Source organism: Actinomyces dentalis DSM 19115, assembly GCF_000429225.1.
In the GTDB taxonomy this organism is placed as follows: Bacteria; Actinomycetota; Actinomycetes; order Actinomycetales; family Actinomycetaceae; genus Actinomyces; species Actinomyces dentalis.
Genome location: NZ_KE386864.1, coordinates 36,409 through 94,079, shown reverse-complemented (window position 1 = coordinate 94,079; position 57,671 = coordinate 36,409). Strand labels below are relative to the sequence as shown.

Annotated in this window: 40 protein-coding genes and 1 tRNA gene (1 of these 41 running past the window's edge); 31 read left to right on the top strand and 10 right to left on the bottom strand. The window is 74.3% G+C overall.

Going from position 1 to position 57,671, the window contains the following annotated elements:
• From G446_RS0113760 to G446_RS0113705, 12 genes are all read left to right on the top strand, one after another.
• Window positions 1-478, top strand: the final stretch of a protein-coding gene (locus G446_RS0113760) for a thiamine ABC transporter substrate-binding protein (protein WP_026410555.1). Its footprint begins 596 nt before the window's first position; only the last 478 of its 1,074 coding nucleotides appear in the window; its start codon lies off the left edge, out of view; it ends in the stop codon at window positions 476-478.
• On the top strand, window positions 475-2,178 hold the full coding sequence (locus G446_RS18185; protein WP_051286031.1) for an ABC transporter permease: 1,704 nt from the start codon (window positions 475-477) through the stop codon (window positions 2,176-2,178). Before G446_RS0113760 ends, G446_RS18185 begins: the two co-directional genes overlap by 4 nt.
• Entirely contained in the window at window positions 2,171-2,995 is an 825-nt protein-coding gene (locus G446_RS18180) for an ABC transporter ATP-binding protein (RefSeq protein ID WP_084779262.1), read from the top strand. The genes G446_RS18185 and G446_RS18180 overlap by 8 nt, the downstream gene beginning before the upstream one ends.
• 205 nt (window positions 2,996-3,200) lie before the next feature.
• The gene (locus tag G446_RS18175; protein ID WP_051286030.1) at window positions 3,201-4,421 is read left to right on the top strand and encodes a tetratricopeptide repeat protein; all 1,221 of its coding nucleotides are present in this window, start codon (window positions 3,201-3,203) and stop codon (window positions 4,419-4,421) included.
• A 768-nt stretch (window positions 4,422-5,189) separates the two neighbouring features.
• A complete protein-coding gene (locus G446_RS18170; protein WP_034470835.1) occupies window positions 5,190-5,624 on the top strand; it encodes a type III secretion system chaperone family protein in 435 nt (144 codons plus the stop codon).
• Between the two features lies 1 nt (window position 5,625).
• A complete protein-coding gene (locus G446_RS18165; protein ID WP_084779261.1) occupies window positions 5,626-6,135 on the top strand; it encodes a type III secretion system chaperone family protein in 510 nt (169 codons plus the stop codon).
• A 65-nt stretch (window positions 6,136-6,200) separates the two neighbouring features.
• Window positions 6,201-9,221: a hypothetical protein gene (locus G446_RS0113730; protein ID WP_026410554.1), complete on the top strand. Its 3,021-nt coding sequence runs from the start codon at window positions 6,201-6,203 to the stop codon at window positions 9,219-9,221.
• A gap of 408 nt (window positions 9,222-9,629) precedes the next feature.
• Window positions 9,630-10,502 carry an ABC transporter permease gene (locus G446_RS0113725; protein WP_245574724.1) on the top strand — a complete coding sequence of 291 codons (873 nt, stop codon included), beginning with the start codon at window positions 9,630-9,632 and terminating at the stop codon, window positions 10,500-10,502.
• Window positions 10,499-11,485 carry an ABC transporter permease gene (locus G446_RS0113720; RefSeq protein ID WP_026410552.1) on the top strand — a complete coding sequence of 329 codons (987 nt, stop codon included), beginning with the start codon at window positions 10,499-10,501 and terminating at the stop codon, window positions 11,483-11,485. Before G446_RS0113725 ends, G446_RS0113720 begins: the two co-directional genes overlap by 4 nt.
• 117 nt (window positions 11,486-11,602) lie before the next feature.
• Window positions 11,603-13,279: an ABC transporter substrate-binding protein gene (locus tag G446_RS0113715; protein ID WP_026410551.1), complete on the top strand. Its 1,677-nt coding sequence runs from the start codon at window positions 11,603-11,605 to the stop codon at window positions 13,277-13,279.
• On the top strand, window positions 13,276-15,165 hold the full coding sequence (locus G446_RS18160) for an ATP-binding cassette domain-containing protein (protein ID WP_084779260.1): 1,890 nt from the start codon (window positions 13,276-13,278) through the stop codon (window positions 15,163-15,165). Before G446_RS0113715 ends, G446_RS18160 begins: the two co-directional genes overlap by 4 nt.
• 157 nt (window positions 15,166-15,322) lie before the next feature.
• Window positions 15,323-16,186 (top strand): glutathione S-transferase family protein, encoded by an 864-nt coding sequence (locus G446_RS0113705; protein ID WP_026410550.1) that lies wholly within the window; start codon window positions 15,323-15,325, stop codon window positions 16,184-16,186.
• 104 nt (window positions 16,187-16,290) lie between these two features.
• On the opposite strand, the gene G446_RS0113700 is transcribed toward G446_RS0113705, so the two are convergent.
• The 5 genes from G446_RS0113700 to G446_RS0113670 form a co-directional block, all read right to left on the bottom strand.
• Window positions 16,291-17,637 carry a DUF4921 family protein gene (locus G446_RS0113700; RefSeq protein ID WP_026410549.1) on the bottom strand — a complete coding sequence of 449 codons (1,347 nt, stop codon included), beginning with the start codon at window positions 17,635-17,637 and terminating at the stop codon, window positions 16,291-16,293.
• 52 nt (window positions 17,638-17,689) lie between these two features.
• On the bottom strand, window positions 17,690-18,352 hold the full coding sequence (locus G446_RS0113695) for a GOLPH3/VPS74 family protein (RefSeq protein ID WP_026410548.1): 663 nt from the start codon (window positions 18,350-18,352) through the stop codon (window positions 17,690-17,692).
• A gap of 894 nt (window positions 18,353-19,246) precedes the next feature.
• Entirely contained in the window at window positions 19,247-19,843 is a 597-nt protein-coding gene (locus G446_RS20705) for a DUF2335 domain-containing protein (protein WP_211228315.1), read from the bottom strand.
• Window positions 19,844-20,039: 196 nt separating this feature from the next.
• Window positions 20,040-20,113, bottom strand: a tRNA-Lys gene (locus G446_RS0113675).
• Between the two features lie 208 nt (window positions 20,114-20,321).
• Complete coding sequence (locus G446_RS0113670) at window positions 20,322-21,194, bottom strand: CAP domain-containing protein (protein ID WP_026410547.1); 873 nt, start codon at window positions 21,192-21,194, stop codon at window positions 20,322-20,324.
• Between the two features lie 306 nt (window positions 21,195-21,500).
• Between G446_RS0113670 and G446_RS0113665 the strand changes: the two genes are divergently transcribed.
• The 3 genes from G446_RS0113665 to G446_RS0113655 all read left to right on the top strand — a co-directional run bounded on the left by G446_RS0113665 (window position 21,501) and on the right by G446_RS0113655 (window position 26,175).
• Complete coding sequence (locus G446_RS0113665) at window positions 21,501-22,169, top strand: hypothetical protein (RefSeq protein WP_026410546.1); 669 nt, start codon at window positions 21,501-21,503, stop codon at window positions 22,167-22,169.
• An 84-nt stretch (window positions 22,170-22,253) separates the two neighbouring features.
• Window positions 22,254-25,064 carry an RNA degradosome polyphosphate kinase gene (locus G446_RS18150; RefSeq protein ID WP_051286026.1) on the top strand — a complete coding sequence of 937 codons (2,811 nt, stop codon included), beginning with the start codon at window positions 22,254-22,256 and terminating at the stop codon, window positions 25,062-25,064.
• Between the two features lie 97 nt (window positions 25,065-25,161).
• Complete coding sequence (locus tag G446_RS0113655) at window positions 25,162-26,175, top strand: NUDIX hydrolase (protein WP_026410545.1); 1,014 nt, start codon at window positions 25,162-25,164, stop codon at window positions 26,173-26,175.
• Between the two features lie 143 nt (window positions 26,176-26,318).
• Here G446_RS0113655 and G446_RS0113650 read toward each other — a convergent pair whose 3' ends face one another.
• Window positions 26,319-26,990, bottom strand: coding sequence for a response regulator transcription factor (locus G446_RS0113650; protein ID WP_026410544.1), 672 nt, complete (start codon window positions 26,988-26,990; stop codon window positions 26,319-26,321).
• A gap of 85 nt (window positions 26,991-27,075) precedes the next feature.
• Between G446_RS0113650 and G446_RS0113645 the strand changes: the two genes are divergently transcribed.
• Entirely contained in the window at window positions 27,076-28,002 is a 927-nt protein-coding gene (locus G446_RS0113645) for a tellurium resistance protein TerC (RefSeq protein ID WP_245574723.1), read from the top strand.
• 32 nt (window positions 28,003-28,034) lie between these two features.
• Here the strand turns inward: G446_RS0113645 and G446_RS0113640 are convergent, their stop codons facing one another.
• The gene (locus tag G446_RS0113640; RefSeq protein WP_156916699.1) at window positions 28,035-28,391 is read right to left on the bottom strand and encodes a hypothetical protein; all 357 of its coding nucleotides are present in this window, start codon (window positions 28,389-28,391) and stop codon (window positions 28,035-28,037) included.
• Window positions 28,392-28,866: 475 nt separating this feature from the next.
• On the opposite strand from G446_RS0113640, the gene G446_RS18145 reads away from it, so the two are divergent.
• The 4 genes from G446_RS18145 to dtd are packed head-to-tail and all read left to right on the top strand — an operon-like array spanning window position 28,867 to window position 32,179.
• Complete coding sequence (locus G446_RS18145; protein ID WP_051286025.1) at window positions 28,867-29,802, top strand: heme-binding beta-barrel domain-containing protein; 936 nt, start codon at window positions 28,867-28,869, stop codon at window positions 29,800-29,802.
• On the top strand, window positions 29,802-31,283 hold the full coding sequence (gene ygfZ / locus G446_RS0113630) for a CAF17-like 4Fe-4S cluster assembly/insertion protein YgfZ (RefSeq protein ID WP_026410541.1): 1,482 nt from the start codon (window positions 29,802-29,804) through the stop codon (window positions 31,281-31,283). Before G446_RS18145 ends, ygfZ begins: the two co-directional genes overlap by 1 nt.
• Window positions 31,284-31,292: 9 nt before the next feature.
• Complete coding sequence (locus G446_RS0113625) at window positions 31,293-31,724, top strand: DUF2516 family protein (protein ID WP_026410540.1); 432 nt, start codon at window positions 31,293-31,295, stop codon at window positions 31,722-31,724.
• A complete protein-coding gene (gene dtd, locus G446_RS0113620) occupies window positions 31,724-32,179 on the top strand; it encodes a D-aminoacyl-tRNA deacylase (RefSeq protein ID WP_026410539.1) in 456 nt (151 codons plus the stop codon). The genes G446_RS0113625 and dtd overlap by 1 nt, the downstream gene beginning before the upstream one ends.
• Window positions 32,180-32,730: 551 nt before the next feature.
• On the opposite strand, the gene G446_RS0113610 is transcribed toward dtd, so the two are convergent.
• Both G446_RS0113610 and G446_RS18135 read right to left on the bottom strand, forming a co-directional pair.
• The gene (locus G446_RS0113610; RefSeq protein WP_026410538.1) at window positions 32,731-33,474 is read right to left on the bottom strand and encodes an Imm8 family immunity protein; all 744 of its coding nucleotides are present in this window, start codon (window positions 33,472-33,474) and stop codon (window positions 32,731-32,733) included.
• A 73-nt stretch (window positions 33,475-33,547) separates the two neighbouring features.
• Entirely contained in the window at window positions 33,548-33,859 is a 312-nt protein-coding gene (locus G446_RS18135; protein ID WP_034470826.1) for a hypothetical protein, read from the bottom strand.
• A 230-nt stretch (window positions 33,860-34,089) separates the two neighbouring features.
• Here G446_RS18135 and G446_RS0113600 point away from each other — a divergent pair, with 230 nt between their 5' ends.
• Window positions 34,090-34,380, top strand: a complete 291-nt coding sequence (locus tag G446_RS0113600) for a DUF6881 domain-containing protein (RefSeq protein ID WP_026410537.1) — start codon at window positions 34,090-34,092, stop codon at window positions 34,378-34,380.
• A gap of 183 nt (window positions 34,381-34,563) precedes the next feature.
• Here the strand turns inward: G446_RS0113600 and G446_RS20225 are convergent, their stop codons facing one another.
• Window positions 34,564-34,749, bottom strand: a complete 186-nt coding sequence (locus tag G446_RS20225) for a hypothetical protein (RefSeq protein WP_156916698.1) — start codon at window positions 34,747-34,749, stop codon at window positions 34,564-34,566.
• On the opposite strand from G446_RS20225, the gene G446_RS0113595 reads away from it, so the two are divergent.
• From G446_RS0113595 to G446_RS18120, 10 genes are all read left to right on the top strand, one after another.
• A complete protein-coding gene (locus G446_RS0113595) occupies window positions 34,718-40,615 on the top strand; it encodes a DUF6531 domain-containing protein (RefSeq protein ID WP_026410536.1) in 5,898 nt (1,965 codons plus the stop codon). The two genes, G446_RS20225 and G446_RS0113595, sit on opposite strands and share 32 nt — an antisense overlap.
• Window positions 40,612-40,977, top strand: a complete 366-nt coding sequence (locus G446_RS20220; RefSeq protein ID WP_156916697.1) for a DUF7668 domain-containing protein — start codon at window positions 40,612-40,614, stop codon at window positions 40,975-40,977. The genes G446_RS0113595 and G446_RS20220 overlap by 4 nt, the downstream gene beginning before the upstream one ends.
• Before the next feature lie 259 nt (window positions 40,978-41,236).
• Window positions 41,237-41,998 carry a hypothetical protein gene (locus tag G446_RS0113590; RefSeq protein ID WP_026410535.1) on the top strand — a complete coding sequence of 254 codons (762 nt, stop codon included), beginning with the start codon at window positions 41,237-41,239 and terminating at the stop codon, window positions 41,996-41,998.
• Between the two features lie 17 nt (window positions 41,999-42,015).
• Entirely contained in the window at window positions 42,016-42,369 is a 354-nt protein-coding gene (locus tag G446_RS20215; protein ID WP_156916696.1) for a hypothetical protein, read from the top strand.
• 497 nt (window positions 42,370-42,866) lie between these two features.
• Window positions 42,867-48,674 (top strand): Ig-like domain-containing protein, encoded by a 5,808-nt coding sequence (locus tag G446_RS18130; RefSeq protein ID WP_051286024.1) that lies wholly within the window; start codon window positions 42,867-42,869, stop codon window positions 48,672-48,674.
• Window positions 48,675-48,733: 59 nt separating this feature from the next.
• Window positions 48,734-49,699, top strand: coding sequence for an AAA family ATPase (locus G446_RS0113580; protein WP_026410534.1), 966 nt, complete (start codon window positions 48,734-48,736; stop codon window positions 49,697-49,699).
• A complete protein-coding gene (locus G446_RS0113575) occupies window positions 49,696-50,988 on the top strand; it encodes a DUF58 domain-containing protein (RefSeq protein ID WP_051286023.1) in 1,293 nt (430 codons plus the stop codon). Before G446_RS0113580 ends, G446_RS0113575 begins: the two co-directional genes overlap by 4 nt.
• Window positions 50,985-54,362: a transglutaminase TgpA family protein gene (locus G446_RS21390; protein ID WP_051286022.1), complete on the top strand. Its 3,378-nt coding sequence runs from the start codon at window positions 50,985-50,987 to the stop codon at window positions 54,360-54,362. The genes G446_RS0113575 and G446_RS21390 overlap by 4 nt, the downstream gene beginning before the upstream one ends.
• A complete protein-coding gene (locus tag G446_RS0113565; RefSeq protein WP_034470822.1) occupies window positions 54,362-56,035 on the top strand; it encodes a serine/threonine-protein kinase in 1,674 nt (557 codons plus the stop codon). Before G446_RS21390 ends, G446_RS0113565 begins: the two co-directional genes overlap by 1 nt.
• Window positions 56,036-56,180: 145 nt before the next feature.
• Window positions 56,181-57,428, top strand: coding sequence for a Fic family protein (locus tag G446_RS18120; RefSeq protein ID WP_169721299.1), 1,248 nt, complete (start codon window positions 56,181-56,183; stop codon window positions 57,426-57,428).
• Window positions 57,429-57,671 lie beyond the last annotated feature (243 nt).

Below are 57,671 nucleotides of genomic sequence, written 5' to 3'. Positions count from 1 at the left end.
CGCCGACGGCTTCGTCCAGTACTGGAAGGACCTGGCGGCCAACGGCGCCAAGATCGACGCGGGCTGGTCCGACGCCTACCAGACCGACTTCTCCGGCGGCGGCGAGGGCGGCGCCTACCCGATCGTCGTGTCCTACGCCTCCTCCCCGGCCGCCACTCTCACCGCGGACGGCTCCGCCTCCACCACCGCCGCCCTCCTGACGACCTCCACGCGCCAGGTCGAGTACGCCGGGGTGCTGGCCGGCGCCGCCAACCCCGAGGGCGCCAGGGCCTTCATCACCTGGATGCTCTCGGCGGCGGTGCAGACCTCCATCCCGGAGAACATGTACATGTACCCCGTCAACCCCGAGGCGACCCTGAGCGAGACCATGCGGAAGTTCGGCGCGGTGAGCGACAAGCCGATCGTCGTGCCGGCCGACCAGATCGCCGCCAACCGCGAGGCCTGGCTGGCGGTCTGGTCCGAGGCCGTCGGCGCGTGAGGCGCAACGGGCGCGGGCCGCGCGCGGGCCGGGCCGAGCGGCTGGGCTGGGCCCTGGCCGTCGCGGCGCCCCTCGTCTTCCTCGGGCTCTTCTTCGCCTGGCCGGTGGCCACCCTCATCGGCCGGGGCCTGGCGCCCGACGGCGCCCTGGACCCGAGCGGCTTCGCCGAGATCCTCGCCCGCCCGCGCACCTGGCGGATCATCCGCGCCACCCTCGTCCAGGCCGGGCTCGCCACGGCGATCTGCGTGGCGGCGGGCGTGCCCGGGGCGCACGTGCTCTACCGGCGCCGCTTCCCCGGGCGCGACCTGCTGCGCGGCCTCGTGCTGGTGCCCTTCGTCCTGCCCAGCGTCGTCGTCGGCGTCGCCTTCCACGCCCTGGTCACCACCGGCGGCCCGCTGGGCGGCGGAGTGCTGGGCCGCAGCCTGGACGGGACGACGGCGATCGTGGTGGCGGCCCTCGTCTTCTTCAACTACGGGCTCGTGGTGCGCACGGTGGGGACCATGTGGTCGCGGCTCGACCCGCGCGCCGTCGAGGCGGCCCGCGCGCTGGGGGCGGGCCCGTGGCGGGCCTGGCGCACCGTCACCCTGCCCAGCCTGGCCCCGGCGATCGCCTCGGCGGCCTCGCTGACCTTCCTGTTCTGCGCCACCGCCTACGGGGTGGTCCTGGTCCTGGGCGGGCCGGGCATCGGCACCATCGAGACCGAGATCTACGTCCTGACCGCCCAGTACCTGGACCTGCGGGCCGCCGCCGTCCTGTCCGTCCTCCAGCTGGCGGTCATCGCCGCGGCCCTGTGGGTGAGCGAACGGGCGCGGGCCGCCTCGCAGGCGGCGCTGCGCCTGCGCCTGGACGTGCCGGCCCCCCGCCTGCGCGCGGGCGATCTGCCCGCGCTGGCCCTCACCCTCGCGGTCGCCCTGGGGCTGCTCGTGGGGCCCGTCGCGGTCCTCGTGGCGCGCTCGCTGCGCCGGGCGGGCCGGTGGACGCTGGCCAACTACGCGGACCTGGGCACCACCGGCGGGCGCAACGCCCTGCTGGTCACCGTGTGGGAGGCGGCCGGCAACTCGCTGCGGGTGGCCGTGGTGGCGGCGGGCCTGGCCCTGGTGATCGGGACCGCGGTCTCCCTCGTGGTCTCGCGGCGCCCCCGCTCGCGCCGCCTGCGCTGGGGCGTGGCGGCCCTCGATTCGGCCTTCATGCTGCCGCTGGGGGTGAGTGCGGTGACGGTCGGCTTCGGCTTCCTCATCACCCTCGCCCGACCGCCCCTGGCCCTGACCCGCAGCTGGTGGATCCTGCCCCTGGCCCAGGCGGTGGTGGCGGTGCCGCTGGTGGTGCGCACGCTCCTGCCGGCGCTGCGGGCCATCGACCCGCGCCAGCGGGAGGCGGCCGCGGCGCTCGGAGCCGGTCCGGGGCGCGTCCTGGCCACGGTGGACGGCCCGCACCTGCTGCGCGCGGGCGGCCTGGCGGCGGGGTTCGCCCTGGCCACGAGCCTGGGGGAGTTCGGGGCGACCTCCTTCCTGGCCCGACCCCGCACCCCCACGCTGCCGGTGGTCCTCTACCGGCTCATCGGCTCCCCCGGGGCCCAGAACCAGGGGATGGGCCTGGCCGCCGGCGTCGTCCTGGCGGCGGGGACGGCCGCCCTCATGCTGGTGTGCGAATGGGCCCAGACCGCCCGCCTGCGCCGTCGGAGAAAGGACTCCCATGCCTGAACCCGTCGTGGACGATCCCGGTCCCGGGCCCGCCACCCCGACCGACGCCGCCCCCGAGCCCGACGCCGCCGGATCGGGCGGGCTGCGGGTGGAGGGCCTGAGCGTCGTCTACCCCGCCGGGCGCGGCTCGGACCCGGTCAGGGCCGTCGACGACGTCGACCTGACGCTGCCGCGCGGACGGATCCTGGCGCTGCTGGGGCCCTCCGGCTGCGGCAAGTCCTCCCTCCTGCGGGCGGTGGCCGGACTGGAGGAGATCGCCGCCGGAACCATCGCCTGGGACGGGGCCGACGTCGTGGGCGTGCCCGTCCACAAGCGCGGCTTCGGCCTCATGTTCCAGGACGGCCAGCTCTTCCCCTTCCGCGATGTCGCCGGCAATGTCGCCTACGGGCTGGTCCGCCTGCCGCGGGCGCGGCGGCGCGAGCGGGTCGCCGAGATGCTCGAGCTGGTCGGCCTGCCCGGCTACGGGGGGCGGGACGTGACGACCCTGTCCGGGGGGCAGGCGCAGCGGGTCGCCCTGGCCCGCTCGCTCGCGCCGCGCCCGCGCCTGCTGCTGCTCGACGAGCCGCTGTCCGCCCTGGACCGCGCCATGCGCGAGCAGCTGGCGGTGGATCTGCGGCGGATCCTGGTGGAGCAGGGCACGACGGCGCTCTACGTCACCCACGACCACGAGGAGGCGGGGACCGTCGCCGATCGCATCGGCGTCATGGACGCCGGGCGTCTGCTGCGCGTGGACACGCCGGAGGGGCTGCGCTCGACTCCGGGCAGTGAGGCGGTGGCGCGCTTCCTCGGCCTGGAGACCGGGGGCCGGGGGCGGTAGGCCCCGGGCCGTGGCTCCCCCGCCCCCGCGCCGCCCCTTCGCCGAGACCGGTCGGGGCGGACCGGCGGGGGCGAGTGTGTGAGATTGTCCGCGGACTTCGCACCGTGGGGCGGATTGGTTCGGAGGCGACGTTCTGAGGTATGGTGATGGGGCCTTGAACTCTTCAGGGCGTTCATTCTTCCTCACCTCACGATGGGATGAATATATGGGGATCATTGGCATGCCGGGCTCGACCGGCTCGAACTCGCGCGACGGCTCTCCTGCGGATCCGGTCGGTGACCTCGATCGGGCGGAGGAGAAGTACCGCCGGGCCATCGAGGCCGACCCCGACGATGCCGATGCCCTCGGCGACTACGCCAATTTCCTCGCGGATTACCGGGGCGACTACGATCGGGCGGAGGAGATGTACCGCCGGGCCATCGAGGCCGACCCTGACGATTCCGGCGGCCTCGGTGACTACGCCAATTTCCTCGCGGACGACCGGGGCGATCTCGATCGGGCCGAGGAGGTGTACCGCCGGGCCATGGAGGCCGACCCCGGCAATAGCGTCAATCTTGGTAACTACGCCAGTTTCCTCGCGGACGACCGGGGCGATCTCGATCGGGCCGAGGAGATGTTCGAGCGCGCCATCGCCGTCGATCCGGACGACGCCGCCAATCTGACCTCTTACGCTACTCTCCTGAATGATCGCGGTGACTTCGATCGGGCGGAGGAGATGTACCGCCGGGCCGTCGACGCCGACCCCGGCAACGCTATTGTTCTCGGCAACTACGCCGTGTTCCTCATGACCATCCGGGGTGCTCGCAGTCGGATCAAGAAGTTGTTCGACCGCGCCATTGCGGCCGATCCCGACAGCGCCGCTATTCTCAGTGGTTACGCCAATTTCCTCGCGAACATCTGCCATGATCATGATGAGGCGGAGGAGATGTACCGCCGGGCCGTCGCGGCCGATCCCGACGATGGCGACGTTCTCAGCGACTACGCCGATTTCCTCACGGATACTCGGAAAGATCACGTTCGGGCCGAGGAGATGCACCGCCGAGCCGTCGACGCCGATCCCGACAACACCACTATCCTTGGCGGCTACGCCAACTTCCTCACCAATGTCCTGGGCGATTACGATCGGGCGGAGGAGATGTATCAGCGGGCTGTCGAGGCCGATCCCGATGACGCCGTTGTTCTCAGTAACTACGCCGATTTCCTCGCGGATGCCCGGGAAGATTTCGATCGGGCCGAGGAGATGCACAGCCGGGCCGTCGAGGCCGATCCCGACGATGACTACGTCCTCGGTAACTACGCCGACTTCCTCGTGAGCGCTCGAGGAGATCGCAGTCGGGCCAAGGAGGTCCGCCGCCGGGCCAAGGAGGCCCGCCGTCGGGATAAGGAGGCCCGCCGTCAGGCCAAGGCGGCTCTCAAACGACGCTGACGGTTTCGGAGCGGCGCCCTCGTCCTGACCCTTCCTTCTGCGTCTGACGCTTTTCTCTCTGGAACCAGTCAGGAGGGGCTCGCGCCTGTTCCGAATGCTCCGACGGCGGTCCTGTCCGGCGTCCGACGGACCGGTCCAGTGTCCTGGGCCGACGTCCCCGGCGCGGCCCGTGCGGTTCAGGTCGGGCGCACCCTGCACCGTCAACAGGCGCGGCGACCCAGAGGTTGGAATGGGTGCGGCGGGGCGATCTTCTGCGAGGTTCGGGCGGGCGGGGTCTTACGACCTACATCGTTTCGCGCCGGCCCGGCTTGCGGATCCGCCGTCGCCCGCCTTGTTGCCGGATCCGCCCGCCCAACCCGGATCCCGCTGGTCGCCCGGCCTTCGGGAATGCCGCTCGGTCCGCGAGCACGTCACTCGACCCGCGAGCACGTACCTCTGGCAGACGTTCTCGCGGGTCGAGTGACGTGCTCGCGGGTTACCCGACGATCTCGCTGACCCGGTCCGACCGGGTCAGGGCTGATCGGGGGATCGGATCCGGGTTCGCAACGACCCCGACCCCGGTGCGGGCCGGGGCCGGTTGTCCGAGTCTTGTCTCCCGGACGCGATTGCCCCCGACCCCGGCCCGGGCGCCCGCCGGCGCACCCGCCCGCCCGGGCACTGCTCCCCGCGCCGGGGGCGGCGTCGGGCTGGACGGCGCCCCGGACCGCCTGGCAGTCTCACTTCGAGACCGGCAGGCGGGGCATCCCGGCCCGACGCGAAGGAGACTCGATGAGTGCACAACCCAAGGTGACGATCCCCCGGGTGGAGTCATGGCTGACGAGCAACGAGTTGGAGTACGAGCTCGACTCCGACAGCTCCATCCTCACCGGCTTCGGGAACTGCTCGATCAACATCGTCGACCTCGACCACGACCTGCTCGTCGTCTTCAGCACCTGGCGCGGCGAGTTCGCCGCCGGGACCGAGACCGCCCTGGCGGACTACATCAACGAGCACAACAGCTCCACCTACGCCCCGCACGCCGCCTTCTTCACCTCCGACGGCGTCGCCCGGCTCCGGGGCGATATGATCGCCTTCACCACGGAGGGCATGAGCGACGCCCAGCTCGACGGGTTCCTGGACTCCGCCTTCACCACAATCCTGAGTTTCTACGACGCGGTCGAGAAGGACTTCCCGGACCTCGTCACCTGGTCGGAGGAGGACTGACATGGCCTGGTGGAACAACCCTGCGGGCGGTCGGACGCCCGAGGTCTCGCTCGAGCGCGTCGCCGCCTGGTTCGACGCCAACGGCTTCGCCTACGAGCTGACGGAGGACAACCCCGGCATCGCGGCCGGCTTCGGCCGCTACGGCTACGTCATCGAGGTCCTCGACGACATTATGGCGGTCCACGCCCGCTTCTGGACGGACCTGCCGGACGACGAGGCCACGACCGCCGGCGTGCGCAGCCTGCTCAGCCAGTTCAACCGGTCGCGGGTGGTGCCGACCCTGGCCTCCTTCGTCAACGACGACGGCCACCAGATGGCCGCCCAGATCCCCGTGTTCATCGCGCAGGGCCTCAACGACGACCAGCTCGACGACGCCCTGGGCACCTGCCTCGAAGTCATCGAGGACTGCTTCGACGATCTCGCCGAGGCGCTGGGCATTGATGACGCCGACGGTGCCGACGGCGGCGACGACGGCACCCACGACGAGGATGACGACGACGGCGATGAGTGAGAGTCCCGGCTCCACGTCGCGCCCACCGCGCGCCGGGACGCCCGCAATCCGGAAGGATATGCATCGTGACCACTCGTGACGACATCCTTGAACGCCTCGCCCTGATCTCCTCCTACCCGTGGGGGCCGATCCGCTCCTCGCTGACGGCCGAGGCCGTCGCCTGGGCGGACGCCCTGGGGGACGAGGGGCTGGCGATCGACACGCGCCTGGCGTTGTCCGAGGCCTACCGCAGGGGGAACGAGGAGTGGAGGGCCCTGGCTCCCTTCGCCTGGGTGCTGACGCGCCACGAGACCCGCCCCGACCTGTTCGACGCGGACCGCCTGGGGGCCACGGACCTGACATGCACGCGGGTCGTGCCGGTGGCCGCCGATGATCCGGGCACGCCCGCCGCCCGGCTGCGCGAACTCGTCTCCGGCATGGAGGAGCTCCACCGCGCCCGGGGCGGCTCCATGCGCGCCGTTCACGCCGTCCGCCACCACGTGGCCCGCATGCTGGGCCGGGAGGAGGAGGCGCGGGCCGAGCTGGCCGCCTGGCGCGACGCCCCCCGCGACTCCGCCTCCGAGTGCGAGGACTGCGAGTCGATGCCTCTGGCGGTCTGGGCGAGCCTGCACGAGGACTGGTCGACGGCGGTCGCCGCCGCGGTGCCGGCTCTTCGGGGCGATATCGACGACGCCGCCCGGCCCCACCGGCTGTGCGGCGCCGTGCTCGTCGCGCTGCTCGCCTCCGGCCGTCCGCGCGCCGCCTGGCGGGCCCACGTGAGCTCCTGCCGGAGCCTGCGCACCGACGCCCGGGCCCTGGACTGCCTGCCCGACCACCTGGAGTACCTGGCCCTGTCCGGGCGGGCGGGCCGCGGACTGAGGATCCTGCGCGAGTTCGGCCATCGCATCGGCGGGGCCGGGTCCGCCCGCACCCTCATGGGCCTCCTCCTGGGCACGGCCCTGGTCCTGCGCGAGGCCGTGCGCGCCGGGCGGGGGGAGGAGCCCCTGGGCTTCGCCGTGCCCGCCGACTCCGTGTGGTGCCCGGGCCCCGGCATCCCCGCCTCCACGCCCCTGCGCGAGGCCCGGGATCTGGCGGCGCGCTGGGCGCGCGCCGTCGCCGCCCGCTACGACCGGCGCAACGGCAACGCGATCATCTCCGACCGCCTGGAGCGGCGCCTGAACCGCGAGCCGCTCACCGGCGACGAGGATGTCGCCGCCCGCGGCGCCCTCGCCGCCGCCGGCGTCGAGCTCATGGAGCCCGGCGAGGAACTGCCCGAGGCCCTGAGCGCCGCCGCCCCCGGGCCCCCCGGGCTCGACGGCGCCGCCGGTCCCGATGCCGCCGCCGGCCCCGCCGCTGCCGGCGCCCCCGGCTCCGTCGCCGCCGGGCCCGGCCGGACCGGGACGAGCCTGGACGACGAGCCCTGCCCCGCCGTCGACCTGCGCGCCGACCCCGCCCCCGCCGGCGTCCGCGAGCTCCTGGTCCGCTTCGACGCCGACCTGCGCCGCCCCGGGCAGAGCCTGGAGCACGGCCTGCTCGTCGCCCGGGCCGTGCGCCTGGGCTATGAGCCCGACCCGCTGAGCGTCGACCCGGCGCTGGCGGAGGCGGCCCGCGTCCTGCGCTTCGTCCAGGCCGATCTCGGCTGGGACCACGAGCGCGCCGCCGAGGAGGCGGCCGACATCCGCGCCCACATCGATGCCGGGACCCGGCCCCTGGACGCCATCAGGGCGGACCTGGCCGTCATCCGGGTGCGGCGCCGGCTCGGCGAGCGCGGCGGCCCGGCGTCCCCCGGGGACGCGGACGGGGACTCGCTGCCGGGGCGCGCCCGCGAGCTGGCCCGGCGCCTGACCGGGCTCGTCGAGCCGCTCCTGGCCGCGCCGGAGGGGCCGCAGGGGCGGGAGCGGGACGAGGCCGCCCTGGTGTCCGCCTACGAGGCCGCCACGGCCCTGGTGCGCATCCTGCCCGAGCTGCGCGAGCACGACGGCGCCGACGAGGCCCTGGAACTGGCCCGCCGGATCGCGCCCCGCATTGGGCACCTGGTCGATGCGCGCAACGGCGCCCTGTCCGACCAGCTCGACGCCGCCCGGGCCTTCATGCTCCTGGAGCGCGGGGACCTGTACGGGGCCTGCACGCAGGCCGAGAAGATCCTGCGCTGGCACGACCCCTGCCCCTTCGTCCTGGCCGACGACGCCCGCACCGTGCTCGCCCGGGCCTCCACGCGGGTCGGCGAGGTCGAGGAGGCGGTGGTCCAGACCCGCCAGATGCTCGATGCCCTCCTGGCGGCCGGCATGGACTCCCTGGCCGGCCCGCTCCTGGGCTCCCTGGCGGCCGCGCTCGGCTCCCTGGGGCGCGACGTGGAGGCCGCCGAGGTCCTGGAGGCGGCGCTCGACCTCCCGGTGCCCGCCACGATCGCCGAGGAGCTGCGCGGCACCCTCATCGCCGTCCTCGACCGGCTCGGCGAGGAGTCGGCGGTGCGCGACGCCTGTCTGGAGCTGGCCGAGGCCCGCCTGGAGCGCGGGCGGACCGAGTCGGGCCTGGAGAGCCTCGTGCGCGGCGCCGAGGCCTGCCAGGAGCTGGGCGAGAACTCGCGGGCCGCCCAGCTCTTCGAACGGGCGGCCCGGCTCGTCGACGACGCCGGCCGGGCGGGCCGCGTGCGCCGCTCCAGGCTCCTGCGCCGTTCGGCGCGCGCCGTCGTCGACGCGCGGGACGCCCGGCTGGCCCGCACGCGGCTGGACGAGGCCCGCGCCCTCATGGCCCGCGCCCGCGAGCTCATCGAGACGGTGCCCGACTCGCGCCAGTACTCGGCGGCCTTCGAGATGGGCGATTGGCACAACGACATGGCCTGGGTCCTGTGGCGCGCCGGCGAGTGCGCCCAGGCCCTGGAGCACTGCGAGCGGGCCTATGAGGGCTGCATGTCCGCGCGGGACCGGTCCGCCGCCGCTCGGCCCCTGGTCCTGGCGGTCGTGGTGCACATGGAGCTGGGGGACGCGCAGGCGGCGCGCGCCGCCATCGCCCGCGCGCGCCGGCTGCTGGGCCACCGGCGCCGGGCGGGCCACCCGATGCTGGCCAGGCTCGACCAGCTGGAGGCCGTGCTCGACGCGGCGCGGTGAAACGGGCGCGGTGAGGCCGGCGCGGGTGCGCGGGCGAGCGGACGCTCCGGATGGGTCGGCTCCGCGCCCGTCTCGCATCCCGGATGAGCCCGGGCGCCTCCGCGGGGCGGCTGCTACTGTCCGTTATTGACGCCCTTGGAGGCGTTCCAGTCCACGGAGAGGTTCGGGTCCCGATGACCAAGCGAATGCGCTGCCGCTGCTGTCGTTGACGACGGCCCCGCAGACCCATTCGCCCGAGCGCCGTGCGCTCACCCGACTCCGTGAGGTGCCCTCGTGCCCCTGTCCTTTCGCAGTACCCGCAGCACATCGCCAATTCCCGCGCCCCGGGCCGCCGCTGGCCGGGCCGATGCCGGCCCGACCGCCGAGGGGGACCGGGCCCCCGGCCGCCCGACCGGATGGCGCAGCGTCGTGCGCCGCCTGTCCGCCGACCGCGGCGCCGTGGTCGGGGCCGTCGTCGTCGTGCTCACCGCCGTCGTCGCCCTCGCCGCCCCGCTCATCACGCGGACCCTGGGCGTGGACCCCTACACCTACCACCTCCAGGCCCTGGACCCTAGCGGCCTGCCCCGGGGCGGCTTCGGCGGGATCGGCGCCGACCACCCCTTCGGCGTCGAGCCGCAGACGGGGCGCGACCTGCTGGCCATCGTCGTGGAGGGGACGCGCACCTCCTTCTCCATAGGCGTGGGGGCCGCCGCGCTGTCCATGGTCATCGCCATCGCCCTGGGGCTGAGCGCCGGCTACCTCGGCGGCTGGTGGGACGCCGTCGTCTCGCGCCTGACCGACGTCGCCCTCGGCTTCCCCCACCTGGTGTTCATGATCGCCGTCTCCGCCATCGTCCCCGCCACCGCCCCGCGAGCGGCCGTCATGATCCTCATCATCGGGGCCCTCGGCTGGCCCTCGACGGCCCGCGTGCTGCGCAGCCGCACCCTGGCGCTGCGCGGGCGGGCCTTCGTGGGGGCCTCGCGCGCCATGGGGGCCGGCGGCCTCCACGTCCTGGTCACCCAGATCCTGCCCAATCTCGCGGCCACCATCATCGTCTTCACCACCATCTCCATCCCCGGCAGGATCACCGCCGAGGCGGCCCTGTCCTTCCTGGGGGTGGGCGTGCCCCCGCCGACGCCGTCGTGGGGACGGTCCATCGGCTCGGCCATCACCTGGGTCTCCACCGACCCCTGGTACCTGCTCTTCCCCGGCGCCGCCCTGTTCCTGGTCACCCTGGCCTTCAACCTCTTCGGCGACGGCCTGCGCGACGCCCTCGACCCCAGGACCGGTGAGAGGCGATGAACCGCCTGCGCTTCCTGAGTCTGAGGCTGGCCCGCACCCTGGCGACCCTGGTCGTCATCGCCTTCATCACCTTCGCCGTGTTCTCCCTGTGGCCCGCCGACCCGGCCGCCATGGCCTGCGGCAAGCCCTGCACCCCGGAGAGCCTCGAGCGCGCCCGCGCCTTCATGGGCTACGACCTGCCCTGGTACACCCAGTTCTGGCACTACCTGCGGGGCGTCGCGCTCGGGCGCGTCTTCGGCCAGGGCCCCGGCGCCATCGTCTGCGCGGCCCCCTGCCTGGGCTACTCCTTCCGCCTGTCGACGCCGGTGACCGAGCTCATCGCCACCCGGCTGCCGGTGACCGCCTCGCTCGCCGTGGGCGCCGCCGTCCTGTGGCTGGCCATCGGCGTGGGCGCCGGCGTCGTCTCCGCCCTCAGGCGCGGCTCGCGCCTGGACCGGGTCATTATGACCGGCACGGTCCTGGGGGTCTCCGCCCCCGCCTACCTGGTGGGGCTGCTGGGGATCCTCCTGTTCGGCTTCACCCTCGACATGGTGCCGGTGTCCGGCTACGTCCCCTTCGCCGACAGCCCCCTGGACTGGGCCTGGCACCTCGTCCTGCCCTGGTGCGCGCTGGCCCTCATCTCCGCCGCCGTCTACGCCCGCATGGTGCGCGGGGAGATGCTGGAGAACCTCGGCGAGGACTACGTGCGCACCGCCCGCGCCGTCGGCCTGCCCGAGCGCCGGGTCATCGGCCGCCACGTCATGCGCAACATCTGCCTGCCGGTGGTCACCTACTTCGCCCTGGACCTGGGCGGGCTGCTGGGCGGGGCGGTCATCACCGAGCGCGTCTTCTCCATGCAGGGGCTGGGCGCCCTGCTCATGGACGCCGTCGGCACCTCCGACGTCCCCGTCGTCATGGGGGTGACCCTCGTGGCCGCCGCCTTCGTCATCGTCGCGAACCTCGCGGCGGACGCCCTGGCCGCCGTCATCGACCCCCGCATCTAGGCGGGCCGGGCGGCCGGTACACCGCCGCCCCACTTCGTCCGGCGCCGCCGGCGCAGGACCCGGACCCGGCGGCCCGCCCCGGGCCCGCCATCACAGGAAGCACAGGAAGGACGCCCCATGTCCGACACCCACCGCACGCCCGCCGCCTCGCGCCGCGCATTCCTCGCAGGCACCGGCATGGCCGCCCTGAGCGCACTGACCCTGGCCGCCTGCGGCGCCAACTCCCGCTCGTCGTCGGGCTCCTCCGCGAGCGCCGTCGCCGGGGGCACCCTGACGATCCTGACCTCGGCCTCGGACGTCAACTGGGATCCCGCCAAGAGCCAGTCGATGCCCATGACCTCCCTCGGCCTGGTCCACCGGCGCCTGACCACCTGGAGGCTCGCCCAGGGCGAGCCCGTCGAGCTGGTCCCCGACCTGGCCACGGACACCGGCACCGTGTCCGGCGACGGCCTGAGCTGGACCTTCACCCTCAAGGGCGGACTGACCCTCTCCGACGGGACCCCCATCACCTCGGACCACGTCAGGCACGGCGTCGAGCGCTCCTTCGACCCGTCCCTGTCCGGCGGCCTGACCTACCACAAGACCCTCCTGGCCGGCGCCGCGGACTACCGGGGCCCCTACTCCGGCGCCCGCCTCGACTCCATCGAGACGCCCGACGAGTCCACCATCGTCTTCCACCTCGCCCGCCCCTTCGGCGACTGGCCGTGGATCGTCGCCCAGTCGGCCTTCTCCCCGGTTCCCCAGGGCGACGACCCCTCCACCTACGCCCACGCCCCCGTGGCCTCCGGCCCGTACCTGGTCGGCGACTACAAGCAGGGCTCCTCGGTGACCCTGGAGCGCAACCCGCACTGGTCCAAGGACACCGACGACGTGCGCCTGGCCCTGCCCGACGCCGTCGTCTTCTCACTGGGCCAGGACGAGTCCACCTCCGCCCAGCGGCTCATCGCCGACGCCGGCGCGGACCGCAACTCCTTCGGCGCGGACCGCGTCTCGGCCGCCCAGCTCGCCCAGGTGACGGCCAACGCCGACGCCGGGCAGCGCCTGGCCACCACCCCCGAGGGCGGTCCGCTCGTCTTCCTGGCCATCAACACCGAGCGCGTGAGCGATCCCGATGTGCGCAGGGCCATTGCGCGGGCGGTGGACAAGGACGCCGTCGTGGCGGCCCTGGGCGGGGAGCTGGGGGCGCAGGCCGCCACCACCTACATCACCCCGGGCGTGCCCGGCCGCCAGGAGTACGACCTCTACCCCCGCGATATCGCCGGGGCCGAGGCGCTGCTGGCCGGCAAGAGCGTGCCGGGACTCGTGCTGCTCACCGACAACGGCGCCGCCCACAGGGCGGTCGCAGAGGCGGTGGGCCAGTCCCTCAAGGAGGCGGGCCTTCAGATCACCATCGACCCGGTTGAGGAGGACGCCTTCACCCAGCGCGCCACCCAGGGCGACGGCTCCACCTACGACCTGGCCATCGGCTCGTGGAACCCGGACTACCCCTCGGCCAACGCCAATATCCAGCCCCTGTTCGCCTCCTCGGAGATCGGGGGCGGCGGCGTCAACTTCGCCCGCTACTCCAACGCGGAGGTGGACGCCGCCATCGACCGGGCGCAGGCGGACCTGGATGCGGAGTCGGCCCGGGCCCAGTGGGCGGCCCTGGACCGCCGGATCGCCGAGGACGCGCCCGCGGTGCCGCTGGCCTACCGGCGCAACTCCTTCCTGCGCGGATCGGGCGTGGCCGGGTTCTTCGTCGAGTCCTACCCCGCCTACCCCAGCTACCAGGTGGTCGGGGTGAGCGCCTCATGAGCCGGCCCGTTCGGGGCGCGGATGGGCAGGATCCCGCGGCACCGGGCGCCGGAGCCGGTGAGGCGGCCGAGGCCGGAGCCGGAGCCGCCGCCGGCACCGGGGCTCCCGGCGCCGGCACCACCGACACCGGAGCCGCCGGCGCCGCCGGGGCGGCGCTGAGCCTGCGCGGCTTCGGGGTGTCCTTCGCGGGCGGCTCCGGTCCCGCCAGCGCCGACGTCGACCTCGACCTGGTGCCGGGCCGCGTCCTGGCGCTGGTGGGCGAGTCCGGCTCGGGAAAGTCCGTCACCGCGCTCGGCGCCCTGGGCCTGCTCCCCGACACCGCCGTCGTCACCGGTTCGGTCCGGGTGCTCGCCCCCGGGCCGGACGGCCGGGGATCCTCGGGCGACGGAGCCGGGCCGGACGGGATCGAGCTCGTGGGCGCCGCCCGGGCAGTCCTGGACGATGCGCGCGGGCGGCTGGTGGGCACCGTCTTCCAGGAGCCGACGACGGCCCTGGACCCGCTGGAGACCATCGCCTCCCAGATCGGCGAGGCCGTGTGCGCCCACGCCCCGCGCCGCCCTGCGCGCCCCGCCCTGCGCGCCCGCGTGCGCGAGCTGCTGGCCCGCGCGGGCCTGGGGGAGGGCGACGGGCTCGAGCGCATCGCCCGCTCCCACCCCCACCAGCTCTCCGGCGGTCAGCTCCAGCGCGTCTGCATCGCCCTGGCCATGGCCTGCGACCCGCCCGTCCTCATCGCCGACGAGCCCACCACCGCCCTGGACGTCACCGTCCAGGCCGGAATCCTCGACCTGCTGCGGTCCTTGACGGACACGGGCGTGGCCGTCCTGCTCATCACCCATGACATGGGGGTGGTCGCGGACGTGGCCGACGACGTCGCCGTCATGCGCGCCGGACGCATCGTCGAGCGCGGCGGGGTCCGCGAGATCTTCGCCCGCCCCGCCCACCCCTGCACCCGCGAGCTGCTGGCCGCCGTGCCGCGCCTGGACCCCCTGCGCCAGGAGGACCCCTTCGCCGCGGTCGTGCGCGAGTCCGAGGCGCCGGGCGGCGCGGCCGGCGAGCCCGTCGTCGAGGTCCGGGACCTGAACGTCGTCTACCGCAGCGGGCGCCGCACGGTCCACGCCGTGCGCGACGCCTCCCTGAGAATCGCCCCGGGCGAGGTCCTGGGGCTGGTGGGGGAGTCCGGCTCGGGCAAGTCCACGATCGCCGGGACGCTCACGGGCCTGGTGCCCGTCGCCTCGGGCAGCGTGCGCGTGTGCGGGGTGGAGGTCGCGCGGGCCCGACGACGCGCGCTGCTGCCGGCCCGGCGGGCCACCGGCGTCGTCCACCAGAACCCGGCCTCCTCCCTCAACCCGCGGCGCACCGCGGGGGCCTCGATCGCCGAGCCCATGGTCGTCCACGGCGGCTTCAGCCCCACCCGGCGCCGGGCGCGGGTGGCCGAGCTGCTGGAGGCGGTGCGCCTGCCGACCGTCATGGCCGACCGCTACCCCCACGAGATGAGCGGCGGGCAGCGCCAGCGCGTGGCCATCGCCCGCGCCCTCGCGCTGGACCCGCGCCTGATCATCGCCGATGAGCCCACCAGCGCCCTGGACGTGTCCGTGCAGGCGGTGGTCCTGGACCTGCTGCGCTCCCTCCAGGCCGAACTGGGCTTCGCCTGCCTGTTCGTCTCCCACGACCTGGCGGTGGTCGACGCCGTCGCCGCGCGCACGGCGGTGCTCCACCGGGGGCGGGTCGTGGAGTCCGGGCCCACCGAGCAGGTGCTCGCCCGCCCGCGCGAGGACTACACCCGGCGCCTGGTCGCGGCCGTGCCCGTGCCCGACCCGGCCGTGCAGGCGGCCCGGCGGCGACGGCGCCGGGCCCTCGGGGCCGTCGCCGCGGGGACCGCCGTCTGACCCCCGGCGGGATGCGGGCGGCGCCCGCCCGGGGCGCCCGCTCGGCCCGGACCGGGCCCGGTTCGCCTCGGGTGAAGGGCCTGACGGTGGCTGCGCCGAGGGGCCACTATGGGTGCCACGCCCCGCGTCCGATCTCGACCCCGCCGGGAGGCCCCTCATGTCCATCCCCGTCTCGCACCGCTTCACCGACGACGATCTGCCCGTCGAGGCCGGCCGCTACCGGCTCATCGCCTCGGGATCGTGCCCATGGTGCCGCCGCGTCCTCATCGCCCGGCGCCTGCTCGGGCTGACCGAGGCGATCCCCGTGTCCTGGAGCTACGGGCGCGGCGCCGACGGCTTCTGGGAGCTGACCGACGGCGGCGGCGAGCCCGGCGTGGACCCCGCCCTCGGGGTCGGCTCCCTGGCCGAGGTCTACGAGCGGACCCCCGGCTACGAGCCGCCGCCGACGGTGCCGGCCCTCGTGGACATGACGAGCGGGCAGGTCGTCTCCGACGACTCCGGCGGCATGCTCTTCGACCTGGCCACCGCCTGGCGGCCGCTGCACCGCGAGGGCGCCCCCGACCTCTACCCGCTCAACCGGCGCAACTCCACCGACGCCTGGGACGCCTGGCTGACGGCGCACGTCAACGGCCCCCACGGGACCGCCACCCACACCAAGAACGAGGACAGGGCCTCCGAGGCCGCCAACACGGTCCTGATCGCCTTCGACGTCATCGACACCCTGCTGGCGCGCGCCACCCGCATGGAGGCCTCGCGCGAGGCGGCCCTCACGGTGCAGGCCGTCCCGCCGCTGTCCGCCGTCGTCTCCGTGGAGCAGTTCCTGTGCGGGGCCGCGCCCACCGGCAGCGACATCCGGCTGTTCACCACCGTCCAGGCCTACGAGTACGGCGGACGCAGCTACTATCCGGGCGGGGAGGCGCCGTCGATCGCCTTCTGGCCGGCGCTGGCCCGGTGGTTCCGGGCGCTGGAGGCCCGCAGCGGCTGGGTCGGCCCCGAGGAGCGCAGCGCCCTGGGGCTGTAGGGCCGGGGACCGCGGGGCCGGGCGCCCGGCTCACCGGGCCCGACGGCGGAGCCGGCCGCCCCGGGCGCGGGCCCAGCGCCCCCGGCCGGCCCCGGGCGCGGGCCTCACCGCCACAGCACGGGGTTGTACATGAGCCGGTTCGGCGTCGTCGGGCACTCCTCGCCCACGGACATCGGCGCGATGAGGCGATCGGCCCGCAGGTCCTCCAGGCGCCCGACCACCCGGTCGTGCAGGGTCCACGGGTCGATGGTGTTGAGGTAGATCTTCGTGCCGCCCTCGAAACCCGCCAGGGTGGAGACCCGCCACTTGAGGGTGATGTGCCACGGCATCGGCTGGTCGACGTCGATCGGCTTGTGGTGCCACTCCTCGTTGCTGGGCACGTCCGCGCCCGTGGCCGCGTGCAGCGCGTGCACGACGTCGGACACGGCGTCGACCTCCTCGCGGCTCATGAGCCACGGCTCGCAGACGGCCGACGTCGAGTACACCTCCAGCGTCGGGTAGCGGTGGCCGAACCCGGCGAAGGCCACCGCGTGCTCGTTGGAGGCCACCAGCAGGCCGTTGTAGGCGGCGTAGTCCACGCCCATCTCGTTGTACAGGTTCGGGTTGGCCCGCACCCGCTGGAGCTCCAGCTCGGAGGTCACCCCCCGCTCGTCGATGCCCACCAGCTGCTTGTGCAGGTGGTCGAAGGAGGCGCCCGCCGGCCGCAGCCAGTTCTGGAAGACGGCCACGTAGCGCACCCACCGGTTCGCCTCGTACAGGGACTGGGCCGACTCGACCGCCAGGCGCATGTAGGCCCGGTGCTCGGCCGGCGTCAGCGTGCCCGCCCCGGCCAGGGACGAGGAGTCCGTGGCGTCGTCGGTGAAGTGGCGGCGCCCCACGATGACGTCGTGCCCGCTGGCGAAGAAGGCCGCCAGGTAGCGCCGGTGCGCCTGGGGATCCATCGACTCCCAGGAGTTGGGGTCCTGCCCGGAGGCGCGCAGCTTGCTCCGGGCCACGCGGGCGACGTGGGCGGCGCCGGCCGGGTCGGCCAGGTAGGCCTCCATGCGCTCGCGGGCGGCGTCGGGGATCTCGTAGCCGTGGTTGGCGTGCCAGTAGTCGAAGGAGAGGATCTCGAAGAGGTTGGGGATGCGGCGGAACTCGGCGACGGTGTCGAACAGCTCGGAGGCGGACACGGCGTCGATCCTCTCGAAGCCGCCCGACTCCGTGGCCACCACCCGGCTCTTCTCCGGCGGCGTCTCGGTGTAGTGGGCCGGGCAGAAGGCGCAGGCGCGGGTGCGCTCGGCGTCGGTGAGCGGGTGGACCTCGGCCACCGGGTGGGAGATGGGGCGGTTGCCGCGACCGGGCACCGTCCACACCTCGGTGCCGGTGAAGGGGTTGATCTGCTTGACGGTGCCATCGGTCAGACGGGTCAGGGGCGCGGGGCTCGGTGAGTAGGGCAGAAGTGTCGGCATGGGTCCATTGTGGCGCGTCCGGCGGCGCCGCGCTCGGCCGCCGGGTCGCCGGTTACTGCGCGGCGACGGCGGTGATGGTCGCCAGCACCACCGCGTCGATGCCGGCGATGATGCTCCGGACGGTGCCGGCGACGGCGTCCTCGGGGCCGCCGGCCGCGCGCAGTCCCTTGATGGCGCGCTTGAGCTCCCCGCGCCCCAGGCCCGTCTGGGCCGGGGTGAGGACCTTGGCGGCCAGCCCCATGCCCTGGAGGATGCCCAGCAGGGCGATATCGGCGTGGGTCGCGGGGCGCTCGCCGTGCAGGACGGCGTACAGGCGCTCCCGGGTGGCGCGCTCGGGGCCGGCGTCCCGGGTCGGGAACCGGGTGGCCAGGCCGAACAGGCCCCCGCCGGTGCGCTCGATGACGCCGGCGCCCTGGAGCTGGGCGGCGACGGCGTCACGGGGCTTGAGCCCGCCCCAGTTGATGAGCGAGGAGAGCTTCTTGCCGTTCTTGGCGGGCAGGACGGCGAGGGCCTCGTCGAGGGCGGCGTGGCCGGTGGGGGAGGTGTCGAGGACGGTCAGGCGCGGGTGCTTGTCGGGGCTCAGGGAGAGCCTGCCGGCCAGGACCAGGTCGAGCAGGACGGCCCCGCGCAGCCCGAGCTGGTCGTTTCCGCCATAGGATTCGAAGGCGCCGGAGTCCTTGGTCAGCAGCAGGAACAGTTCTTCGCAGATCAGCATGACTTCAGGGTAGGGCGGGGGCCCGCCGCGGGCTTCCTGCGCGGGGATGAGACGGCCTCCGCCCCGCCCCGTCCGCCAGACCGAGGTCCCGGGTCCCTCCGGCGGAGCGCCGGGCGGCGCCCCGCCGCGGAGTCGCCGGCCGCTTGGGCGGGTCGGTGCGGGAGTGGCATAATGAAGGGGAGTCGAGCGACTGTCATCGCCCGACTCCCCGGAGACATCCGGGAATGTTGATCTCAGCGCCCCAACAGGACGCTGAGCAGAGCCGCAAGGGCCCAGATCATCGGCGGAACGGTTCGGATCGCGGTCCGCCAGATCTGGGCCCTCTGCTCGCTCGTCATCCCCTTCGGCCCGCTCGCCCTGCGGCGTCGGCGCTTCCGGTTCTTCGACATGCCCAGAGGCCACCTCCTCTCGGTGCGCTCCCCGGCAGGCCAGTACTGTGTTGATCCGGGGGTGCGCCGTGGAGGCGGGATCATCATGACACGGCCGGTGATGTCCCGAGGCTCGTTGAGGCCGGGGATCCGCGGGTTCGGGCTCCAGCGGTGGGTTCGACCTCCACTGGTTCAGCCCCGACCGCCGCCTCCCCGCTGGCCCCGCCCTGTTTCGGCGGGGCGGCGCTTCGCCGTCGAGGATCCGGGCGCGTGGGATCCGGTCGTGCTCGATGAGGTGCGGGACGTGGGCGTCGTGCTGCCCTACGAGGATCAGGACGCCTTCGACGCCAGGTTCGCCGAGATCGTCAGGCGCCTGCCCGTGCCCGCTCCCGCGTGACGACCCGCGACCGGGAGCGCGGGCGGGTCGCGATGGAGCTGCGCCCCCGGGCGCCGCCGACGCGGGTCCTTCGACGGGGTCTTCGGCGATTCCTTCCTCTCATGCTTCTCGTGCGCACGAGATGCGCGCCTACTTGCGCTCTTTCGATCCGCCTGATCGGGCTGCGACGATGATCTGCGGGCCTGCCGTGAGCGCCGTCGCGATGCCCATCGTCGACGCGGCCACGGGCCGACCTGCGATCAGGAGCCCCACCGTCAGCACTCCGAGTATCCACGGGAAGAACGCCACCGCCCAGGCGGCAGCCACGAACGCTCTCGCCTCGGCGCGCGTGGCTGTATGCCTGTCCTCTACGTCCGCTGCTCTGGCCGCGATCAAGGAGTCCTGGTCCTTCTCCGCCATTCGCAAGATACGGTCAGCAGCTCCAGGGAGCACCGCCTCGTACCCCTTGAACTCGTGCGGCGCGGGCAGCGGCGCGGAGCGGATCATCGCAGCGGTCTGCATGACGGCCGTCATCTCCTGCGACGGTTCTCCTGATCCATCGCCCTGCGGATCGACCTGCCGGTCTCCTCCCACGCCTTCCCAACCGTGTTGTCGCGCGTGCTCGGCCGCGTCCTCAGTCGTCTGTAATTCCCGGCTGTCGGGTTCAGCGCCAGTAGCGCTCCCCTGGCGGCCGCCGACAGGATCGCCTCCATGGTCGTCATGGTCCGCCTCCCCGTGCCTGCTCATGGGAGCATCATTGTATGTGTTGGGATGCCGCGGGGGTGAATTCTCCATGAGACTCACATATCAGTGACATGAGTCACCATTAATGTCATCCGATGGCTCTCATGACGGCGCCGAGGGCCGGGTCCGGGTGGTCGGGGCGCGATGGGTCTTGGCGGCCGTCGTCGCGGCGCCCTGCGGGATCACGGCTTTTCACCAGTACCCCCTGTGGGGCTCGAACCCACGACCTTCGGATTAAAAGTCCGCAGCTCTGACCTACTGAGCTAAGGGGGCCTGCCACCGGTGCGGGTCTCGCTTGCCGACGGCGCGAACCAGCATAGTCGCGAACCGCGGCTCCCCGCGCTCCCGCGTTCGCGCGCCGCGGCCCGATCGGGCCCGGGCGCCCGGCCCGCCATCGCGATCTGCTCCTCGTGCGCCGTCGCCCGCCGCGCGATCGGGTTCGGGACTCGATCGCGCGGCGGGCGACGGCGCGCCCGGGGCCTCAGCGCCAGAAGGACCGGATGATCTGCTGGAAGCCGCTCGAGGATCCGGATCCGGACGAGGCCGGCCGGTCGGTCTGCACGGAGGCGGCGGGGGCCTCGTCGGTGCCGCCGGCCAGGGTGATGTCGTAGGTCCCCGACCAGCCCGTCGAGTCGGCCGAGCCGCCCCGCGACCACAGGCCCTGGCCCACCGAGTAGCCGGAGGAGGCCGCGAAGCCGTAGTGGGTGACGGACGGGTTGAGCAGCGTGTGCAGGTGCCCGGTCGCGTGGGACCAGGCGCCGCCCTCGGCCACGAGCTGGTCGTACTCGCCCGCCCACATGTCGATGCCGGTGGTGATGCCGGCGCTCGTGTCCGAGGTCATCGCCAGGATCTCGTAGGTGCCGGTGGTGATGTCACCTATCGTCGCGGTGCTCGAGGCCTCGCCGTTGGGGCGGCTGTGCTGGATCTTGCCCATGTCGATGCACTCGGCCAGGCGCTGCACGGAGATCCGCTCCAGGTCCTGGTCCCAGACGACGGCGTCGGCGTAGGCGTCGACGGTGGCGTAGCCCTCCTGCGCCGCGTAGGACTGCACGGTGCCGCCGCGCGCGCCGTCCAGGCTCAGCAGCGGGGGATTCTTGCCCCACATCCGGCGCCTCAGCGCGCGCACGGCGTCGAGGCTCGCCTGGCGGACGGCCGGTTGATCGAGAACGACCGACTGGGTGCCGACCGAGCCCGAGCCGAGGCCGACCCCGGTGTCCAGTCTGGTGGAGGCGGCCGCCGTCGGGGCGGCGAGGACCGGGCCCGCCACGGCGAGGGCGCCGCCCAGCGCCGTGAGGCCGGCGCCGAGCCCGAGGGCGCCGCGACGAGTGGTGGTGAGGACGTGGGCCGTGCTCATGAGCAGGGTTCTCCTTGAGTATCGGTGTCGCTGGATCGGCGCGTCATCCGCCTGCCGCGGTGCGCCGGACGGCCGTGCGGGACTCGCGGTCCCCGGCCGGTCACGGCCACCCTAGGCAGAAAGATCACGATTCGGCAACGATTGCGACGGCGGAGTGTCCGGAACCTCCGCTCCGGTGCTAAATGCCTCACCCGCCCCGCCCCGCCGCCGGGCCGTGGCACCGGTGCGCCGTCGTGCGCCACAATGACCCCCGTCCGGGGGCGCTCGCGGCCCCGCCGCCCGGCCCCGGCCAGGAGAGGAGCGCCCATGACCCGCCAGTTCCACCGCCCCGCCCGCCTCGACCCCGAGGTCGCCGAGGCCATCGAGGGCGGCGAGGATCCCGCCGTCGCCTCCGAGCTCGCCCACCGCACCGCCCAGGCGCTCGTCGGCGGCTTCCCGGAGCCGGACGGCGCGCGCGAGATCGAGCCCATCACCCGCGAGGGCGTCGTCGCCGTGGTCGCCGCCCACGGGGTGGATGCGGTCGCCGAGCTGTGGGCCGACTCGCCCGCCACCACCCTGCCCGGCGCCCTGTGGCGGCTGTTCCTCGTGCGCGAGTGGCTGCGCCGCGACCCCGCGCTCATCGCGCGCCGCTACGCCGTCGTCGTCGACCTGACCGGGGCCGGCCCCGAGGCCCTCGCCCGCCTGGAGGCCGCCCTGGTCGAGGCCAGGCCGGCCCCCGCCCCCGAGCAGGTGCGCGCCGACCTCGACCGCGTGCTCGACGGCGCCGAGGAGACGGGCGCGCCCGGCCTCGCCCCGCTGCTGGCCGCCACCGCCGACTTCCTGCGGGCCCTGGCGGCCGGAAGCGACCCCGTGTGGATCGAGGAGGACGCCGACGAGCTCGCCCACCGCGTCACCCGCCGCCCGCGGGCGCTGCCGGCCACCGCCGACGAACTCGACGAGGCCGCCCGGCGCGCCGCCGCCCTCGCCCTGGACTGAGCCCTGGGCTGAACCGGGCCCGACGGCGCCCCGGGTCCGTCCGGGGGCTCCCGCCGACCGCCCCGGCGTGGGACGATGACCCCTATGACGACTCCCGACGCCCAGAACGCCCCCGCCCGCGACGATGCGCAGGGCCCCGCATCCACCGCGACGACGCTCTCGCGCCTCCTGGGCGGGTGGACCCGGGCCCAGACCGCCCGGCACCCGGACGCGCAGCGGCCCGCCGCGCCCGCCGCTCCCGGCGCGCCCGGCGGGGGCGATGGCGCGGGCCCGGACGGCGCGCGGGCCCCGGAGGCCGCGGAGCCGGACGGCGCGGGGCCGGACGGCGGCGCGGTGGAGCCGGCCGCCCCGGATCCGGCCGGCGCGGGCCCGGTCGGGGGCCTGGGCGGGGCGGGGCCCGTGCCCATGTCGGCGCCCGAGGCCGCGGCCGAGGACATCGAGGACGACGAGGACGACGTCGAGGAGCACGTCTTCGCCACCGCCGACCCGCGCGACTTCGCCGACGACGCCGGCCCCCAGTACGAGGACGAGGACTTCGACGAGGCGGAGGGCCCCGACCCCGAGGCCCCCGGGCGGCCCGCAGCCCCCGCGCCCGTGCCCGTGCCCAGCCCCGCCCCCGCGGCGGAGCCCGCGCCCCCCGCGCCGGGGGCGTCGGGACCGGCGTCGCCGCCCGCCCCCGCGCCGTCACCGGCGCCGTCCGCCCCCGCCTCCGCGCCGGACTCCCGGCGCGCCCGGCACGCCCGGCGCGACGAGGACGCCCGGCGCGACGACCCCGAGGCGGGCCTGGCGCCCCTGGACGGCTTCGCCGACCGCTTCACCGACCGCGAGCTGACCTGGATGGACTTCAACGAGCGCGTCCTGGAGCAGGCCGAGGACCGGGACCTGCCCCTGCTGGAGCGGGCCTGGTTCCTGGCGATCTTCTCCTCCAACCTCGACGAGTTCTACATGGTGCGCGTGGCCGGGCTCATGCGCCGCATCAAGGCCGGCATCACCCCCGTGCGCGCCTCCGGGCTCGACGCCCACCAGGTCGTCGCCGAGATCACCCGCCGCGCCAAGGAGCTCACGGCCCGCCAGGCCGCCCTGTGGCAGGAGGACATCCGCCCCCGCCTGGCCGAGCACAACATCGAGGTCGTCGACTGGGAGGACCTCGACGAGACCCAGACCGAGCGGCTCACCCGCTACTTCCGCCACCAGATCTACCCGGTGCTCACCCCGCTGGCCGTCGACCCCTCCCACCCCTTCCCCTACATCTCGGGCCTGTCCCTCAACCTCGCCGTGCTGCTGCGCAACCCCCGCTCCGGCAAGGAGCACTTTGCCCGGCTCAAGGTCCCGGCGTCGCTGCCGCGCCTGGTCACCGTCCCCGGCCGCGAGCTCAAGGCCTCGGACAAGGCCGCCGGCACCGCCCTCATCCCCCTGGAGAAGGTCATCGCCCGCCACCTCGACCACCTCTTCCCCGGCATGGACATCCTGGAGCACCACCTGTTCCGGGTCACCCGCAACGAGAACCTGGAGGTCGAGGAGGACGACGCCGAGAACCTGCTGACCGCCATGGAGAAGGAGCTCGAGAAGCGCCGCTTCGGCGACTGCGTGCGCCTGGAGGTCGAGGACACCATCAGCCCCTTCATGCGCCGCTACCTCGTGCGCGCCCTGGGCCTGGGCGACGAGGACGTCTTCTCCCTGCCCGCCCCCCTGGACCTGAAGTTCCTCAACATCGTCCACGACCTGGACGTGCCGGCCCTGAAGTACCCGCGCTTCGTGCCCGTGACGGCCGCGGGCCTGGGCGAGGGCGAGTCCTCGACCCCGCGCGACATCTTCGCCGCCATGCGCACCCACGAGGTCCTCCTGCACCACCCCTACGACTCCTTCTCCACCTCCGTGCAGGAATTCGTCTCCCAGGCCGCCGCCGACCCCAAGGTCCTGGCCATCAAGCAGACCCTGTACCGCACCTCCGGCGACTCCCCCATCGTCGACGCCCTCATCGAGGCCGCCGAGTCCGGCAAGCAGGTCGTGGCCATCGTGGAGATCAAGGCCCGCTTCGACGAGGAGAACAACATCGGCTGGGCCCGCAAGCTCGAGCGCGCCGGCGTCCACGTCGTCTACGGGATGGTGGGGCTCAAGACCCACTGCAAGCTCCTGCTCGTGGTGCGCCAGGAGTCCGACGGGCTGCGCCGCTACTGCCACGTGGGCACCGGCAACTACCACCCCAAGACCGCCCGCGGCTACGAGGACCTGGGCCTGCTCACCACCGACCGCGACGTCGCCCAGGACATGACCACCCTGTTCAACCTCCTGTCCGGCTACGCCCCGCGCGCCCGCTTCCGCCGCCTGCTCGTGGCCCCGCGCACCGTGCGCGACGGCCTCATCGAGCGCATCGAGCGGGAGATCGAGCACAAGCGCGCCGGCCGGCCCGCCTGGATCCGCATCAAGGTCAACTCCATCATCGACGAGGCCTGCATCGACGCCCTCTACCGGGCCAGCCGGGCCGGCGTCGACGTCGATGTCGTCGTGCGCGGCATCTGCGGCATCCGGGCGGGCGTGCCCGGACTGAGCGACAACATCCGGGTGCGCTCCATCCTGGGCCGCTTCCTGGAGCACTCGCGCATCTACGCCTTCTGCAACGACGGCGACACCGACCTGTACATCGGCTCGGCCGACCTCATGCACCGCAACCTCGACCGGCGCGTGGAGGCCCTCGTGCGCATCACCGACCCGGAGATGATCGAGCGCCTCACCTGGCTCGTCACCCACGCCGCCTCCGACGCCGTCACCAGCTGGTGGCTGGAGCCCGACGGCTCGTGGGTCCGCCACGTCACCGGGCCCGACGGCGAGCGCCTGGAGGACATCCAGACCACCCTCATGGCCCGCGCCCGCGCCCGCGTCAAGAGCCGGGACTGAGGGCGCGCCGCGCCGTCGGACCGGGAGGAACGGGCCCCGGGGGAATCGGGCCGGACAATTCGGACGTCAGGATCAAGGGAAGGAGAGGCGGAGAGCCGTGGCCGGATCCAGCAGGAGGATCGTGCGCGCCGCCGGGGCGCTGGTGTGGCGGGAGAAGGGCGGGGACCTCCAGGTCCTGCTCGTCCACCGGCCGCGCTACGACGACTGGTCCTTCCCCAAGGGCAAACTCGAGAGCGGCGAGTCGCTGTGCGCCTGCGCGGTGCGCGAGGTGGCCGAGGAGACCGGCGTCCAGGTGCGCCTGGAGCAGCCGCTGGAGACCGTCAGGTACCGGCTCGGCGACGGGACCCGCAAGGAGGTGCGCTACTGGGCGGCGCGCGAGTTGGACCGGGGCTCGCCCGCGCTCGCGGCCCGCGGCCGCATCCCCCGGGCCTCGCGCTCGGAGATCGACGGCGTGCAGTGGATGGGGGTCAAGGAGGCCCGCAAGCGCCTCGACCACGCCATCGACCGCGACCTGCTGGGCTCCCTGGTCGACCTGTGGGAGGACGACAAGCTCGACACCTGGACCCTGGTGCTCGTGCGGCACGCGCGCGCCGTCAAGCGCTCGGTGTGGAACCGGCCCAAGAAGCGCACCGCCGAGCAGGACGAGGCCACGCGCCCGCTGACCGGCGACCACGGGCGGGCCCGCGCCCGCGCCCTCGCGCCGATCCTGGCGGCCTACGGCGTGGGGCGGGCGATCAGCAGCCCGTGGCGGCGCTGCTGCGACACCATGGCCCCCTACTGCCGGGCCGCGGGGCTGAACCTGGAGCTGGAGCCGGCGATCACGGAGCACGCCCACGCCAAGGCCCCCAAGGCGACCCGCAAGGTTGTCGAGAAGGCCCTGCGCATGCGCGAGGGGCCGGTCGCGCTGTGCACGCACCGGCCGGTCCTGCCCGCGGTCATGGACGTGGTCGCCGAGTACGCCCCCGGCAAGCTGCTGCGCTCGGTGCCCAACCGGGACCCCTGGCTCAAGACGGGGGAGATCATGGTCATCCACATGGCGCGGCGCCCGCACGGCAAGATCCGCGCCGTCGCCATCGAGAAGCAGCGCCCCTCCCTGACCGGGGGCCGCTGACCCGCCCGCTCGGGGCGGGGGAGGACGCCGGGCCGGAGAGCGCCAGTCGGCGCGAATGCCGCTCGCGGCGGCTTGAGTTGGAGCCCGGGGCCCGTCGCGGCCCGGCGTCGGGGGTCAGCGTACAGGCAGCCGGCGCCGTCGGCCTATTCGTCCCCCGGGGCGTCGAGGCGGTAGCCGACATTGCGCACCGTCCCGATGATGTGGTCGTGCTCGGTGCCGAGCTTGGCCCGCAGGCGCCGGATGTGCACGTCCACCGTGCGCGAACCGCCGATGTAGTCCTCCCCCCAGACCTCGTGGAGGAGGGTCTCGCGGGTCAGGACCCGGCCCCGGTTGGCGGCCAGGTACTTGAGGAGCTCGAACTCCTTGTAGGTCAGGTCGAGGATGGCGCCGCGCAGGCGGGCCGTGTACGCCGTCGTGTCGATGACGAGGTCGCCGACCTCGATGCGGTCCTCGTCGGCGACCCGCTCCTCGACGCGGCGCGGGCGCAGCAGGCGCAGCCGCGCGGACAGTTCGGCCGGGGCGGCGTCCGCCAGGACGAAGTCCGAGGCCCCCCAGTCGCTCTGGACGACGGCGGCCCCGCCCTCCTCCAGCACCAGCAGGATCGGCGGGCAGTCCATGGGGCCCGACAGCAGCTGGCACAGGGCCCGGGCCCGCCTGAGGTCGCCGCGGGCGTCGAGGAGGACGGCGTCGGCGGCGCCCAGCTCCCCGTAGGAGGAGGGCACCGGGGCCAGGCACTCGACGTGGCCGTCGAGGAAGGACGCGGAGGGCAGGACGTCGGCGGCGTCGTCGGCGCGGGTGAGCATCATGATGCGCACCAGAGCCCTCCTTCCCGCCCGGTGTCCGCGGCTGTGCCAAGGTCACCGGTCAGTGTTCCACATCGAAGGTTTCAGATATGGGACGATGCGCACCGTGATCACCCCGGAGAGCCCGAGCAGCCAGGCCCCCGCCGGACCCGACCCCGCCGACCGGCCCCGCCCGGACGACCGGGCGGGCGCCTTCGGGACGCGCCACGGGGCCCCCAGGCCGGTCGAGCCCGGCCTGGCCGATCCCGCCTGGACGCGCCTGGCGGTCGCCGGCGTCGTGCCGGTGCTCCTGGCCATGACCGCCGTCCTGCCCGTCTGGGCGCGCCTGGCGATCGTCGTCATCCTCGTCCCGCTGGCGGCCCAGGGCTGGCCCGCGCTCGTGCGCTCCGAGCACGACCCGCTGGCCACCGGCGTCATCACCCTCACCGGGGTGGCGGCGGCGCTGACGGTGGCGCTGCGCGACGACTTCGGCAGCGCCGGAGTGGTCATGGCGCTGAGCGTCCTGGCGGCCTTCGTCTCCCAGATGCTGCGGCGCGGCGGGCGGGACGGCCTGGTGGAGGACCTGTCGTCGACGGTGGCCGGCAACCTCGTCGTCGTGTGCGGCACCGGCTGGTGCGCCCTGGAGCCCGGCATGGCCGCCCCCGCCGTCATCGTGCCCTGCGCCCTGGCGCTGTTCGTCGGCGCCGTGCTCACGACCCTGCGGGTGCGCGCCCCCGTCCTGGAGCTGCTCACCGTCGTCGTGCCGGCGCTCGTGGCCGGGGCGGCGGGCGGGAGCCTGGCGGCGGTGGGGTTCTTCGGGCCGGCGCACGTGGGGATCCGCGCCGCCCTGCAGTCCGCGGTGGCGTGCCTGGTGGTCGGCTTCGTCGCCGGGATCCTCATGGCGACGGCGAACCGGGTGCTGTGGACCCACCGCTGGGTGCCCGGGGGCAGGGCGGCGGTGGCCAGCGCGATCGTGCCGGTGCTGGCCGTGGGCGGCCCCGTGTACGCGATCGCCCGCCTCCTGGGCGGCTTCATCGCCAGCTGAGCCGGGCCCGTGGGCAGCCGTCTGGGCAGTCGTCACCCCGACCCGTCCCAGTCCGCGCCGCCAGTCCGCGAGGAGGCCAGGGCGCGCCCGACGAGGGCGCGCCCGAGGAGGATTGCTCCGGCCACAGCCTCGACGGCGGCAGCGATCCAGGCGAATCCGGCGGGGCACGCGATCTGGAGAAGAAGGCCTGCGCCCAGAAGAACGTCGCTGCGCCCGACCGCTCCCGCAATGGCCAGCGCAGCGCCGATAATGCTCGCCAGCGCGAAGGGGACCAGGACGGGGATGATCCCGTCGTAGACGAGGGCGACCCACGCCCCGTACAGCGCCATGGGCGCGGCGGTCGCCGCCAGCGCTCGGGCCAGCGGGCGGCGGAGTGCCGGGACTGTCATGGAAGAGGACCTCACTGCCGGCGACTATAGGTGTCTGAACAGAGCCTGGCAGCGGCCGCCCGGTCGGCCGTGCCGCGGCGCCCTCGAGCGCCTCCGGAGGGACTGGTCGGGAGGGCTCCGGATGGTCCTCGGGGAGCGGGGCGCAGAAAATGGCGCTCTGGGAGGATCGTTCGCGCCGCCCCGTTGAACGCGCCCGGAGGTTTCCGCATGATTCCGCGGTTTTCGCGCCGTGGCCGTCGGGTGCGGAACGGAACGATCCTCCCAGAGCGCCAGAATTCGACTCCGGGACGCGCGCTCGTCTGCGCCGGCGGCGTCAGGCGCTCGGGTGCGTCCCTTGGCGTGGCGGCAATTCCCGCGGCGCTCCCGCCCGCGGGGGGCGGTGCGCGACGCTCGTCTCGAAGCAGCGCGGGGCGAGGCGGCGCTCCCACCCGCGGGGGGCAGGGGCCGCGCCCTTGCGACCGCGTACCCTGCGGGCATGACCTTCTCCATCCCCGACGACCTCGCCCCCGAGCTCTACCCGCTGGCCTGGCTGGTGGGCACCTGGCGCGGCTACGGCATCCTCACCTACGGGCAGACCGTCCCCGAGCAGGCCGTCGCCCAGGAGATGACCTTCGATCACGACGGCGGCCCCTACCTGCGCCAGACGACCACGATCTGGACCCTGGACGCCACCCGCTCCTCCGACCTCGGCTTCGACACGCCCGGCCTGGAGGGATTCGCGCGCATCGCCCCCGCCCGGATCTGGTCCACCGAGACCGCCTACTGGCGCCCCGTCGGCCAGGACGAGCCCGACGGCGAAGGCGGGAGCCCGGGCGGGCCCGGCGCCGCGAGCGCGGACCGGCCCGACGGCGCGGGTACGGATGGGCCCGGCTCCGGCGGCGCGCGCCCGCGCACCGCGCCCCTCACCCGCCTCGAACTCGTCTCGGCCGACCCCGCCGGGCACGTCGCCGTGTGGGAGGGGTGGATCCGGGGGCCGCGCGCCCAGCTCGGCACCCAGGCGGTGGGCCGCACCCGCACCGCCGTCCCGCTCACCCAGATGAACCGCATGTTCGGGCTGGTCGGCGGCGACCTCATGTGGACCCAGGACATGGCGGCCTTCGGCGAGACCGAACTGAAGACCTACGCCTCCGGGCGCCTGGGCCGCGTTCAGGGCCCGGACGCCGCCGGCATCGCCGTCCCCGCGGGCACCGCCGCTGCCGAAGCCTCCGCCGTCCCCGCTGCCAGTGCTCCCGCCGGTGCCGATACCGACGCCGGGGCCGACGACACCGTCGCACCCGCCGCTGCTCCGGGCGCCCCCGCTGGCGCCGAAGCGGCTGACCCCACCAGTCCCGCCGCCGCCGGCGCCTCCGCTCCGAGCGCCTCCGACGCCCGAGCCGCCGGCGCCGAGACCGACCGCAAGGCGCAGTCCTGATGCGCCCCAGCCCGCTCCTGGACGCCCCCGGCGCCCTCGCCGCCGGCCCCGGCCTCGCCGACGCTGACCCCGACGCCCTCGTCCCCGCCCATTACGGCGACCCCCTGCGTGAGCAGCGGCTCCTGGCCGACGGCCTGGCCGTCAGCGCCCTGGCCCGCGACGTCGTCGCCGTCACCGGTGCGGACCGCCTCACCTGGCTCACCACCCTGTCCAGCCAGCGGCTGACCGGCCTGACCCCGGGCGACGGCGGCGCCGAGGCCCTGCTGCTCGACGCCCAGGGGCGCATCGCCCACGCCCTGGCCGCCCTCGACGACGGCCGGACCCTCCTCCTGGTCACCGAGGCCGGGGACGGGCCCGCGCTCGCGGCCCTCCTGGACCGCATGCGCTTCATGCTGCGCGTCGAGGTCGGTGCGCGCGAGGACCTCGTCGCCCTCGGGGCCCTGGGGGCGGGCCGGGAGCGGCTGCGCCGGGCGGCCGACGGCGCCGGCGCCCTCGCCGGGGCCTGGACGGATCCGTGGCCCGGCGTCGTGGAGGGCGGCACCAGCTACGACGTCGGCCTCGACTCCCCGCACCCCGGGCGCGCCTATGCGGCCGGGTTCGTGCTCGTCCCCGCGACCAGGGTCGTGGAGGTGGTCCGGACCTTCGCCGCCGGGGGACTCGCGAACGAAGAGTCCCCGGCCGGCGGGCCCGCGGATGAGAACGCGGAGGATGCGGCCGACGGGTCCCTGAACGAGAATGCCGCCGGCGGGCCCGCCGCGGAGTCCGGCGGGGCGCTCACCGCCGTCGCGGAGCACGACGCCCTGGCCGGGGCGATGGCGTGGGAGGCGCTGCGCATCGAGGCCGGGCGCCCGCGCCGGGCCCGCGAGGTCGACGAGCGCGCCATCCCGCACGAGCTCGACTGGCTGCGCACCGCCGTGCACCTGACCAAGGGCTGCTACCCCGGCCAGGAGACCGTCGCCCGCACCCTCAACCTGGGCCGGCCGCCGCGCCGCCTCACCCTGCTCCAGCTCGACGGCCTGGCCGGCGGGCTGCCCGCGCCGGGCGACGTCGTCCGCCTGGGCGAGCGGGCGGTGGGCGCCGTCACCTCCGCGGCCCGCCACCACGAGCTCGGCCCGATCGCCCTGGCCCTGCTGCGCCGGGGCGTCCCGGTCGAGGCCGCGCTGAGCGTCGATGTGTCCGAGGCGGCCGACGGCCCGGGTGGGACCGGCGCCGCGGACAGGACCGGCGCCGCGGGTGGGACCGGCGCCGCGGACAGGACCGGCGCCGCGGACAGGACCGGCGCCGCGGACGGGACCGGCGGACCGGATGCGGTTGACGCGGCCAGCGGCCCGGCGCCGGGGGCGCGGGTCGTCGTCGGACGCGTGGCCGCCGCCCAGGAGCCGCTCGTGGCCCCCGAGGGCAGGGCCCAGGCGAGCCCCGCCGAGCGCCCGGGCGCCGGCCTGCGCACGTCGCTGCTCCGCCGGCGCGACGGCGGCCGATAGGCTGGCGCCGTGAACGCTCTCGCACAGACCGCCTGGTTCTTCGTCTCCGCCGCCGGCTGGGCCTGGTTCCTGTCCCAGGTCATCGCCGGAGTCCTGGCCGTCTGGGCCTTCCTGGACGTGCTGAGCCGGCCCGCCGAGCACTTCGCCGCCGCCGACAAGCGCAGCAAGAGCTTCTGGCTGGGCCTCAACGCCCTGGGGCTCGCGGTGTTCCTCATCGGCCTCATCCCGCTCATCCAGACGATGAGGAGCCTGCTGGCGACGGGCGTGAGCGCCTCCGGCGGCTTCTCCATGCTCATGCTCCTGGCCGTCGTGGCCAACGCCGTCTACCTCGCGGACGTGCGCCCCGCCCTCGACTACTACAGGCCGGTGCGGGTGCGCTCCCAGATCCGCCGACCCGGCCGCGACGGGCGCGGGCGGGGGCCTTCGGGCCGGCGCCGCTGATGCGCGCCGTCCTGCAGCGGGTGAACCGCGCGGCGGTGAGGGTCGACGGCGAGACCGTCGGCGAGATCACCCGGCCCGGGCTGCTCGCGCTCGTGGGCGCCACGCACGACGACGGCCCCGAGCAGGTCGCCACGATCGCCCGCAAGATCGCCGAGCTGCGGATCTTCGACGGCCCGGGCGACGACGGCGGCGCGCCGGGGCGCGAGGCGAGTGCGAGCGACCTGGGGGCGCCCGTGCTCGTCGTCTCCCAGTTCACCCTCTACGCCGACGTGCGCAAGGGCCGCCGCCCCTCCTGGAACGCCGCGGCGCCGGGGCCGGTGGCCGCCCCGCTCGTCGACGCCGTCGCCCGGGCCCTGCGCCGGCGCGGGATCGAGGTGGCGACGGGGCGCTTCGGCGCCCACATGCTCATCGACATGGAGGCCGACGGGCCCGTCACCATCCTGGTGGAGGCCTGAGGCGCGAGCGCCCCAGGGCGTCGGCGCGAGTGCCGGCGAGGTGCGGAACGTCGGCGAGCGCATCCGGGCGCGATCGGCGGCCCCGGCGGCCCCGCCGGCACGACCCGGGCACAGTCGGCGGTGCGAAAAGGTGGCTGGTGCATATCTTTAGCGCCCCGTCCCCGGACCACCCAGTTGAAGAATGGCGGAATGACGCCGTTCTTTGGACGGCCGGGTCCGCCGGGCGCCCCTAAAAGTGTGCGCCGGCCACCTTTTTGAGCCGGTGTGCCGCCCGCCACCGGCTCGCCCGCGCCCGCGGCGGAGCGGACGGGCCGTCGACAGTCCCTTCCGGGTTATCGACGTGGGTGATGTGAAGGTTGCCCGTGCGTGCCAGGAGGTTCCAGTAGGCGGGTCTTCCCGCGCGCATGGCGCCGCAGGCTCCGAGCAGCTGGTCCGGCGCCCACAGCCGCGGGGTCAGAGCTCCGGGACGGTGCTCGACGCGCATGGTCAGCCCCATGGTGTAAGTAGGAGGGCCCGGATGACGGCGATGTCGCGTTCGGCGGCAGCCTCGCCTATGCCGTCGGCGCCGTCGCGGGCTCGAAGACCCGCGCCAGGCGCTCGGTCACGCGCGACCAGTGCCCCACCTTGCCGGCGATGTAGTGGGACAGGAAGGCGGTGACGTCCTGCAGGTTCAGGTCGCGCACGAACAGGTGGTCGGCGCCGTCGACGAGGGGGCCGTGCTCGCGGATCTGGCGGGACAGCCAGGCCGGCTCGCACACGCACACGTCGAAGGGCAGTGGCTCGGAGTCGGACTCGCCGGCCGGGCCGATCCGCAGGCGCAGCCACAGCCGCTGCCCCTCGGCCGGGGCCACCGGGCCCGCCTCGGGGTGGGCGCGGATCACCGCCCACGAGCGCAGCTCCGCCCGCCGCCACGGGGAGTGCACGTCGTCGGGCCCGGACTTGTCCTGGTAGTCCTCCAGCTCCCAGCGGCCGATGCGCGACAGGCCGGCGCCCAGCTCATCCCACGTGTCCGCCCGGAGCGCCTCGACGCGGGCGGTGAGGTAGCGGATGACCGGTCCCACGCTCATGGGCTCGACGATCACCCGGTGGCGCCCGAAGACCGGGCACCCCCATGAGGTCAGGGTGCGGCCCAGGCGGGTCGGGGTGCTGACCGTCACGGTGACGGGCTCCTCCCCGAGCCGTCCGACGGGCCCGACCATGAGCCTGATGGCGGCCTCGTCGTCCATGGGGTCGTCGGGGGCGTAGTCCTCCCGGAAGAAGTCGTTGACGGACCAGGTCCGTACGTGTGCTCTCATGATTCCTCGATCTTCTGTTGTGCCGGGACTCGGCCGGCGGATGGGGGCGGTGGTGCGCGGACCCGTCGCCCGGCTACGGGCGGGGGGCCGCGGGCGAGGGGTCCGCGGCCCCCCGCCCGGGGTCGGCGGGCCGGGCGCCCTCGGCGGTGAGGCGCCCGACGACGTCGGTGGTGGCGGTGACGGCGGTGGTGACGTTGATGAGGTCAGCGGCGGCGGCGGCGGTGGCGCGCAGGGCGAGGGCGGCGGCGTCGGCGCCCTCGCCCGCGGCCGGGGCGGCGGCGAGTGGGACGGGCGCGGGCGGACGGGTCCGCGGGCCGAGTCCGAGCGCCGCCGCGCCGAGTGCGACGACGCGGGCCGACCGCTGAGCCCACCGGGACAGGGGCATGTCCGCTCCTTCGCTTCCGCCTCATCACGAGTGTAAGGGCGGTTGCCCTCCGGCGGGCCCTTCCGCGGGCTCGTGGTAGCGTTCTCGGCGATGCTGCGCCCGCTGACGGCTCGCCCCCGGCGGCTCGCCCCTGCGGGCCCGCCCCCGCCGGCGGGCGACGACGCCCCGGCGGCCCCGCGGGCGCCGGGCAGCCTCGTGCGGGACGCCCTGCGGTAACCGGGGGGGGCGGGATGAGATACCAGTTCGTCGAGTGGCTGCACGAATTCGACTCCGAGCCCGTCGCCATCATCCAGGAGCTGACCGACGACGGGTGGGAGGTGCGCAAGATCGAGGTGTTCCCCGGCGGTTCGGTCGGCCTGGCCTCGGGCCGGGGCGAATCCGGCGGCTCCGCCCTTGCAGAGCTCCCGTCGCCGGACCTGGACGTCATCAATCGGAGTCCGGAGTTCAACGGGGTCGCGATCGGGCCGCGCCTGTTCGAGGCGCTGTGGCGGGAGGCCTCCCGGGCGCGCCCGCGGCCCTGAGCGCGCCGCCGGGCCCGTTTCCGGCCTCCGGGGTGGGGGCGCTCACCGCGCGGGGCGCTGGGTGCGGGCGGGGCGGGGTGCTACGGTGGGCGGCGTCCGATGGTGTCCCTGCCGAATGGAGTTGACTGTGCCCCTGGGTTCGGATCAGGTCGGCCCGCTGGTCGGCATTGATGAGGATGTGGCCTACAGCGCCGGTGATGCGAATGCGCTGTCGGCGGCGTGCCGTGCGAGCGCGTCGCTGATCGAGGGCCAGGCGGGGTCGCGCTCGTCGGCGGTGTCGACGGCGAAGACGCATTTCAAGGGGCGTTTTTCGCGGTTGTTCTCCGACAATGCGAGCGTGCAGGCGGCGGATGCGACGAATCTGGTCACGGCGCTGCGGGATGTGGCGACGAAGGTCGACGCGCTGACGGAGGAGGCCCGCAAGGAGCAGGCGCGCCGCGAGACGGGGCGGAAGTGGAAGCGGGATCACGACAACCGCAACTGGGCGGAGAAGACGTGGGACGCGATCTTCGGCGAGGATCCCGTGCCGATCGGTCCGGAGGCCAAACCGCTGCCGGTGAGCGTGCCCCAGCCGGTGACGGGCAAGCGGGAGACGCCCGCGCCGGGGTCGGAGACGGGCTCGACGGCGGGCACGAGCTCGGCGGCGCCCGCGGATCTGCGGTCCTTCGCCTCCACCTCGCAGACGCTCAACGACGCGCTGAGCGGACAGCCGGCGTCCCTGCGGGGCAAGTACGAGACCTTCACGGCCTCGTGCAAGTGGGGCGGGGTGAGCGCCTCGGGCGTGTTCACCGCCTATGACACGTACCTGACCAATAACGGCAATGATGTGACGTGGGCCAATACGGTGGCGGCGGCCTTCGAGGCCGTGGGCGGCGAGGACGGCATCTCCACGGTCTCCGACGCCGCGCTCCAGGCGTGTCTGGAGGCGGCGGGGGTGAGCGTGTCGCGCACGCAGATCACGATCGAGCCGGCCAGCGTCCAGGGCGGTCAGGTCACGACCGGGTACGCCGACGACCCGGTCAATACGCTGACCGGCAATTTCATGGAGCCGGAGATCGATCTGGCGTTCGCCGGGGGGTGCGGGGCCCTGGCGCTGATCCGCGTGTACAACTCCTCCTCGGAGGAGGCGGGCGCGTTCGGGCCGGGGTGGTCCAGCGCGCTCGACGCGCGCCTGGAGCTGGGCGATGAGGCGGCGGTGTGGGTGCGCGACGACGGCGCGCACGTGACCTTCCCGCGCCTGGGGGACGGCTGGGGGCGGGCCGTGGGCGCGAACCTGTGGCTGACCGCCGAGGGCGCCGGGGCCGGGGACCCCGCCGGCGGGCGGCTGGTGGTCGGCGACAACGACGGGGGCCGGTGGGTGTTCACCGCCGCGGGCGCCCCGGTGTCCGGTTCGCGCGGCGCGGGCACGGCCGTGTCCTACGTCAGGAGCGGCGGGCGGGTGGTGCGCGTGGATCACGAGCGCGGCCGGAGCGTGTGTCTGACCTGGGACGAGGAGACCGGCCGCGTGGTGGCGGCGCGGGCCTCGGACGGGCGCGAGGTGGTCTACTCCTACGACGGCGCCGGCCGGCTGGTGGGCGCGGCGGGCGGCGACTCGGGCGGGCGGAGCTACGAGTGGGACGAGGACTCGGGGCGCCTGGGCCGGGTCGTGGACGCCGACGGCGTGGTGGAGGCGGACAACGTCTACGACGAGGCCGGGCGGGTGCTCACCCAGCGCTCGGCCGACGGGCGGGTGACCCGCTACTCCTACCTGCCGGGCCTGGTCACGCAGGTCGCCGACGCCGACGGGGGGCGCGCCAATACGTGGATCTACGACTCGCGCGGCCGCCTGATCGGCGTGGTCGACGCCGCGGGCAACCGGCAGTCGGCCGCCTGGGACCGGTGGGGCAACCAGGTCATGGCCGCCGACCGCGACGGGGCGCGCACCGTGCGCGTCTTCGACGGGCGCGGCCGCCTGGTCGAGGAGCTGACGGGGGCGGGCGTGCGCTCGTCGGTGGTGTGGGACGAGTCGGACCGCGTCGTGGAGGTGCGCGCGACCCCCGGCGACGGGCCCGAGTGCGTCACCCGTTTCGCCTACGAGGGCGCCGACCGCCACCCGAGCCGGATCGTCGACCCGGAGGGCGGGGTCACGGCCGCGGTGTGGGAGGACGGCCTGCTCACGCGCGTGACGGACCCCACGGGGCGGTGCACCGCGCTGGACTACGACGCCTTCGGCGACGTGGTGGCGGTGACCAACGGGGCGGGCGAGCGGGCCCGCCTGGAGCGCGACGGGGCCGGGCGGGTGACGGCGTCGATCTCCCCGGCGGGGCGGGTGACCCGCTACGTCTACGACTCGCGCGGGGCGTGCACGGGCCGCATCGACCCGGACGGGGCGGTGTGGGGGTACGAGTACTCGGCGGCGGGCCGCCTGCTGGCCGCCGTCGACCCGCTGGGGAACCGGGTCGAGGTGGTGCGCGACGAGGCCGGGCGGGATGCGGGCAGCATCGACGCCCTGGGGCGGCGCCTGACCAAGGAGTTCGACGACCTGGGCAACCTGGCGGCCCTGCGCCTGCCCGACGGCAGCAGCTGGGAGTTCGTTCATGACGCCCTGTCCCGCCTGACCCGGGTCGCCGACGCCTCGGGGGCCACGTGGTCGCTGGAGCACGACGCCGTCGGGCACGTGACCGCCGGGGTCGACCCCACCGGGGTGCGCCGCGAGGCGAGGATCGGCACGGCCGGGTTCGGCGAGTCGCTCACCGACGGCGCGGCGACCTGGAGGAGCGAGCACGACCCGCTGGGCAGGCTCATCGCGCAGGCCGGCCCGGACGGGGCGGAGATGACCTACCGCTACGACCGGTGCGGGCGGGTGATCGAGTCGGCGGACCCCGACGGCGGGACGACCCTCTTCGAGCGCGACGCCGCCGGGCGCGTGGTGCGGGTGACCATGGCGTCGGGGGCGTCCTACACCTACGAGTACGACGGGGCCGGGCGCTGGTGCGCGTCGGTGTCCACCGGCGGGGCCCGCTACGAGATCGGCTACGACGCCGACGGCAATATCGCCACCGAGACCTGGCCGACCGGCGAGGTGGTGGTCACCGAGCACGACCGGTGCGGGCGGCCGGTGCGCCGGGTCGAGCCCGGGGCGGGGACCACGACCCTGGGCTACGACCGGTGCGGGCGCGTGGTGCGGGTGCGCGACCCCTACTACGGGCTGCGCAGGTACGCCTACGACGCCGCCGGGCAGATCGTGGCGGTCACCAACGCGCTGGGCGGGGTCACCCGTTTCGTCTACGACGAGTGCGGGCGGCCGGTGCGCACGATCGACCCGGCGGGCGGGGTGACCGCGCGGACCTTCGACCGGATGGGGCGGGTGTCGTCGCTGACGGACCCGCTGGGGCGCACCACGCGCTACTCCTACGACGGGGCCGGGCGCCCGATTCGCACGCTGGACGCCGCCGGGAGGGAGCGGACGCTGTCCTACGACCGCTCGGGCCGGCTGACCGCCGAGCGGCTCGACGGGCGGCTGCGGCGCGCCTACGCCCTCGACGAGGCCCGGGCCAACCTGGAGGTCACCGACTACGTCGGGGGCGACGAGCACGACCCGGACGGGTCGGCGCAGTCCTGGCAGTGGTGGTGGAACTGGCGCGGGGAGATGACCCGGGCGCGTCAGGGCTCCCTGCACACCACCTACGACTACGACGCGGACGGCCGCGTGGTGCGCATGGTGCGCCCCGACGGCGAGGCCACCGCCTACGAGTACGACCGCGAGGGGCGGGTGTGCGCCTTCACCCGCGACGGGGTGGGGCGCGTGAGCGTCGAGCGCGACCTGCTGGGGCGCGCCGTGTGCGCCGTCGGCGACGGGGTGCACATCGCCTGGCAGTGGGAGAACGGCTTCCTGGTCCGGCAGGTCACCCACCGCTCGGGCCGGCGGAGCGTGGTGGACTTCGCCCGCGACGCCGACGGGCGGATCGTCTCGCGCACGGTGGACGGGGCCACGACGTCGTTCACCTACGACGCCGCCGGGCAGCTGACCGGCGCGACCGGCCCCGACGGGCGCAGGTCCTACTCGTGGGACGCGCTGGGGCGCATGACGCGGCGCAGCGAGGCGGACGCCACGACGTCGTTCACCTACGACGCCGCCGGGCAGTTGACCGGCGCGGCCGGCCCCGACGGGGCGGTGGCCTTCTCCTACGACGAGCTGGGCAGGCGCACCGGCGAGAGGGGCCCGGGCGGGCGGCGGCGCCTGGTGTGGGACGACGACGACCGCCTGGTGGGGGTGACCACCCTGGTTCAGCGCGGGGATCGTCTCGAGGTGGGCCGCCAGTGGGACCTGGCGTGGGGCGCCGACGGCGAGCTGGCCGCCATCGACTCCACCGACCTGGTGTGGGACCGCGCCGACGGGTTGGCGGTGCCCGTCAGCGCGGGCGGCGCCGCGATCGACGCGGTCGCGGGGGTGAGCGCCGCCTCCCCGGCCCGGGCCGGCGGGGCGCGGGCGGACGCCGCCGGCGCCGCCGACGCTGGCGGGCCCGGGGGGCCGCGCGTGGCCCCGACGTGGGTCAAGACCCAGGACGACCCGTGGGCGACCCCGGCGTCGCTGCTGGACGTGGGTGAGGGGATCTCCATCACGCCGCGGGCGACGGTGGCCTTCGGCGGGCTGGAGGTCATGGGCGCGCGCGTCTACGACCCGGCCACGGGCTCGTTCCTGTCGGTGGACCCGCTGCTGGCGCCCCCGGAGGCCGCCTGGGCGTCCAACCCCTACTCCTACGCGGGCAACGACCCCGTGGGCTTCTCCGACCCCACGGGCCTGGCGCCGGTCAGCGACGCCCAGCTGGCCGCCTACAACCAGGCCCACTCCGGGGCGATCTCCCAGGCCTGGAACGCGGCCAGCTCGTGGGTCAAGGACAACTGGCAGTACATCGCGGCGGCGGCCGTCGTGGCCGTGGGCGTGGGACTGTGCATCACCGGGGTGGGCAGCGGCCTGGGCGCCACCATCCTCATCGGCGCGGCCACCTCCGGCGTCTTCTCCGCCGGCACCCAGTACATCACCACCGGCAGGATCGACCCCAAGTCCCTGGCCGCCGACATCGCCATCGGCGGGGCGACCGCGCCCATCGGCGGCGGCGTGGAGTCCGCCGTCGGGTCGGCCCTGTCGCGCACCGGCCTGTGCCAGGCCGGCCGCAACATCCTCACCGGCGCCGCCTCCAGCGCGGTGGAGGGCGGGGTGTCCGACGGGCTGAGCTACCTGGCCGGGCCCGGCCCCCACACCGTGGGCGGCCTGGCCTCGTCCGTGGGCGGCGGGGCCGCCGGCGGCGGTCTGACCGGCGGCGCCACGGCCAAGATCACCAACCACATGCAGGGACTGACCGGGTGGGCGTGCTTCACCGCCGACACCCCCGTGGTCATGGCCGACGGGTCCACCAGGCCCATCGCCCAGGTGCAGGTCGGCGACCGGGTCCTGGCCCACAACCCCCACACGGGGGCCGATGAGGCCCGCGAGGTCCTGGACACCCCGGTGCACGAGGACGCCGTCACCTGGAGGGTGTCCACCGACGACGGCGGGACCGTCACCACCACCCCCACCCACCGCTTCTGGGTCCAGGGGGCCGGCTGGACCAAGGCGGAGGACCTGGTCCCCGGCGACCGCCTGCGCACCACCGCCGGACCGGGCGCCCCGCCCAGCACCACCGAAAACCCGCACACCACCGACCCCGCCGACGGCGCCACCGGCCGCGCCGAGGACGACCCGCACGCCAACACCGACGGCGCCGACGGCGCCACGGTGGTGGAGTCCGCCCCCACCGGCCGCACCGCCACCGTCCACAACCTCACCATCCACGGCCTGACCAACTACTACATCACCACCACCACCGGCACCAGGGCACTCGTACACAACACCTATGGACCGACCTATCGTGATCTGAAAGATCAGAAATTGTCGGATGCGCACCATATTATCCAGGATGCGGCGGTTCGCGATCTGCCCGGATACTCGCGTTCAGGGGCGCCAGCTATTCAACTTAAAGGCCCATCAAACGTGCCTGGAACAGAACATTATGAGGCCACTCTCGTCCAGCGAGCCGCCGGTGGGGGCACCTACGCGGCGGAACGCGAGATCGCCGAGAGGGGGCTCCGCGCGGCGGGACTCAGCGATCAAGATGTCACATCGGCCATCGAACGTGCAGACAATTACTTCAAGGGTGTTTTGAAGGTTACCGACAGCACGCCCACCAGAATACCAGGAAACAGGGCGAAACAATGACAGGACGCAAGACCCTTCCGGAGGAAATCGTGGTGGAGTTGCGAAATCTTCTGATCTCTATCGTAAGAAAAGACACTCGCAACGACACCGATACCCTTCCGGGCGGCAACATCTCATGGCTCAATGCCGACCGGACCCTTGAGGATTATCCGGCAACTTTTATTGTGCCACCACCGAAGTTCGCCGACTGCATTGAATATGGAGAGTATTATGGAGAATTGAGGGACGGGAGTGGATTCTGGATTGATTGCCCCTTGTGGACCAAGGAGGAGGGGCGTTCGGACCTGGAGGTGCAACTCTTCGCTAAAACTGCGGGGGATGGCACCTGGGATCTTGATGTCACGAACATACTGGTGCCATAGCGGCGCTAATTTTGAATCTACTCGACCCCTGGACTTAGAAAGGCTCTCCGTAGCGGAGTCCGGTTAACGCTCCCGTGAATGAGTGGATATGAGAGAACGGCGTGGGGCTGGGCGGACGCTGGGAATGATGTGCTCTACTCGTCTACTCCGATCTGCGAGGGGAGTAACCCTATGTCCGTGGATGTGGCGCTGTCCGCGGAGAGCAGTGCCGGGCATACGCTGGACGTCAGTGTTATCAATCGGAAGTGAGGCTTTCGCGATGAGGGACATGACCGGGGACCTGGTCGGGCTGGTGCCGCCCCCGGAGGATCCTGAGCCGGCCAGCGGGGGCCTGCCGGAGTCGGTGGTCCTGCCGGAGGACTATCTGCACTTCCTGTCGGTGTACGGGGTGGGGACCTTCGACATGTTCCTGCACGTCATGGCCCCCGAGCGCAGCGACGGGCGCGCGAACGTCCGGGAGCGGACGGCCTCGTTCTGGTCGGTTCTGGCGCGGATGCTGGAGCCCAATCCGACGGTGGAGCCCCTGAGGGGCATGCTCGGCGCCGGCGCCGGCGCCGGGGCGTTCGATCCGGTGGCGCCCCTGTCGGATATGCTCCATGCCGCGGCGTCGGTGGCGGTGTGGGGGTCGACCGATAACGGCGACCTGTGCCTGTGGGTGGTGCCGGCCGAGGGCGAGGACGGCTTCGTGCTCGTCATCGGCTCGAGATTCGAGGACTGGTACGAGTACGGGGTGAGCATCACGGAGTTCCTGCACCGGATTCTTACGGGGGACATCCGCTGCCCCGCATTCCCCGAGGATTTCCCGACGACTGGCGTTCAGATGGTGTTCGGCGACGTTGTCGCGGTCGCGGATCTGCCGACGGCGAGGCACTCGTTCCTCACCGGCGATCAGTACATCCGGGTGATGGACGCGTGGCCCGCGCCCTGGAAGACCATCCAGGAGGAGCAGAGGAAGCAGGGCGGGCCGAGTCCGGGTGATTCCGGAAACGGCGGCGGATTCGAGGTGCCAATGCGCGGCTGAGAAGAGGGGGGAGCGTCATGCTGTCGTTCAGGTGGGTGCTCGGCGATATGACCGATAACAGCCCCGGGGAGATCCCGGCCCTGCTGGCCGATCTCGCCAATGCCGACGAGGAACATGTCAATGTTGACATTGAGGATGATGGCGGTATCGGTCTTAGCGTCTTCGCCGACAGGTGGATCACCATCGAGGACGTGGAGGGGGACTCTCCGAGCATTCCTCACCGGGAGCGACGGTCCGTGGGCCCGGATCGTCATGATGGTTCGGGCGGACGGGCGCGGGGTGGTGCGGGTGAGGCTCCTGGGACGACTCGGGGCGGGGGCGTGTCCAAATCTGTTGCAAAGGCGCCCCGTGACCGGATCGGCCGCGGATGAAAGCGCGGAATATCAACGTTTCTTCTCGCGCGCTCCGACGCGATCGGGGTCTTTGCAACAGATTTGGACAATCGGCGCCGCCAGTGGCCCCTCTGCCGGGGGCGGGCGCCGGTTGGACGGCGACCATGACGAGCACCCCGACGGCCGGACGGGCTCGCGGGAACGCCGCCCGGCCGCGAGCACGTCACTTGACTCGCGAGCACGTACCTCTAGCAGACGTTCTCGCGGGTTACCCGGCGATCTCGCGGGTCAAGTGACGTGCTCGGCGGTTACCCGGCGATCTCGCGGACTGCGGCGCCGGCTCGCCCGGCCCGCGCCGCCCGGACCCTGTCCCGCCCGCGCCCGACCGGACCTGCGGTTGACGCACTCGGCGACGACGTCGAGCCCCTGTCCCGCCCGTGCCCGACTGGACCCGCGCCGCCCCGGTGAACGATGATGGCCGCATACTCGTCCCGCCCCCCGAGCACGCCGGCCTCGAAGCCGTGAGGAAGGTGACCATGACCGCCTCCAGGTCCCGCGCGAAGGCCGCCCCCGGGTCCTCCGGCCCCCGCGCGACCGGGCCCTCCCGCCCCCGCGCGGTGCGGCGCCTGGCCCGGCGCCTGCCCGCCATCGCGGTCATCGTCGTCTCCCTCATCGTCTCCGGCCTGGCCGTGGCCTACCGGGGCATGCCCACCGCGGAGGTCGACGTCGACGACGGCGGCATCTGGGTCACCAACGAGTCCCGCCAGCTGGTGGGCCACCTCAACTACGACTCGCGCACCCTGGACTCCGCGCTGCGCACCGACACCGCCGACTTCGACATCGGCCAGGCCGGCGAGACCGTCACCCTGTCCGACCTCGTCGCCGGCTCCGTCGCCCCCATCGCCGTCGCCGAGGTCTCCGTGGGCGCCGCCGTCTCCCTGCCCGACACTGCCGTGGCCGTCCAGGGCGGCGATCGCGTCGGCGTGCTCGACCCCGACGAGGGCGACCTGTGGGTCGCCTCCGCCTCCGCGCCCGCCTCCACGGCCTTCACCCCCGCCGGCGCCGTGGCCACCGACATGGACGGCGGGGCCGTGACCGCCTCCACCGACGGCGCGGTCATGGCCGTGTCCGCCGCCGCGGGCCGCTTCGTCGTCGTGAAGCCGGGCGGGCGCGTCGACACGGCCGAGTCCACGGCGATCACCGGCCTGCCGCAGACCGCCTCCCTGACCCTGACCGCCGTCGGCGACAGGCCCGTGGCCCTGGACGCCGACGCCGGCACCCTCGTCCTGCCCGACGGCTCCGTGCGCGACCTGCGCGCCCAGGGCGTGGGCGCCGGCGCGGTCCTCCAGGCGCCCGGCCCCGACGCCGACGCCGTCCTCATCGCCACGCCCACCGCCCTGCTGTCCGTGCCCCTGGACGGCGGGGATGTCACCTCCGTCCAGGCGACCTCCGGCGGCGACTCCGGCACGCCCGCGCCCCCCGTGCGCCACCGGGGCTGCGACTACGCCGCCTGGTCCGGCTCGGGCGCCTACCGGCGCGTGTGCGACGACGCCTCCGCCTCCACCGACATGACGGTGGACACGCTCGCCGCCGCCGGCCCCGACATCGTCTTCCGCACCAACCGGACCCGCATCATCCTCAACAGCACCGGCTCGGGCGCGGTGTGGCTGCCCGACGAGAACATGGTCCTCATGGACAACTGGGACGAGGTCGACAAGCAGCTCACCGAGCAGGAGAACCTCGAGGACTCCCCGGACACCACCGACGAGATCGCCGACCCCGAGCGCAACGAGGAGAACACCCCGCCCGACGCCGTCGACGACTCCTTCGGCGTGCGGCCCGGGCGCACCGCCACCCTGCCCGTGCTCCAGAACGACTCCGACCCCGACGGCGACGTCCTGACCGCCGCCGCCACCTCCGAGCCGGGCTTCGGCGCCGTCGCCGCCACCCGCGGCGGGCGCGCCCTCCAGCTCACCGGCGTCGAGGACGACCGCACCGGCTCGACCACCTTCACCTACGAGGCCTCGGACGGGCGGGCCGTCGACACCGCCACCGTCACCGTCACCGTCCACCCCTGGGGCCAGAACGAGGGCCCCTCCCAGCTGCGCGACCCCGCGATCAAGCTGGGCGCCAACGCCCAGATCGACTACAACGTCCTGACCGACTGGATCGACCCCGACGGCGACCAGATCTACCTCGTGTCCGCCACCGGCTCCGAGGGCCTGGAGGTGCGCTCCAACGAGGACGGCACCGTCTCGCTGCACGACCTGGGCGGCGGGCCCGGGCCCAGGACCGTCACCGTCGTCGTCTCCGACGGCAGCGAGCCCACCACCGGGACCCTGACCGTCGACGTGCGCGACGCCGGCAACATCCCGCCCACCGCCAACGCCGACTTCTACGTGGCCCGCAGCGGCGAGCCGCTCACCCTCGAGCCCCTGGCCAACGACACCGACGCCAACGGCGACTCCCTGAGCCTGGTGGCCCTGTCGGTCGCCCCGGAGGGCACCGCCCTGACCCCGGACCTGTCCCTGGGCACCGTCTCCTTCTCCTCGTCGGTGCCCGGCTCCTACCAGTTCACCTACACCGTCTCCGACGGGCCGTCCACCACCCTGGGCGTCATCAGGGTCGACGTCGTCCCCGTGGACTCCCAGGCCGTGCCCGTGGCCGAGGACGACCTGGGCGTCCTGCCCGCCGGCGGGTCGACGCTCGTGGCCCCCCTGGCCAACGACTCCGACCCGGCCGGCGGGGTGCTCGTGGTGCAGAGCATCGAGGTCCCCGACGACCTGGAGGTCACCCTCCTGGACCGCCACCTGCTGCGCGTGAGCGCCCCGGCAGGTCTCGACGCCCCCGTCTCGGTGCCCTACACGGTCTCCAACGGCCAGGCCAGCGCCACCGCCCGCGTCACCGTCGTGCCGGCCCCCGCCGAGGACGACAAGCGCCCGCCCCAGCTCCAGCCGGACTCGGCCAGGGTCCGCGTCGGCGACGTCGGCGGGGTCGACGTCCTGAGCAACGACGTCTCCCCGGCGGGACTGAACCTCACCGTGGACCCCGAGCTCGTCTACACCTCCGACGGCGACGTCGGCACGCCCTTCGTCACCGGCAACCTGGTGCGCCTGGAGGCCGGGTCGAGCCCCGGCACGCTCCAGGTGGCCTACACCGTCCGCGACTCCGCCGGGAACTCGGCCACCTCCACCGTCACCTTCGAGGTCGTGGCCTCCGGGCAGGCCAACGCCGCGCCCCGGCCGCAGGCCCTGACCGCCTGGGCCGTCAGCGGGGAGACCACCCGCATACCCGTGCCGCTGAGCGGCATCGACCCCGACGGCGACTCGGTGACGCTGGTGGGCATCGAGCAGTCCCCGGCCCGGGGCACGGTCGAGCTGGGCACCGAGTGGCTGGAGTACACCCCGGCGACCACCGGCTCGGGCGGGACCGACGTGTTCACCTACATCGTCGAGGACCGCCAGGGCAAGCAGGCGGTGGCCCGCGTGCGCGTGGGGGTGGCCCCGCCCAGCGAGTACAACCAGGCGCCCGTCGCCCAGAACGACGTCGTGCGCACCCGGCCCGACCGGCGCCTGTCGGTCAATGTCACCCGCAACGACCTGGACGCCGACGGCGACCCCATCACCCTGATGCCCGACTCGCTCGAGGTCGCCGACGACTCCCTGGAGCCCACCGCCTCCAGCCCCTACGTCTCGCTGCACACGCCCGCCCGGGAGGGCTCCTACCTCGTCTCCTACGGCATCTCCGACTCGCGCGGGGGCGTCGCCCGCGGCTCCCTGACCGTCAACGTCGACGCCGACGCCCCCCTCCAGGCGCCCCTCGCCCGCGACGACACCGTGGCCCTGGCCGACCTGCCCGAGACCGGCGACGTGCGCGTGGACGTCCTGGCCAATGACGAGGACCCGGACGCGGACCGCTCCGGGCTGACGGTCTCCGCCCGCGGCGAGGGGGTGTCCGTGTCCGGCGACCAGCTGCTCATCACCCCCGCCGAGCGGCGCCGCCTGGTGGTCTACACCGTCACCGACGCCGACGGGCTGAGCGCCTCCGCCGTCGTGTCCGTGCCCGGGACCGACCTGACCGGCCCCGTCCTGGACTCCACCCGCGTCCCGGTGACCGTGCGCTCCGGGGAGGACGTCGTGCTCGACGTGCGCGACTACGTGCTCACCCGCTCCGGGCGCACCCCCCGCATCACCGACCCGGCCACCCTGACGGCCTCCACCGGCGTGGACCCGGGCATCTCCCTGACCGACGAGACCCACATCGCCTTCCACGTGTCCGCCGACTACTCGGGGCGGGCCTCGGTGTCCTTCACGGCGCGCGACGGCGCCGCCGACGACGACTCGGCGCTGTCGGCGACCCTCACCCTGCCCCTGCGGGTCGACACCGCCCGCAACACCCCGCCCACCCTCAAGCCCACGCCCATCCGGGTCGCCGTCGGGGAGGACGCGGTCACCCAGGACCTGGCCCTCATGGTCCGCGACCCCGACGGCGCCGACCCGGCCGCCTTCGGCTACGCCGTCTCCGGCGTCCCCGACGGCGTGACCGCCACCCTGAACGGGCACGTCCTGTCCGTCAAGGCCGCCACCGACAAGAAGGGCCCGGCGGGCTCGCTGACGGTCTCCGTCGACGACGGCTCCGGCGCGGTCCAGGCGCAGGTCCCCATCACCATCGTGACCTCGACCAGGCCGCTGACCCAGGTCTCCGAGGCCGTCGTCGAGGCCGCCGGGGCCGGCGTCACCGAGGCCGTCGACATCACCCGGTACACGATCAACCCCTTCCCCTCCACCCCGCTGCGCATCACCGCCACCTCCGTGCAGGTGGGCCGGGGCACGGTCGACCCGCAGGGCACCACCCTCAACATCACCCCCGCCGCGGGCTTCCACGGCCAGATGACCGTCGTCTACCGGGTCATGGACGCCACCGGGGACGCCGACCGCGTCGTCGAGGGCACCGTCAGGCTCATTGTGCGCGACCGGCCCGACGCCCCCACCGATGTGCACGTGTCCGCCACCGGCGCCGGGAGCGCCCTCGTCACCTTCCAGCCGGGGTCGGACAACGGCGCCCCCATCACCGGCTACACCCTGACCGACACGAGCACGGGCCTGGCCCACTCCTGCGCCGTGTCCTCTTGCGAGCTGACCGGCCTGGCCAACGGCGTCGAGCACGCCTTCAGCGTCGTGGCCCACAACGACGTCGGCGACTCGCCCGCCTCGGCGCCCTCCGCCCCCGTCCTCGTCGACGCCTCCCCCGAGGCCCCGGCGGCCCCCGCCGCCGCCCCGGGCGACTCGGGACAGATCAAGGTCTCCTGGCAGGAGCCGGCGAACGAGGGCTCGCCCATCACCGGTTACACCGTCTCCCTGGTCGGCGGGCCGAGCCGGGAGGCGGGCGCCTCGGCCCGCTCGGCGACCTTCGAGGGCCTGGTCAACGGGCAGACCTACAGCGTCACCGTCACCGCCCACAACGCCGGCGGCGACTCGCCGCCCTCGCCCGCCACCCAGGTCACGCCCGTCGGCCCGCCGCAGGCCCCCACCGTCACCGGCGCCACCGTCACCGGCGTCACCGCCACCCAGGCGGGCCTCCACGTCACCTGGGTGCTGGGCGACGCGGGCGGGCGGACCTTCACCTCCGCCACGCTCAGCGCCGGGGGCGCCAGCGCGTCCGTCGACCCCGGCGCCGGGGCCGCCGACCTGACCATCCCCCTGCCCGCCGGGGGCAGGGCCGACGTCACCGTCACGGCGTGCACCGACGCGGGCGAGTGCGTCACCTCCCCGGCGCTCGGCGTCGATGTCCGCGCCATCGCGCCCGCCCAGCCGAGCCTCGCCGTGTCCGGGGCCACCGCCACGGGCCTGACCGTCTCCTGGTCCGTGCCCCGGGCCGCCGACCCCGCGGCCACCGCCACCGTCACGGTCGACGGGCGCGAGGTCGCCACCGGCCAGCCCGAGAACGGCTCGACGACGGCGACCGGCCTGACCCCCGGCGCCGATCACACGATCACGGTCACACTCACCAACGCCGCCGGGACCGCGTCCGCCACCGCCACGGCCGCCACCCTGCCGCGGGTCTCCCTGACCCTGGCCGACTGCACGGGCAAGGAGGCCGGGTACGCGGCGGGCTGCCGCACCTACTCCCTGACGGCGCAGTCCTGGCCGGCGTCCCTGGGGTCGATGACCTGCACCGTCGCCAGCGACCTGACGGACCCCGCCAACCCGAACCGGCCCCTGACCGCCCCCGCCGTGACCCTGACCAATGCGAGCCCCGTGCCCTCGGGGATCGCCGTCGGCTACACCACCCAGGGCGCGCTCGAGGCGCACACCGCCGAGCTGGTGACCTGCACCGGCCCCTGACCGCCGGCGGCCCCGCCCGCCCCCGCATCCCGCCCCACCGACTCCGAGGAACCACGCACATGCCCATCAGCCCCGAGGACGCGACCCGCTTCGCCCGCACCTTCGCCGCTCTCGTCGACGGCATCGCCGTCGCGCTGCTGGGCAAGGAGTCCACGATCCGCCTGGCCCTGACCACCATGCTCTCCGACGGGCACCTCCTGCTGGAGGACGCCCCGGGCACCGGCAAGACCGCCCTGGCCCGGGCCATGGCCGCCGTCATCGACGGCACGCAGTCGCGCATCCAGTTCACCCCGGACCTGCTGCCGTCCGACATCACGGGGGTGAGCATCTACGACCAGAAGACGGGGGACTGGGTCTTCCAGGCCGGCCCCGTGTTCGCCCAGGTCGTCCTGGCCGACGAGGTCAACCGGGCCAGCCCCAAGACCCAGTCGGCGCTGCTGGAGGTCATGGAGGAGTCGCAGGTGACGGTCGGCGGGGTCACCCACCCGGCCCCGCGCCCCTTCATCGTCATCGCCACCCAGAACCCCATCGAGCAGGCCGGCACCTACCCCCTGCCCGAGGCCCAGCTCGACCGCTTCCTCATGAAGACCTCCATCGGCTACCCGGCCCGCGCCGCCATGATCGACGTCCTGGAGGGCGCCGCCGCCCCCAACCGCTCGCGCCTGGTGCGCCCCGTCGTCACCGCCGAGCAGCTCACGGCCCTGTCCGCCCTGGCCGCGCGCAACCACACCGACAGGTCCGTGCTCGACTACGTGGCGGCCCTGGCCGAGGCGACCCGCGAGGACGACTCCGCCCGCCTGGGCGTGTCCACGCGCGGGGCCATCGCCATGGTGCGCTGCGCCCGGGTGTGGGCGGCCGCCCAGGGGCGCAACTTCGTCCTGCCCGACGACGTCAAGGCCCTGGCCGGTCCGGTGTGGGTGCACCGGGTCGTCGTCGACCCCGACGCCGCCTTCTCCGGCGCCACCGCCGAGGGCGTCGTCGCCCGCGCCCTGACCTCCGTGCCGGCCCCCGCCGCGGACGCATGAGCACGGCCGGTCCGCCCCCGCCAGACGGCCCGCGGGCCCGGGGCGCCCGCGCGGACGGGGCCCGGGCCGGGATCGGCCCGCGCGCCGCGGCCTCCGCCCGCCGGATGGGGGGCGCGCTGGGCCGGGCGGCCGGGCCGCTGCGGATCCTGACCCCGGCGGGCCGGGCCGCCCTGGTCACGGGGGCCGTCGCCGCCCTGGTCGCCGCGACGGCCGGGTGGGTCGAGGCCGGCGCGATCGCCTGGTGCTGCGCCGTCGTCCTCCTGGCGGCGCTGGTCCAGGTGGCCGTCCCCAGCCCCCACGCGGTGGCGCTGCACCTGTCCAACCGCCGGGTGGTCGCCGGGCAGACGGCGATCGGCGAGATCGCGGTGACCAACCGGCGCGCCCGGCGCGCCGGCGCCGGCGTGATCGAGCTGCCCATCGGCGCCGGCGCCGGCCAGATCCTCGTGCCGCCCCTGGCGGGCCACGAGACCTGGAACGAGGTCTTCTCCGTGGTCACCCGCCGCCGCGGCCTGATCCGCATCGGCCCCGCCCACGCGGTGCGCGCCGACGCCCTGGGCCTGGTGCGCCGCGTGAGCACCTGGGACAACCCCGAGACCCTCCACGTGCACCCGCGCACCGTCCGCGTCCCCTTCGAGGCCACCGGCTTCCAGCTCGACGTCGAGGGCGTGGTCACCGCCAAGCTGTCCTCCTCCGACGTGGCCTTCCACGCGCTGCGCGACTACGAGCCCGGCGACGACCGCCGCCACGTCCACTGGGCCTCCTCCGCCCGCCTGGGCAGGCTCGTCGTGCGCCAGTTCGAGGAGACCCGCCGTTCCCACCACCTGCTCGTCCTGGACACCCGCAGCGGGGCCTGGCCGCGCGACGACTTCGAGACGGCCGTGTCCGTGGCCGCCTCCCTCGCCCTGGCGGACATGACCCGCTCGCGCACCGTGTGGCTGCGCGGGCGCGCCGGCTGGCTGCCCACCTCCGCCCCCGTCGGCCTCATGGACGCCCTGGCCGAGCTCGAGCCCGACGACGCCGGCGCGGACCCCCTGGCCGACGTGGTCCGCCGGGCGGTGGCCGAGCACCCCGACCTGTCCGCCCTCACCGTCGTCGTCGGCCCCGACACCGACGACGAGGAGGCCGCCCGCCTGCTGGCCCCCGCGGGCCCCGACGTCGCCGCCGGGGTCCTGAGGATCCGCACGGGCGCGGTGCGCAGGCGCCTGAGCGTGGAGCGGGGCAGCCTCGTGGACTGCCCCTCGGTGGAGGACCTGCCCCACCTGCTGCTCCTGGCGGGAACGGCCTCATGAGCCCGCGCCGATCCGAGGACACCGCCCCCCGCCGCAGGGGGCCGGAGGACACCGCCCCGAGGCGCACCGGCCCCGCCCGGGGCGCTGGCTCCCGGGGCGCCGGGTCCGACCGCCGCGCCGGGTCCGCCCCGGCCCGGGGGAGTGGCGGGTCCGCCCCGCCCCCGCCCGTCGGCCCGCCCCGGCCCGCCCTGTGGCGCCTCCTCGTCGTCGCCGCCCTCCTGGTCCCGATGGTCCTCCTCCACGAGCCCGTCTTCGGCGACGGCGCGGGCCTGCGGGCCGCGGGCGCCGGATGCGCCGTCGGCCTGCTCATCGCCGCGGCCAGCACCCGGTGGCGCTGGGACGCGCTGTCCACGCTCGCGGCGGTGCTCGCCGCCCACCTGCTGGGCGGCGGGGCGGCCGCCCTGCCCACGACGACCGCGCACGGCGTCGTGCCCACGGCGCTGACCATCCAGACCCTCGTCATCCAGACGGTCCGGTCCTGGAAGGACCTGCTGACTCTCATGCCGCTGGCCTCCGCCTACGTCGGCCCGGCGGTCATGCCCTGGCTGTCCGGGCTCCTGTGCTCCCTGGCGGCGGGCCTGCTCACCGTGCGCGCGCGCCGCCCCATGCTGGGCACCGCGCCCATCATGCTCCTGGGCGCCCTGGGCATCGCCTTCGGGCCGACCGGCGTGCGCCCCGCCGTGTGGCCCGCCGTCGCCTGGTTCGCCGCCGTGCTGGCGTGGTGGGCCTGGATCGGCAGCCGCATGAGCCTGGAGTCCGGCGAGGACATCCGCGTCGGGCGCACCGCGGTGGGCCTGACCATGACCCGCACCGCCACGCGCGGGGCCTCCCGCGCCGTCGCGCGCACCGGCCGGCGGATCGTCGTCGCCGCCCTCACGCTGGCCCTGGCCGGGGGCACCGGCTTGGCCGCCACCACCGGGCTCGGACCGTGGCAGCGGGTCGTGGGGCGCGACCTGATCACCCCGCCGCTGGACGCCCGCCAGTACCCCTCGCCGCTGGCCGCCTTCCGCCACTACACCTCGGACCTGGAGGAGACGACCCTCGTCCAGGTCGCCGGCCTGCCGGAGGGGGCCCGGCTCCGCCTGGCCGCCATGGACGTCTACGACGGCACCACCTTCACCATGAGCCCGGCCGGCACCCACCCCGGCGACGGCTACCTGAGCGTCGGCACCAGAATGCCCGCCTTCGACGTGCCCGACGGCTCCGCCGCGGCCCAGATGACCATCAGCTCCTCCGGGCTGCTCGGCCCGTGGGTCCCCACCACCGGCGCCGTCACCGCCCTGACCTTCACCGGGGGCGACGCCGCCGCCCAGCAGGACGGGCTGCACCTGGACCGCTGGGCCCAGGCCCTGCTCACCACCGGCCCCACCGCCTCCATGACCTACAGCCTGGACACCATGGTCACGCCCGACTGGTCCGACGGCCAACTCCAGGGAGTCGACGCGCCCCCGCCCAGGGGCGAGGACCGCCACGTGCCCCAGGCCGTGTCCGACCTGGCCACCCGCGTCGCCGGATCCGAGCAGACCCCCCTCGGACGGGCCCGCGCCATCGAGCGCTACCTGACGACCAACGGCTACTACTCCAACGAGGACACCGCGGCCTCCCGGCCCGGCCACCGCAGCGACCGCCTCCAGCGCATGCTCGAGGCCGACCAGCTCATCGGCGACGACGAGCAGTACGCGGCCCTCATGGCCCTCATGCTGCACTCCCTGGGCGTCAACGCCCGCGTCGTCATGGGGCTCTACCCGCCGGGCGGCGGCCAGAGCGCCACCCTGCACGGCGGCGACGTGCACGCGTGGGTCGAGGTCGAGTTCGACGGCGTCGGCTGGCAGACCTTCGACCCGACCCCGCCCTACGACCAGACCCCGCAGACCGAGGTCACCAAGCCGCGATCCGTGCCCCAGCCCCAGGTCCTCCAGCCCCCCGAACCGCCCGACGCCCCCATCGAACTGCCCCCCTCGACGTCGGACAAGCCGGCCGGTCAGCAGAACGACGAGGGCCGGTCCTTGCCCTGGGGGATCATCGGCGCGGTCGGCGCCGGCCTGCTGCTGCTCGTAGGGCCGGTCGTTCTCATCGTCGCGGCCAAGGCTCTGCGACGGCGCCGACGGCGCCGGGCCGAGCCCGCCCGCGCCCTGACCGGATCGTGGGACGAGGTCGTCGACCTGGCGACCGACGCCGGCATCGACGTCCCCGTCCACCTCACCCGCCAGGAGGCCGCCTGGATGCTCGCCGACGAGTTCGCTCCGGCGGCGGAGGCGAAGGCCGGTCCGGCGGCGGAGGCGAAGGCCGGTCCGGCGGCGGGGAAGGGCCCGGCCGAGGAGGCCGGTCCGGTTCCGGTCCCGAAGGTCAATTCGCCATCGGAAACCGTCCTGCCGCCGGGAGCCGGCTCGCCATTCAAGGCCAGTCCGACGTCGGAAGCCGGCCCGACCCCGGAGATCGGCTCGGTGCCGCCCCCGGCGTCGGAGGCTGGCCCGCCGCAAGAGGCCGGTCCGCCGCCGAGAACGGACGCTGCGCCAGCGCAGGTGCCGGGGACGAACCCCGAGGCGCCTCCGTCCTTCGCCCCGAGGTCGTTCCCCGCCCCCGCTCCGGCATCGATTCCGGCGCCGCCCCCGGCGTCGGCCCCAGTCTCGCTGTCGGCCCCCACCCCGGAGACGGCCGTCGCCTCGTTGTCGGCTCCTACGCCGGCGTCGGTTCCGGTCTCGTTGTCGGCTCCCACCCCGGAGACGGCCGTCGCCTCGCTGTCGGCCCCCACTCCGGAAACGGCCCCGGTTTCGATGTCGGCTTCCACTCCGGAAACGGCCCCGGTCTCTTCTCCGGCTCCCGCCCCGGCGTCGGTTCCGGTCTCGCTGTCGGCTCCTACTCCGGAGACGGCTGTTGCTTCGTTGTCGGCTTCCACGCCTGAGACGGCCCCCGTTTCTCCGGCTCCTGCCCCGGCGCTCTCTCCGGCGTCGATTCCCGCTCCGGCGTCGATTCCGGTCTCTTCGCCGGCTCCTGCCCCGGCGTCGGCCCCCGCCCCGGAACCGGCGCCAGTCCCGGCCCCAGCCTCGGCCCCGGAAACGAACCCGGCCCCGGGCGCCGCGGCGCCGCGCCGACCCGTGACCGGCTGGTCGGACCCTGACGAGGCCGTCCCCGTCGTCGTCTCCATCGCCCGGCGCGCCGACGTCGCCAGCTTCGCCGAGGGGGCCACCACGCCCGAGGAGGCCCGCACCGCCTGGACGGAGGTGGACGCGCTGCGACGGGGGGTGCGGCGCTCGACCGGACCGCTCGCCCGCGCGCGCCGGACCCTGTCCCCGCGCTCGCTGCGCGCCCGGCGCCGCCGCCGTCGGGCCTCCCGCCGCCGCGGGGGGAAGGACAGCGGAAGGAAGGACGACTGATGGTCCACAGGATCGCGCCCCCGCCCGAGATCGAGGGCCTGACCTGGGTGCGCGCGCTCGGCTCCGGCGGCTTCGCCGACGTGCACCTGTACCGCCAGTCCCTGCCGGCCCGGGACGTGGCCGTCAAGGTGGTGCGCGACCCCACGGAGAGCGGGAGCGTCGACGAGATGCACCGCGAGGCCGACGCGACGGCCGCCGTCGCCGGCCACCCGGCCGTCATCGAGCTCCACGGCGCCGGAACCACCGCGGACGGGCGCCCCTACCTCATCATGGAGTACTGCCCCGTGGCGGACATCGGCGAGCAGGCGCGGGCCCGCCCCATGGCCGTGGACCGGACCCTGGACCTGATCATCCGCGTGTGCGGCGGGGTCGAGGCGCTGCACCGGGCGGGACTCGTCCACCGCGACATCAAGCCCTCCAACATCATGCTGGACGCCTACGGGCGGCCCGTCCTGGCGGACTTCGGCGTGGCCGCCCCCATCGGCGAGCTCGAGCCCGGGCGGCTGGACGGCTTCTCGGTCCTGTGGGCGCCGCCGGAGCAGCAGGACGCCCGCACCCATGCCCACCCCACGCAGGACGTGTGGGCGCTCGCGGCCACGACGTGGACCCTGCTGACGGGGCGCAGCCCCTTCGAGGACCCGCTGGGGGACAACGGCGCGCTCGCCGTCGCCCACCGGGTGCGCTCCGGGCGGCTGCGGGGGCTGGGCCGGCCGGACGCCCCCGCCCAGCTCGAGGGGGTCCTGCGGGCGGCCATGGCCCTGGACCCGCTGGAGCGCACCGGCTCGGCCCTGCGCCTGGGCGAGGATCTCCAGGGCATCCAGCGGATCATGGGCCGGCCGGTCACGGCCATGAGCATCGAGCCGGGAGGCCTGGCCGCCGAGCCCGTGCTGCCCGCGGCGGACGGGTCGGGCGCCGCCGTCAAGACCCGCCAGCGTGGTTCCCGCCCGGCGGCCCCCGCGGGAACCCGGCGGCGCGCGCGCCCGTCGGTCGACCCCGAGCGGACCCGGATGCGGGCGCCCTCCTACGACTTCCAGAACTTCCAGAACGAGGTGCCCAAGCCGAGCGCCGACGACTGGGAGCAGCCGAGAATCCCGGAGGCCTCGACCGGCGAGCCCGTGGAGCCGACCGGCCCCCGCGGGCGCCGTATCCACCCGCTGGGGGTGGTGGCCCTCAGCGTGGTGGGCGCGGTGGCGGCGGCCGGGCTCGTCATCGCCATGCTCACCAACGGCGGGCGGACCACGAGCCTGGCGCCGGCGACCGGGGGCGGGGCGACCGGCGAGCAGCCGGGGGAGGCGGTCGACGTCCTGCCGCTGCCGGTGTCGGCCCTGACGGGGCGGGTCGACGGCGAGGACGTCGTGTGGACGTGGGTCGATGGGGCCGACGCCGCGGGGGACGGCGGGACGAGCAGTGCGGGAGCCGCGCCGGGGACGGGCGGCGCGGGGTCGGACGCGCCGGGGACGGGCGGTGCGGGGGCGGACGCGACGGCGCATCCGGCGGCCGAGTCCTACATCTACACCGTGGAGCGCCCCGGGCAGGAGGAGCGCACGGACCGCACGAACCTCAACTCCGTGAAGGTGGTGGCGGTGCCCGGGGAGAACTGCATCGAGGTGGTGGCGGTCGCCTCCGGGGGGCGGGCCGCGGACCCGGTGCGCGAGTGCGTCCAGGTCCCGTGAGGGGCTGCACCGCCGTCACGAGGGACGGCGCCCCGGTCGCAACCGGTGGACATCCGCATGGACAAAAATCGGGGTCATAATCATGAATGCCGACGGCGACAGGCGGTATCTCAGTACTCATCCGTGGATCACGTTGGGTTTCAAGATGGACAGGCTGAGTCCCGCAACCTGGGCTCTGCTGGGGGAGGCGGCCGCGAAGTGCGAGCACCTGGCCGGCTCGGCCATGCCCCCGGAGTTCGCCGAGGAGCTCAATCAGGTCAGCCTGGAGCGGGGCGCGCACGGGACCGCCGGCATCGAGGGCAACAGCCTGAGTGAGGAGGATGTGCGGGCCATCGTGCGGGGCGAGTCCAGGATCCCTCCGTCTCGGGCCTACCAGAAGCAGGAGATCGAGAACATCGTGGACCTGTTCAATGACATCGCCCGCGACTGCCTGGAGGGCCATCCCGCGCCGCTGAGCCCCGAGCGTCTCAAGGAGCAGCACGCCCGCCTCATGGTCGGCCAGCCCGAGAAGGAGGGCGTGGTCCCCGGCGAGTTCCGCACTCATGACGTCGTCGTCGGTCGTTACCGGGGGGCGCCGTCGGAGGACTGCGACTACCTGGTCCGCAGGCTGTGCGACTGGCTCAATGGCGAGTTGGAGGACCTGGGCGGGAGCGACGACGTGCTGCGCGACCCCCGGGTCTTCGTGCTGGCGGCCCTGGCCCACCTGCACCTGGCCTGGATCCATCCCTTCGGCGATGGCAATGGGCGCATCTCGCGGCTGCTGGAGTTCGAGATTCTCCTCCGCGCGAGTATTCCTGTGCCGGCCGCGCATCTTCTGTCGGACCACTACAATAAGACTCGCGATCACTACTACGCGATTCTGGAGCGCACGAGCCGCGCCGACGGCTATCCCATGGAGGACTTCGTCCACTATGCGACCGAGGGGCTCGTCGACGGCCTGCGGGAGCAGCTTCAGAAGGTGCGGAACATGCAGATGACCATTATGTGGCAGTCGTACGTCCATGAGCGGTTCCACGGGCAGCACACGCCCGCCAGGATGCGGATGCGCGACGTCGTCCTCCTCCTGCCCCCGGGTGAGTGGACTGCTCCCAATGACATCGTCATGCTCAGCAAAGACATCAATGATGCTTATCGAGGCAAGACGTCCAAAACGATTTCCCGCGATATCAATGCGCTTGAGAGTATGGGACTGGTGGAGAAGCGGCGCGGCCGGGGGGGTGCGACCCCGCATCGAGATCATGGCCGCCTTCCTGCCGCCCCGGCGCGAGCAGTGAGCCTTTCTCGTCAGGATTCGTGCCAGAGCGTGATGATGACGAGGGCCTCGGAACGGAGGGTGAAAGGTGCGCGCCGGGCGCCTCGAAGACCAGCTGAGAGCAACCCGACTCGGCGATAGGCCCCGCCTGCCATGCCTTCGAATGCGAAGAGTCCCAGACCTGAAGAGCCGATATATGTTGGATCAATCTTCGTCCCCGGTCTGAATACCGTCCCCCTCTCGGATGCCGACCACTGCGCCGTGCGGGCAACCTGCTTCACGTCGACTCCCACTCTCGCGAATACACCGGACTTGTAGGCCGGGTAGCCCAGGATGAGGGCCACCAGGATGAGGATCGCGGTCCGGCGCCGTTTGGTCCTCGTC

Coding starts and splice junctions, on each gene's coding strand:
- dtd (WP_026410539.1), top strand. CDS start 31,724: ATGCGCGCCGTCCTGCAGCGGGTGAACCGCGCGGCGGTGAGGGTCGAC.
- G446_RS0113700 (WP_026410549.1), bottom strand. CDS start 17,637: ATGCCGACACTTCTGCCCTACTCACCGAGCCCCGCGCCCCTGACCCGT.
- G446_RS21390 (WP_051286022.1), top strand. CDS start 50,985: ATGAGCCCGCGCCGATCCGAGGACACCGCCCCCCGCCGCAGGGGGCCG.
- G446_RS20220 (WP_156916697.1), top strand. CDS start 40,612: ATGACAGGACGCAAGACCCTTCCGGAGGAAATCGTGGTGGAGTTGCGA.
- G446_RS0113695 (WP_026410548.1), bottom strand. CDS start 18,352: ATGCTGATCTGCGAAGAACTGTTCCTGCTGCTGACCAAGGACTCCGGC.
- G446_RS18175 (WP_051286030.1), top strand. CDS start 3,201: ATGGGGATCATTGGCATGCCGGGCTCGACCGGCTCGAACTCGCGCGAC.
- G446_RS18135 (WP_034470826.1), bottom strand. CDS start 33,859: ATGCCCCTGTCCCGGTGGGCTCAGCGGTCGGCCCGCGTCGTCGCACTC.
- G446_RS18180 (WP_084779262.1), top strand. CDS start 2,171: ATGCCTGAACCCGTCGTGGACGATCCCGGTCCCGGGCCCGCCACCCCG.
- G446_RS0113610 (WP_026410538.1), bottom strand. CDS start 33,474: ATGAGAGCACACGTACGGACCTGGTCCGTCAACGACTTCTTCCGGGAG.
- G446_RS0113600 (WP_026410537.1), top strand. CDS start 34,090: ATGAGATACCAGTTCGTCGAGTGGCTGCACGAATTCGACTCCGAGCCC.
- G446_RS0113715 (WP_026410551.1), top strand. CDS start 11,603: ATGTCCGACACCCACCGCACGCCCGCCGCCTCGCGCCGCGCATTCCTC.
- G446_RS18145 (WP_051286025.1), top strand. CDS start 28,867: ATGACCTTCTCCATCCCCGACGACCTCGCCCCCGAGCTCTACCCGCTG.
- G446_RS0113640 (WP_156916699.1), bottom strand. CDS start 28,391: ATGACAGTCCCGGCACTCCGCCGCCCGCTGGCCCGAGCGCTGGCGGCG.
- G446_RS0113645 (WP_245574723.1), top strand. CDS start 27,076: ATGCGCACCGTGATCACCCCGGAGAGCCCGAGCAGCCAGGCCCCCGCC.
- G446_RS0113665 (WP_026410546.1), top strand. CDS start 21,501: ATGACCCGCCAGTTCCACCGCCCCGCCCGCCTCGACCCCGAGGTCGCC.
- G446_RS18170 (WP_034470835.1), top strand. CDS start 5,190: ATGAGTGCACAACCCAAGGTGACGATCCCCCGGGTGGAGTCATGGCTG.
- G446_RS0113670 (WP_026410547.1), bottom strand. CDS start 21,194: ATGAGCACGGCCCACGTCCTCACCACCACTCGTCGCGGCGCCCTCGGG.
- G446_RS0113705 (WP_026410550.1), top strand. CDS start 15,323: ATGTCCATCCCCGTCTCGCACCGCTTCACCGACGACGATCTGCCCGTC.
- G446_RS18165 (WP_084779261.1), top strand. CDS start 5,626: ATGGCCTGGTGGAACAACCCTGCGGGCGGTCGGACGCCCGAGGTCTCG.
- G446_RS20705 (WP_211228315.1), bottom strand. CDS start 19,843: ATGAGCAGGCACGGGGAGGCGGACCATGACGACCATGGAGGCGATCCT.
- G446_RS0113580 (WP_026410534.1), top strand. CDS start 48,734: ATGCCCATCAGCCCCGAGGACGCGACCCGCTTCGCCCGCACCTTCGCC.
- G446_RS0113590 (WP_026410535.1), top strand. CDS start 41,237: ATGAGGGACATGACCGGGGACCTGGTCGGGCTGGTGCCGCCCCCGGAG.
- G446_RS18120 (WP_169721299.1), top strand. CDS start 56,181: ATGGACAGGCTGAGTCCCGCAACCTGGGCTCTGCTGGGGGAGGCGGCC.
- G446_RS18150 (WP_051286026.1), top strand. CDS start 22,254: ATGACGACTCCCGACGCCCAGAACGCCCCCGCCCGCGACGATGCGCAG.
- G446_RS0113720 (WP_026410552.1), top strand. CDS start 10,499: ATGAACCGCCTGCGCTTCCTGAGTCTGAGGCTGGCCCGCACCCTGGCG.
- G446_RS18160 (WP_084779260.1), top strand. CDS start 13,276: ATGAGCCGGCCCGTTCGGGGCGCGGATGGGCAGGATCCCGCGGCACCG.
- ygfZ (WP_026410541.1), top strand. CDS start 29,802: ATGCGCCCCAGCCCGCTCCTGGACGCCCCCGGCGCCCTCGCCGCCGGC.
- G446_RS0113575 (WP_051286023.1), top strand. CDS start 49,696: ATGAGCACGGCCGGTCCGCCCCCGCCAGACGGCCCGCGGGCCCGGGGC.
- G446_RS18130 (WP_051286024.1), top strand. CDS start 42,867: ATGACCGCCTCCAGGTCCCGCGCGAAGGCCGCCCCCGGGTCCTCCGGC.
- G446_RS20215 (WP_156916696.1), top strand. CDS start 42,016: ATGCTGTCGTTCAGGTGGGTGCTCGGCGATATGACCGATAACAGCCCC.
- G446_RS0113565 (WP_034470822.1), top strand. CDS start 54,362: ATGGTCCACAGGATCGCGCCCCCGCCCGAGATCGAGGGCCTGACCTGG.